Consider the following 57671-nt stretch of genomic DNA (forward strand, 5'->3'; position numbering starts at 1 on the left):
GGTGATGTGGGACCTGTTCCGCGACATTCCCTCCATCGAGGATCCGAACGTAAGCGTGCTCGACTACTACTATTGGCTGAACAAGCGCGACCCCAACTACTCCCTGTGCCGCGCCACGGTGAACCGCGGCCAGGACGCCCATACCGACAACCGCTTCGATTTGTCGGACAAAGCCTGCATGGAGATTATGAACCTGTTCTTCACCCCCGAGGAGGACCTCCAGGACAAGGTCATCACCGAGTACTTCTCCGACGAGGTGCTGAACTCGAACTTCTGGCTGTACTGGCGTACCATGTTCGCCTTCGAGAATTGGCACTCGGCCCTGGAGATGAAACGCTACATCACCCGCTTCGTGCACCATGTGGGCGGCCTGCCCGACTTCTCGGCGCTGCGCTTCACCCGCTACAACCAGTACGAGTCCATGATCCTGCCCATGGTGAACTACCTGAAGGATCACGGAGTGGATTTCCGCTTCGATACCCACGTGACTGATGTGCGCTTCTCCTGCGATGGAGCGAAGGACGACGCCCGCAAAGTGGCCACCGAGATACGCTTTTTGGTAGAGGACGAGCCTGAGGCCATCGGCGCCGTGGAGGGGCTGCCGGGGGATGAGGCCCCCGATCCGGCGGGCATCCGCGAGCAGGTCATTCCCCTGACCGAGAACGATCTGGTGTTCATCACGCCGGGCAGCCTGGTGGCCCATTCCTCCTTCGGCAGCCAGAACACGCCGGCCCGCTACGCCCCCGAGCTGACGCCCGGGGACGGCTGGGATCTGTGGAAGCGCATCGCCGCGCAGTCGCCGGCTTTCGGGCGTCCTGAGAAGTTCTGCGGCGACCCGGCCAAGAGCAACTGGGAGAGCGCCACGGTGACCACGCTGGACGAGAAAATCCTGCCCTACATCGAGGCCATCTGCAAGCGCGATCCGCTCTCCGGCGGCGTGGTGACCGGCGGTATCGTGTCGGTGCGGGATTCCAACTGGCTGCTGTCCTGGACCATCAACCGCCAGCCCCAGTTCCGCGATCAGAAACCCGGCACCGTGTGCGTGTGGCTCTACGGCCTGTTCACCGCCGTGGACGGCAACTACGTGAAGAAGCCCATGCGCGACTGCACCGGGCGTGAGATCTGCCAGGAATGGCTGTACCACCTGGGCGTGCCCGAGGAGCAGATCGAGGAGCTGGCCGAGAAGAGTGCCAACACGGTGCCCTGCATGATGCCCTACATCACGGCCTTCTTCATGCCCCGCGCCGACGGCGACCGCCCGCTCGTGGTGCCGGAGGGCTCCGTGAACTTCGCCTTCATCGGCCAGTTCGCCGAAACGCCCCGCGATACCATCTTCACCACCGAGTACTCCATGCGCACTGGCATGGAGGCGGTGTACACGCTGCTGGATATCGACCGCGGCGTGCCCGAGGTATGGGGGAGCGCCTACGATCTGCGCTGCATGCTGAACGCCACGGTGCTGCTGCGCGACGGCAAGCCGGCCACGGACATGAATATGAACGTGCTGGAGAAGCTGCTGCTGTCCCGCGGCCTGAAGGAGATCGAGCACACCGATATCTACGGGCTGCTGAAGGAGTACGGCGTCATTCCCACCACCGACGAGAACCGCGATGCGCCCGCGCCCGACCCCGGGGCGGTGTGGCCCGGCATCCACTAGGGGCAGCGCCTTGGTTTTGTGCGCCCCGCGCGGATGCGTTCTCGCGCGGGGCGCTTTGCATGGTATGATGGGAAACGCTGAACAACAGCGTCGACATTACCTGCAAGGAGGCACTACATGAGCGTCATCATCGATGTGTACGGGCGCGAGATCCTCGATTCCCGCGGCAATCCCACCGTCGAAGTGGAGGTCGTGCTGGAGGACGGTTCCTTCGGTCGCGCGGCGGTTCCCTCCGGGGCGTCCACCGGCGCCTTCGAGGCCGTGGAGCTGCGCGACTGCGACAAGAAGCGCTACCTGGGCAAGGGCACCCTGGATGCTGTGGCCCATGTGAACGGCGAGATCGCCGAGACGCTCATCGGCCTCGAGGCCGATGACCAGCGCGCCATCGACGCGGCCATGATCGCCCTGGACGGCACCGAGAACAAGGGCGCTCTGGGCGCCAACGCCATCCTGGGCGTGTCGCTGGCTGTGGCCAAGGCTGCCGCCGAGGCGGCCGAGCTGCCCCTGTATAAGTACGTGGGCGGTGCCAACGCGCACCTTCTGCCTACGCCCATGATGAACATCCTGAACGGCGGCGTGCACGCTGACAACAACGTGGACTTCCAGGAATTCATGATCATGCCCGTGGGTGCGGCCACCTTCGCCGAGGCCCTGCGCTGGTGCGCCGAGATCTACCACACCCTGAAGAAAGTGCTCCACGATGCCGGCCTTGGCGGCGGCGTGGGCGACGAGGGCGGCTTTGCCCCCAACCTGAAGACCAATGAGGAGCCCCTGGCCTACATTGTGCAGGCCTGCGAGGCCGCCGGCTATAAGCCCGGTACCGACATCCTGTTCGCCATGGATCCGGCGTCCACCGAGTTCTACAACGCCGAGACCGGCAAGTACGTGCTGGCCGGCGAGGGCCGCGAGCTCACGAGCGACGAGATGGTGGACTACTGGGAGGCCTTGGTGAACAAGTACCCCATCGTGTCCATCGAGGACGGCATGGCCGAGGAAGATTGGGACGGCTGGAAGAAGCTGACCGAGCGCATCGGCGACCGCGTGCAGCTGGTGGGCGACGACCTGTTCGTGACCAACTCCAAGCGCCTGGCCAAGGGCATCGAGCTGGGCTGCGCCAACGCCATCCTCATCAAGGTGAACCAGATCGGCAGCCTCACCGAGACCCTCGAGGCCATCGAGATGGCCAAGCAGGCCGGTTATGCCTGCGTTATGAGCCACCGCTCCGGCGAGACCGAGGACGTGACCATCGCCGATCTGTCCGTGGCGCTGAACACCGGCCAGATCAAGACCGGCGCCCCGGCCCGCTCCGATCGCGTGGCCAAGTACAACCAGCTCATCCGCATCGAGGAACAGTTGGAGGGTCAGGCCGTCTACGCCGGCATGAAGGCCTTCTACAACATCAAGCGCTAAGCTACCGTCGGAACTCGCCCTACTGAAAAACGCTCCCTGCCGGACGCATTCCAGCGGGGAGCGTTTTCTTCGCAGAATGCTCTCGTTCTCGGGAAATCTACCCCAACAATCCCAAACCCTTGGCGATGTTCGCGATGAAGTCCTGCACGTTGGTGACGATGCCGCGGCTGGCGAGGCTGCCCCGGTCCACGAGCTTGTTCACGGCGAATTCCGCAATGTCCACGCAGTAGAAGTACACGGGGCGGATGGTGCCGTCGGGCAGTACCCGGTAGCTCGGGGTCATGTTGCCCGTGGCGATGGTGTGCAGCATGGTGGCCATGCAGATGACCGTGGTGGCCGATCGGATGTGGTCGCGCATGGCATCCTGGGCATCGTAGGCGTTGCCGAACACGCCGGGCAAGGGGCCATCGTCGCGGATGGAACCGGCGAGCACGTAGGGTACGTTGTTGCGCACAAGCGCCTCCATGATGCCGTCGCGCACGCCCTCCTCTTCGATGAACCGCTCGATGCTTCCCCAATAGCGCACGCGGTTGATGGTGTCCAGATGATGGTAATGGCCGTTGGGGCGGTTCTCCTGGGTCTCGATGTCCTGGCCCAGCGACGTGTGGAAGTAGGCCCCTTCCAAATCGTGGGTGGCCAGGGCGTTGCCGGCGAACACCGCATCGGCGTAGCCGGCATCGACGATCTTGGCGAAGGCATCGCGCGAAAACCCGTTGAACGTGAAGGCCGGCCCCATGACCCACACGATAAAGCCGTGGTCGCGCTCGTGGCGCAAAAGCTCGTAGAGCTCGTCGTAGTCGCGGGAGAAGGCCGTCTCGCGGCTACGGCCGAGGCGGAAGGCGAAGTTGTCGTGGCCTCCGGGGTGGGGCGCCCCGTTCTCGGCTGCGGTCAAGCTGCGGAAGCCCTCGGTGTACACGAGGATGCCCTCCTCGCCGTTCTCGGTGCGCCCGCAGGCGATCAGGTCGCCGGCGCGGATGTGGCGGAATTCGCGCACGAACACCGCGCCGTCTTCCACCACGGCCACGCAGTCCATGCGGGAGTCCCGGGCGAGCACCCATTCCCCGTCGATTTTCAGGTACTCGGGATAGATGGACATAGCGTGGTAGTTCTCGGGGGCCACGAAATCCTTCGGCGCGGGCACGAGGACCGCGTTCGGCGCGGCAATTAGGTGCGGCAGCGAGAAGTCGGGGGCGGTATAGGGGGTGGGCGCGAAATCCATGGGTGGCCTTCTCTCAGAAGCGGTTTCGGTATCCGCATTGTAGCGCGGCCGAAACGCTTCCGAGGGCCAGGCCGCTGTTTTCCACAACGACGCCGCGCCCGTCCGGGACTTCTGGCATTTCGGGCTTCAGCGAGAACGCTTGTGTCGCGGATAATTACTCTGCAACGGGCTGTCGGTCGGCTAAGGGGTAGTTTTGTTTCCAAAGGGGCAGATTTTGTGCAGCAAACTCCGCGAAATAGATGCGCGAGGGGCAACGGGGCGGCATAAGGCGTTATACGGCCAATTAGCCATGAAGCTGACCAGGCATTTCTCAAATAAGGAGCTCTCTTCGGTACGAGCAAGGCTGCGCCGGGGTCTATCTCGCGGAGTTTACTGCGCAAAATCGGCGCGACGGGAATCGCGATCGCTCGGAATCGCGGTCGCTCTGAAAACGCGCTCTCTTTCGCGCAGGTTTATCCTCGGACGGTTATAATAGAGCGCGGAAATATGGCGCAGCGTGCTCGGGTTGGCGTGCCCAGCCGCGCGAGTGCTTGAGGAGGAGAAAGGGAACCGACGTGAAGGATATGATCTCGCTGGAAGAGGCCCGCGCGCTCGTGTGCGGCGCCGTGGAGCCGATGGCCGTGGAAACCGTGGGGCTGCTGGATGCCGTGGGTCGGGTGGCCGCGGCCGATCTGGCCAGCGACATCGACGTGTCCCCCTTCGCCCACTCGGCCATGGACGGCTTCGCCCTGCGGGCCGCCGAGATCGAGGCGGCCGACGGGGAGGCGCCCGTGGTCCTGCGCGTGATCGCCGAGATCGGTGCCGGCGATGTGTTCGAGGGCGTCATCGGGGCGGGGGAGTGCGTGCGCATCATGACCGGCGCCTGCCTGCCCGACGATGCCGATGCCGTGGTGAAATACGAGATCGTGGCCGTGGTGGAAGGCGACGGGCATGCAGGATCGCTCGTGTCCTTTGCGGCGCCGACAAAGGTGGGGTCCAATGTGCGCCCCGCCGGCGAGGAGGCCCGGGCCGGCGAGGTGGTCGTGCGCGCCGGCGAGGTCGTCGGCGCGGCCGGCGTGGGCTTTCTGGCCGGCTGCGGCGTGTTGGAGGTGCCGGTGCGCCGCCCCCCCCGGGTGGCCATCATCGCCACGGGCAGCGAGCTCGTGTCCCCTGCGGAGGTGCCTGGCCCCGGCAAGATCCGCAATTCCAACAGCTACGCCATGGCCGCCTGCGCGAGCCGGGCCGGCGCGGTGCCCCATATCCTTCCCATCGTGGAGGACACCTACGAGGCCCTGCGCGCGGCCGTGGCCGCGGCCACGGAGGAGTACGACTTCGTGGTGACCACGGGCGGGGCGGCCAATGGCGACTACGATTTCATCAAGCCCGTGGTGGCCGATCTGGGGGAGTTGCTCATGGCCACGGTGAACATGCGCCCGGGCAAGGCCCAAACCTTCGGGCTGGTGAATGGCACGCCGGTCTTCGGCCTGCCGGGCAACCCGGCCGCGGCCTACGTGGGCTTCGAGCTGATTATCCGCCCGGCCCTGCGTACCATGCAGGGCTACACGTTCATGGACCACCCCGTGGTGCGGGCGCGCCTGACCGCCGACGAGAAGAACCGCGACCCGCGGCGCATCTTCCTGCGCGGTACGCTCACTCGCGCCGCCGACGGCACGTTCGAGGTGACGCCGGCCAGGAACCAGAGCTCGGGGCTGTTCGGGCCCATTCAGAAGACCAACTGCATGGCCATCATGCCCGAGGGCAGCGAGCCCCAGCCGGCGGGAACCATGGTAGACTGCATCCTGCTGGATGTGCCGGAAGAGGTTTGTCTCTAGCCTGCCTGTGCCCGTCGCGGCTCCGTTGAAGAGGGAAGGCTGACGGAAAGGAATCCCATGACCATCAAATTTGCCATTATCACTTGCTCTGATACCCGCACCCTGGAGACTGATGAGGCGGGGGCTAAGCTGGAAGAGCTGATCGCCGCCGAGGGCTGGGAGTGCATCCGCCGTGTTGTGGAGAAAGACGAGCGCCCGTTTATCGCCGGGGCGTTGCTGGACGCGTGCGACCACACCGATGCCGACGTGGTGCTCACCTGCGGCGGCAGCGGCCTCTCGCTGCGGGACGTGACCCCCGAGGCCACCCGCGACGTGGCCGACCGCGAGGTGCCGGGCATTGCCGAGGTCATGCGCGTCCACAGCCTGAAGATCACCCCCTACGCCATGCTGTCCCGGGCCATCTGCGCCCAGCGGGGCCGCACCCTCATCATCAACCTGCCCGGTTCCACCAAGGCGGCCACCGAGAATTGGGAGGGCATCGTGGCGGCGCTGCCCCACGCCGTGAAGATGATGGCCGGAGGCGGCCATGACACGCAGAAGAGCCTCTCGGAAAAACTCTCTGCTGCGGCAGCGCGAGGCGAGCTCGGGTAAGGGGCACTCGCGCAAAAGCGCCCGCGCCCTGTTGCGCCCCCCGTGCCGTGAAGATGGCGGTTGCCCGTCGCTGCACGGGGCGATAAGCGCTATACTGGGGCCCGATAACACAGGCTCCCGGTGCGATTTCGAGGTGGCGTTTCATGGCAGATCTTCCCAACGGCTTTACGGGCTTTTCGCGCCGTGACCCGAATTTCGTGTCGGCGGGCGACGCCTTGCGCAGTTCCCGCTATGACGACACGCCCTTTGCGGCCCGCAAGCAGGAGCGCTCTGCGGTCGGCGGCTGGGTGCCGGCAGGTCCGGCCGCGGGAGCGGCGGACCGGGGGGCTGCGGGGCGCATGGCGCCGGCCTCCGATGTGCTGCAGTTCGCCGAGAGCGGCACGGCTCCGGCTGGCCCCCCGCGCTTCGATCCCGACAAGCTCGCCCATATTCCCGAGACCGATCGGCGCTGGTCCTGGGTGGAGATTAACCTGAATGCCATCCGCCACAATGCTTCAACGGTGAAGCATCGCCTGCGTCCCGGCTGTCGACTTATGGCCGTGGTAAAGGCCGATGCCTACGGCCATGGGGCCGTGCAGGTGGCCAAGACGGCCCTGAATTCCGGAGCTGAGTACCTGGGCGTGGCCACGGTGGACGAGGCTATCGCCCTGCGCGAGGCCTATGTGAACGCCCCGGTGCTCGTGTTGGCCGAGCCCCCGGCTACGGCCATTCCGCTGCTTCTGGCCTACAAGATCATGCCGAGCGTCTATACCGCCGAGTTCGCCATCCGCTATGCCGAGGCCGCCGATGCCTTCGGGCTGCGAGCTCCGTTCCACTTGAAGGTTAACACGGGCATGAACCGCATTGGCGTGCGTTGGGACGAGGTGGTGGAATTCGCTCGGCAGATCTCGTTCCATCGGGCCCTGGATCTTGAGGGCACCTTCACGCACTTCGCCACCGCTGACTGCCCTGGCACCATCGACTTCGAGCGCCAGGTGAAGCGCTTCGCCGAGGCGGTGAACGCCCTGCGGGCCGCGGGGCTGAACCCGGGCATCGTGCACGCGGCCAACTCCGCGGCGGCCATCCGCTACCCGGAGGTGCAGTTGGACATGGTGCGCCTGGGCATCTCGCTCTACGGCTTCTATCCCTGCCCGGAGGCCTACCCGCTCATCGATTTGAAGCCGGCCATGGCCGTGAAGGCCCGCATCACCGACGTGAAGATCGTGTCCGTGAACGAGGGGGTCAGCTACGGGCTGCACTACCGCAGCCCCGGCTCGGTGAAGATATGCACTCTGCCCATCGGCTATGCCGACGGTTTGCGTCGCGGGCTCTCCAATCGCACTGACGTGCTCCTCGGCGGCCGCCGCTTCCATCAGGCGGGGAACATCTGCATGGACCAGTGCATGTTCGAGGTGAATCTGCGCCAGCGCCTCGCCGTCGATCCCCAGATCGGCGACGAGGTGGTCATCGTGGGAGAGCAGGGCGAGGCGGCCGTCACCATCGACGAGATGGCCGAGACCTTGGGCACCATCCAGCACGAGGTGGCCATAGGGTTCGGCTGTTCGCGACTGCCTCGCATCTACCTTTAGGAGAAGACCATGAACATGCCGAAGCCCCACATCCCCTTAGACGAGCTGCGGGCTCAGGTAGCGGCGTGCCGGCAGTGCCCGCTGTGCGAGGGGCGCACCCAGACCGTGTTCGGCGTGGGCAATCCCGAGGCGCGGGTGCTTATCGTAGGGGAGGCCCCGGGCAAGAACGAGGACTTGCAGGGCGAGCCGTTCGTGGGCGCGGCGGGCAAGTACCTCAACGAGCTGCTGGCCATCGCCGGGCTTGCCCGTGACGAGGTGTTCATCGCCAATGTACTGAAATGTCGGCCGCCCTCGAATCGCGATCCGCGCCCCGAGGAGATCCAGGCCTGCACGCCGTTCCTCCGAGAGCAGACCCGCACCATCGACCCGGAGTTCATCGTCACGCTGGGCAACTTCTCTACGAAGTTCATCCTGAAGACTGACGTGGGCATCACCCGCTTGCACGGCACGCTGCAGAAGGCCGGCCGCTTCAAGGTGTTCCCCATCTTCCATCCGGCCGCCGCCCTCTACGACGGCAAGAAGCGCGAGGCCCTGGAGAACGACTTCGCCACCTTGGGCGAGCTTCTGTCCGCTCCCGACGGACGGGCGGCTACAGCCAGTTCTTCTTCTTGAAGAACAGCACCATCGCCACGATCATGACGAGCGCGAGCGTGATGATGGTGGCCGCCATGTAGGGCCAGTCGAGGCCCGGCAGCACGGTGAGGTTCATGCCGAACCAGCCGGTGACCAGCGTGAGCGGTGCGAACATGACCGTTACGATGGTGAGGATCTGCATGGTGGAGTTCTGCTTCAGGTCGATCTGCGTCTGATGGAGCTCGCGCAGCTGCAAGCTGTACTCGCGCAAGGTCTCGGCGCGGTCGGCCAGGTGGTTCGCGTGGGTGGCCACGTGGCTGAAGGCGCGGGCTTCCTCGCGGCTCATCACCTTGTTCTCGTTGTCGGCGATCAGATCGGCCATGACGGCGATCTGCTGGTAGTACGATCCCATGCGCATGGCGGCGCGGCGATAGCCCATGATGGTCTGGGACGATACGGTTTCGCTGTGATCGAGCATGACCTCCTCGATCTTCTCCATGGCATCTTCCATGAGGGAGAACCAGGTGAAATCGTCGGCAATGAGCGTCTTCATGAGGGCGTAGAGGCAGTGCGAGGTGGTGGCCTTGGTGAGAATGCCGCTCGATGCCACCTTGGCCAGCATATCGGTGGCAACGGTGCCGTCGTCGATGAAGATGAGCCGGTCGGCGTCGAGATAGAATGACATGCGGTCGGGATCGGCCGTGGGGTCGGTCTTGTCGGGCACGGCGAAAGAGCCGATGACGAAGGAAGGGTACAGCTCCACGAAGTTCATCTCGGCCGGCTCCAGAGCCGCCAGGCCGTTGCGGCCCTCCGGGGAGATGTTGGGCAAAGCGTCGAACTCGTGGGAGGTGATGACCTTCACGAGGGGCGGGCGGGGATCCGCCCGAATGCTCGGAGCGCGGAGGGGCTGGGGTTGGTTCAGTTCGTAGACAATGGCCATCATTTCCTCCTCGCGGTACCGTCGCTTCCGGTTCCCTAGTATAGAATGAGCCGCGCGGTAACCGTTCCCGTGCGGCTATCTGTCACTTGTTTGTGGCCCGGCGCTGCGGCGCTGTGTCCTTCGCGAAGAAAGGTGGTCCTATGGCCTTCGATCCCGTCGCCTGGATCAATACGCCCCGTTGGCAGGCATCACGCTTGGGGCTCGAGCGCATGACCGACTTGCTGGAGCGCTTGGGCCGTCCTCAGGACGATCTGCGCTTCGTCCACATGGCGGGCACGAACGGAAAAGGGTCGGTCTGCGCCTATCTGGCTCGCATCCTCGAGGAGGCCGGCTACACCGTGGGGCTGTTCACAAGCCCCTATATCCTGCGCTTCGAAGAGCGCATTCGCGTGAACGGCGCCGACATCACTGCTGAGGAGCTGGCTCGGGCCGTGGCTGTTGTGCGTCCCGCTGCCGCGGCCATAGAGGCCGCGACGGGAGATCATCCCACGGAATTCGAGCTGATGGCCGCCGTGGCCCTGGAGCACTTTCGGGCATCGGCCTGCGATATCGTTGTGCTGGAAGTGGGCTTGGGCGGTCGTTTGGATGCCACCAATGCCATCGACGCGCCCGAGGTGAGCATCATCACCCGCATCGGACTGGACCACACCGATCTGCTGGGCGACACCCTGGCGGCTGTCGCCGGGGAAAAGGCCGGCATCGTGAAGGCCGGCGTGCCAGTGGTCAGCTGGCCCCAGGAGCCCGAGGCCATGGCTGTCATCGAGGCGGTGTGCGCCGAGCGGGGCTGCGAACTGCGTTGCCCCGACTTCGCCGACCTGGCGGTGGAGCCGCTTGCGGGGGCCGGGGGCGAAGGCGTCGTGCCGTTGCGGCGGTTTTCCTATCGCGGGCGGCCCTTCGAGACGCACCTGCTCGGCAGCTACCAGCCCTTCAATGCGGTGCTGGCCCTTGCGGCGTGCGAGGAGCTGCGCGCCCGAGGCTGGGCCATTTCCGATGGGGCCGACTTCGCTGGTATCGCGGCGGCCCGCTGGCCCGGGCGCTTCGAGGTGGTGGACACCTTCCCGCTCACCATCGTCGATGGTGGCCACAACCCCCAGGGAGCCGAGGCTTTGGCCTCGTCACTTGCGGACTTGCTGGGCGAGGCGGGGCGCAGCTCGGTGCACTTCGCCCTGGGCGTGTTGGCCGACAAAGACTATCCGGCCATGGTGTGTGCCGTGGCGCCCTGGGCCGCCTCGTTCTCGGTGTATGCGCCGGAGAATCCCCGGGCCCTAGCGGTCGACGAGCTGGCTGCATGCGTTCGGGAGGTGCTGGCTGAGGAAGCTCGCAGCGGAGCGGTCGCCTCCCGCGGCGGTGCCGTGCCGGTAAGCATCTGCGCCAGCCCGGCCGCCGCCCTTGCCGCTGCGCGGGATGCAGCAGGCTCCGAAGGCGTAGCCGTGGCCTTCGGGACTCTCTATGCCATTGCCGCCTTCGGGAATGCGTCGGGATGTCGGTAGCTTGGGCGCCCTGGTTTTCGAAGGGGGAGTTTGCTGTACGGAAACAGGCTTTTGGAAAACGGGGCTATAGCTCGGAAAACGAAAAGCCCCCGCGGCCGAAGCTGCGGGGGCTTGGGTGCGATGCTGTGTCGCGCGACTTACAGGGAGTCGATGTAGGTCACCAGGTCACCTACGGTAACGAGACCCTCCGGCTCGCCGAAGTCGACCTCGCAGGCCTCTTCCAGATCGCAGATGAGCTCGACCATGTCCAGGGAGTCGATGCCGAGGGACTCGAAAGTCGCCTCAGGGGTGACGGTGGCGGGGTCGATGTCGAGGTTGCTCTCGAGAACGCCGGCGATGGTGTCGATAGTTGCCATGAACTAATCCTCCTTTTGCGTGAGCAGGCCGTAGCCGCCGTCATCGCGGCGGTACAGGATGTGCACCAGGTTGGTGTCACGATCAGTGTACGCGAAAAAGTCGTGGCCCAAAAGATCGATCTGGATGAGCGCCTCATCTTCGGTCATGGGCGTGAACTCCGTCTCCTTGCGGCGGACGATCTCGTCGTCGGCCAGCTCGTCCATGAGGCGGTCAAGATCTAGCTCGCTCTCGGGGTGGGCGTCCTCGTGGGCGTAATCGACGATGCGCTCGGTGGCACGGACCTTCTTGTCCAGCACGCGGGTCTTGTACTTGCGCAGCTGGCGGGCAACCTTGGCAGCTGCCACGTCGATGGCGGCGTACATGTCCTCTTCGCTCTCTTCCACACGCACGATATGGCCCTTGATGCGAACGGTGACCTCGCAGATGGCCGGCAGCGGATTGGCCGGGTTCTTCTCAGTGTACAGGACAACTTCCGTGGATACGGCGTCGGCGTCGACGGCCTTGATGGCGTTGCCCACCTTCTCCTCGGCATATTGACGAAGGGCGTCGGTGACGGGCATTTTGCGTCCGGACACGGTGATCGTCATGATTCCACCTCTTTAATTCGTGGCCTACAGATTCGATTGGAAGGCCTTCGGTGCGTCGGTCTCGCCAGCTGCGTGACGAAAGCGCGGCGGCGGGAGGGCTGCCAACCGGAGAAAACAGCATAGCGCACTTTGGGTCGGAATCGACGGGCAATTTGAGGTTGCAGGAAAACGTTTCCCGTCTGATGGGCGCTTCCGAGCGCTGCCGCAGCTCAGTGGCCGCAGCTCGATCAGACGGCAGCGTCTGACCTTGCGGCCGGCAGACTTTCATGCGGCCGTTGTCTCGTTAGTTTTGCATGGAGATTGTCGTGACGGCCCCTCAACGGGTCGTTCTTTTGGTCGTCGGCGCGGGGAAAAGCGATACAATAAACGGATATATGCGCGGCCGACCCACGGGCAGCCCAAAACGAGAACCTGAGGATGTGAGCATGGAACCCACTGCGAAGAACCCCGATCCCCACCACATTTTCATCGACGAGGTCCAGGGCCATCAGCGTCGCTGGCTCAAGGTGATCCAGTTTACGAACTCGTCTACCAAGGCTGCGGCCATCATGCTCGCCGCCGCTATCGTAGCGCTCGTCATCGCGAATTCCCCGGCCTTCGAGCCCTTCGAGGAGTTCTGGCACACCCATGTGGTAGTGGGCGTGGGCGGCTTTATCGGCGAGATGTCTTTGGCCCACATCATCAACGATATCTTTATGGCGGTATTTTTCCTGCTCGTAGGGTTGGAGATCAAGTACGAGATGACCGTCGGCGAGCTGACGAACATCCGCCAGGCGGCCCTGCCCATCATCGCGGCCATGGGCGGCGTGCTGGCTCCCATCGTCATCTACTCCATCTTCAATGCCTCCAACCCCGAGACGTCCCACGGTTGGGGCGTGCCCACAGCCACCGACATCGCCTTTGCCCTGGGCATCATGGCGCTGCTCGGCAACCGCGTGCCCAACGGCGTGCGCGTGTTCCTCTCTACCCTGGCCGTGGCCGACGACATCATCGCCATTCTCGTCATCGCCATCTTCTATGGCCAGAGCCCCTCGCTGATGTGGCTGGCCGTGGCGGCGGTGGTGCTCGTGGCCCTCGTGCTGCTGAACCGGGCCCATGTATACTCCCTGGCGCCCTATCTGCTCATCGGTTGCCTGCTGTGGTTCGCTGTGTTCATGTCCGGCGTGCACTCCACTATCGCCGGCGTGCTTCTGGCCTTCACCATTCCCACTGGATCCCGCGTCGACCTGCAGAAGTTCATGACCTGGTCGGGCGACCGGGTGCGCGAGGCCCGCGACAGCTTCGTGGAGAGCCAGCCGGTGGTGCTCCAGAAGGACTATATGTTCACCGTGAGCCGCCTGTCCAGCGTCGCCAAGCAGGTGGTGCCCCCGGCCACGCGCCTCGAGCACATGCTGTACCCGTGGGTGTACTTCGCCGTGCTGCCCCTGTTCGCGCTGACCAACGCCGATGTGAGCTTCCTCGGCGGCGATGTGCTGGCCATGGTGTCGAGCCCGGTGTTTTTCGGCGTGTTCTTCGGCCTTCTGCTCGGCAAGCCCATCGGCATCCTGCTGTTCAGCTTCCTGACCGTGAAGTTCAAGATCGCGAATCTGCCCGACCATGTGAACTGGATCCATATGCTGGGCGCCGGCATTCTGGGCGGTGTGGGCTTCACCATGGCCATCTTCGTGGCGAACCTGGCCTTCCCCGAGGCCGTGCTCATCGCCGATGCGAAGATCGGCATCCTGTCGGCATCGCTTCTGGCCGGCGTCATCGGCTTCGTGTTCCTGTTCATGCAGGCCAAGGCCGCCGAGTGCCAGGGTATCTCGTACGTGTCGGCCTCTCTTGACGACGTGGTGCGCCAGACTGCGGGGGAGGAAGCGGCCGATGTGGCCGATGACCTGGTGCTCGCCTGCGGAGACGATGACGTGGTAGACGATGTGCGCGAGGTGCTCGAGGCCGAGGGCGGGGTGGCCGAGTTCGTCATCCACGAGACGGCCCGCGCCGAGGCCGAGGAGGCGGAGGATGTGACGGGCACGCGGCCGTAGGGCGGCCGAGTTTCGCCAGTTGACTCAATTCGCGAGGGCGCTCCTGCAGGGGCGCCCTTTTTCGTCGGCGCTCGCTTCAGATGCGGGGCGCATGCTTGCCACCCAGGGAGGCGGCCCTTGACAGAAAATACCCCTAGGGGGTATAAAGCAGAAAACGGAATCTGCAATCGAAGGAGCAGGAATGGAAGAGAAGGGCGAGGGCCTCGGCGAAGCCGCCTTGGTCGAGCCGGCGCGGGAGTGCGGGTGCCGCCATAAGGCCACGCCGCGGTCCGAGGCGTTGCAGGCCGACGTGCAGCGGCGCCTGAATCGCGCCATAGGGCAGCTCAACGGCGTGAAGGCCATGGTTCAGGACAACCGCTACTGTGGGGATGTGCTCACCCAGCTGGCGGCGGCCGAATCGGCCGTGCGGCGCGTGTCGGAGATGCTTCTGGCCGAGCATATGCGCACCTGCGTAGTGGAAGAGGTGCGCGCGGGCAACGACGAGGTAATCGACGAAGTGATGGCGCTCATGCGGCGCTTCGCGAAATAGGAGGCATTCATGGAAACCCAGCGTTTGGCCGTGGCCGTCATGCACTGCGAGAAGTGCGTGGCGAATGTGGCGCGGCACTACGAGGAGCTGTCGGGCGTGGCGGCGGTGGCGGTGGATCTGGCCGGCCAGAGCGCCGAGGTGACCTACGATCCGGGCCAGGCGGGTGTGGACGATCTGCTGCACGCCCTCGATGACACCAACTTCAAGGTGGCCGTCATGCCCGAGGCGGGCCCGCACCCCTTCGCGGCCGACATCGCCGCCGATGAGGCCGAGAGGGCGGCGAAGAAGGCGGCCGAGGCTGCTGAGGCTCAGGGGGAAGCCGAGGTGCGGAAAACGGGGGCTGCCGCGAAAACGCACGCGGTGCCCGATGGCGAAGGGACGCCTGCTGCCGACGGTGCCGACGGGTCCGCGGAGGCCGCCATTCGCCTGGCCATCGAGGGCATGCACTGCGCGAACTGCGCTGCCTCCATCGAGAGCCACTACCGCAAGACGCCCGGCGTGATCGACGTGGCCGTGAACCTCGCGAACAACACCGGTCGCGTGGTGTTCGATCCGGCCCAGGCCAGCGTGGACGACATGCTCGCCGTCTTCGACAACCTCGCCTTCACCGCCGAGCTCATTCCCGAGGACGCGCCTTTGGTGGACGAGCGCCGCCGTGCCCGCGAGGCGGCCCGAGCTGTCCGCGACCGCAAGGTATTCGGCATCTCCGCTGTTCTCACCGTCATCATCGTGGCCGTTGGCATGATCCCCGGCTGGCACATGGGGGCAGGCAGCGCGCTGGCGGGTCTGTTCGTGTCCGAGCCCACCCATGTGCAGGCCATGTTCGCGGCGAACATTCTGCTGCTGGCGCTGACCGTTCCCGTGCAGTTCGGCTGCGGCGCGCGCTTCTACCGGGGCGCGTGGGGCTCGCTCAAGGGAGGCTCGGCGAATATGGACGTGCTCGTGGCCTTGGGCACCTCCATCGCGTTTCTGTTCTCGCTGTGGATCACCTTCCTGCCCGTGGTGACGGGCGACTGGTCGAGCCACGAGGCCCTGGCCATCAACGACGGCATGCCCTATTTCGAGACTTGCGCCATGCTCATCACCTTCGTGCTCTTGGGCAAGATGCTGGAAAGCCGCGCGAAGGGGGCCACGAACCAGGCCATTGAGTCGCTGATGAACCTGACGCCGCCTGTGGCCCGCGTGCTGCGCGGCGGTGAGGAGCGGGAGGTGCCGCTTTCCCAGGTGGTGGCGGGCGATACGGTGCTCGTGCGCCCCGGCGAGAAGATGCCCGTGGACGGCGTGGTGACCGAGGGCTCTACCGAGGTGGACGAGTCCATGCTCACCGGCGAGACGCTGCCGGTGGTGAAGGCCGCGGGCGATGCCGTCACGGGCGGCACCCAGAACACCACGGGCTCGGTGACCGTGCGCGCCATGCGCGTAGGGGCCGATTCCACCCTCGCTCGCATCGTGCGGGCCGTAGAGGACGCCCAGGGCACCAAGGCGCCCATCCAGCGCATTGCCGATCGCATCGCGGCGGTGTTCGTGCCGGCTATTTTGATCATCGCGGCCATCACGTTCGCCGTATGGTTCTTCGCCGCGCCAGTTGCCCCTGACGAGCGCGTGGTGCGGGCGCTCATGCCGGCCATCGCGGTCATCTGCGTGGCCTGCCCCTGCGCGCTCGGCCTGGCGACGCCCACGGCGCTCACGGTGGGCATGGGCAAGGGTGCCCAGCTCGGCGTGCTCATCAAGGACGGCACGGTGCTTGAGACCATGGGCAACCTCACGGCCGCTGTGTTCGACAAGACGGGCACGCTCACGGTGGGCGAGCCGGCGGTGGTGGCCTGCGACGTGCCCGACGATGCTCTGCGGCTGGCCGCCGCGCTGGAGGCGAAGAGCGAGCACCCCCTCGCCCGCGCCGTGGTGGCCTATGCGAACGTGGTCGATCTGCCGGCAGTGGAGTCCTTCCAGGCCGTGGTCGGCGAGGGCGTGCGCGGCGTGGTGGTGGGCCGCGAGGTGTTCGTCGGCGTCGGGAAGGCCGCCGGCGACGGGGCCGGGGCCACAGGCTCGCTCGTGACCATCGATGGCGCGCCCGTGGGCTGCATCCAGTTTCGCGACGAGTCGAAGCCCGATGCGGCCCGCACTCTGCGCGAGCTGCGCGAGAGCTACGGCGTGACCTCCTACATGGTCACCGGCGACGCGGCGCCCACAGCCCGGGCCATCGCGGGCGAGGTGGGCATTGCGCCCGCCCACGTGTTCGCCGGCGTGAAGCCCCTTGAGAAGGCCGATTGCGTGCGCGACGTGAAGGGCGCAGCCGCTGTGGCCGAGTTGGAGGCTGTCGCGGGGGCGGCCGGCAAAGATGGGCCTGGGACCGCGCCGAGAAAGGCCGCCGTCGTGGCCTTCGTGGGCGACGGCATCAACGATGCCCCGGCGCTCGCTGCCGCCGATATTGGCGTGGCCATGGCGAGCGGCACCGATGTGGCGCTGGACGCCGGTTCGGTGGTGCTCATGCGCAACCGCCTGTCGGATGTGGTGGTGGCCCTGCGCCTGTCGCGCGCCACCATGCGCAAGATCAAGCAGAACCTGTTCTGGGCGCTCATCTACAACTGCATCATGATCCCGTTGGCGGCCGTGGGCATCTTGGCCCCGGCCCTGGCTGGCGCCGCCATGGCCCTGTCCAGCGTGTCGGTGGTGAGCAACTCCCTACTGCTGAAGCGCTTCAAATAGCGCTATACTTTGCCCTATGCGAAAAGTGCGGGCGGGAAGGCCCGGGGACATAGAAAGGCGTTGCATGGAAACTGCTGCGATTATCCTGGCGGCGGGGGCCGGTACCCGCATGAAGTCGAAGAAGCCGAAGGTGGCTCACGAGGTGCTGGGCCGGCCGCTCGTACGCTGGGCCGTGGAGGCGGCGAAGAGGGCAGGGGCCGACCGCGTCGTCACCGTGGTGGGCCATGGCCGCGAGCAGGTGGCGCCGCTTGTGGAGGGCGATACCGAGGTGGTCGTGCAGACGCAGCAGCGGGGCACGGCCGACGCAGTGCTGGCGGCCAAGGACGCGCTTGCCGGCTTCGACGGCGCCGTGGTGGTGCTCTCCGGCGACAGCCCCCTCATCCGCCCCGACACTATCCGCGAGATGTGCGCCCTGCGCGCCGAGCATAACGCCGCGGTGGTGGTGCTCACCATGGAGCTTGCGAACCCCTTCGGCTACGGCCGCATCGTGCGCGACGGGGCCGGCGAGGTGGCCCGCATCGTGGAGCAGAAGGACGCCACGGCCGAGGAGGCCGCCATCACCGAGTGCAACTCGGGCTTCTACTGCTTCGATGCCGCCGCCCTCTTCGAGGCCCTGGCCCAGGTGGACGCGAATAATGCCCAGGGTGAGTTCTATCTCACCGACGTGCTGGCCATCGCCCGTGCCGCGGGACGGCCCGTGCTGGCCTACAAGACCGACGACGCCGAGCAGTGCCTGGGGGTGAACTCGCGCGGGCAGCTGGCCGAGGCCACCCGCGTCATGCAGCGGCGCATCAACGAGGCCCATATGGCCGCCGGTGTCACCCTGTGGGATCCGGCCACCGCCTATATCGGCCCCGAGGTGACCATTGCCGCCGATGTGGAGGTGCTGCCCAACGTCATTCTCATGGGCCGTACCGCCATCGGCGAGGACAGCCTCATCGGCCCGAACACGCGCCTGACCGACACGTGCGTGGGTGCCGGCTGCACGGTGGACGAGACCGTGGCCGTGAGCGCCCGCCTCGACGACGGTGCCTCCTGCGGGCCGCGGGCCTATCTGCGCCCCGGCACCCACCTCTGCGAGGGGTCCAAGGCCGGCACCCACGTGGAGATCAAGAAGTCCACGGTGGGGAAGGGCAGCAAGGTGCCGCACCTCTCCTACATCGGCGACGCCACCATCGGCGAGGGCGTGAACATCGGCGCCGGCACCATCACCTGCAACTACGACGGCGCCAACAAGCACGCCACTGTCATCGAGGACGGGGTCTTTGTGGGATCGGACACCATGCTCGTGGCCCCGGTGACCATCGGGGAGGGGGCGCTCGTGGGCGCCGGATCCACCATCACTAAGAACGTGAGCCCGGGGGCCCTCGCTCTCGGCCGCGCCCGCCAGTCCGAGATCGAAGGGTGGGTGGCGGCCCATCCCATCGAGAAGAAGAAATAGGGTACGGGCCGGTTTTGCCTCGGCGGGGGCGTCCGGCCGTACTACAATAGGCCCAACCGTCGAAATCTGTTGCAGAAGGGACATTCTGACATGACCGAGATGACCAAGCGCATGGCCCTGTTCTCTGGCTCGGTAAATCCGGAGCTGGCCGAGGAGATCGCCAAGAACCTGAACGTGAACCTTGGCAACATCAAGCACGAGAAGTTTGCCAACGGCGAGATCTACGCCCGCTACCAGGAATCCGTCCGTGGGGCCGATGTGTTCCTCATCCAGTCCGTCTGCGCCGCCGAGGGCTTCGATGTGAACGACGCCCTCATGGAACTGCTCATCATGGCCGACGCCGCCAAGCGCGCGAGCGCTCGCTCCATTTCGGCGGTCATCGCCCATTACGGCTACGCCCGCCAGGATCGCAAGGCCGCTCCGCGTGAGCCCATCACGGCGAAGCTCGTGGCCGATCTGCTCACGGTGTCGGGCATCGACAACGTCATCACGGTGGATCTGCACCAGGATGCCATCCAAGGCTTCTTCGACATTCCGGTGAACCACATGACGGCCATGCCCATCTTCGTCGATTACTTCCGCGCGAAGAACTTCGACCCCGAGCGCCTCTGCGTGGTGTCCCCGGACGTGGGACGCGCCAAGGCGGCGAAGAAGTTCTCCTCGGCTCTGGACTGCGCCCTGGCTATCATGCACAAGGATCGACCCAAGCACAACCAGGCCGAGATCACCGCGCTCATTGGCGATGTGACCGATAAGATCTGCATCCTGAACGACGATATGATCGACACGGCCGGGTCTCTCGTGGCCGCGGCCGCCACGCTGAAGGCCAAGGGCGCCGCCGAGGTGTACGCCTGCGCTACCCACGGCCTGTTCTCGGGTCCGGCCTACGAGCGCCTGGAGAACTCCTGCATCGAGGAAGTGGTGGTCACCAACGCCGTGCCCGTACCGCTGGCGCGCCAGACCGGCAAGATCAAGGTGCTCTCCATTGCCCCGCTGTTCGCCCGCACCATCAATGTGGTGTACAACAACGGCTCCATCGGTAAGTTGTTCGAATAACGTAGTTCCGCCCGTCCTGGCGGACAGGCGGACGGGCCGACGCTGCGGCTCCGACAGGCACCTGGCCTTGCACTTCAGCGCTTTCCCTCGTGGCGCGAAGGCCGCTCGGCCGCGCTTCAGCACAATTCCAGGCACCTGTCGGACCCTCGCTGTTTTCAGCGCCACCAGTGCGACAAAAAGATTCGAGAAAAAGTGGAAGAAAAGAAAACATTTCTAATCGCGGGCCTGGGGAATCCGGGCGCGGAATATGAGCATACGCGGCACAACGCCGGGTTCGATACCGTGGACGCGCTGGCCGATGAGCTGGGCTGCCGCTACTGGAAGACCGAGGGCGGGGCGCTCACGGCCAAGGGGAAGTGGCGCGGGGAAGAGGTGGTGCTCGCCAAGCCCCAGAGCTACATGAACACCTCGGGCGGTCCGGTGAAGACGCTCATGAAAACCTACGGAGTGACGCCCGACCATCTCATCGTCATCCACGACGAGCTGGATATCGATCCGGGCACCATTCGGGTGAAGTTCGGCGGGGGGCATGCCGGTCACAACGGCTTGCGCTCCATCGGCGACAAGCTGGGCACCCGCGACTGGTACCGGGTGCGCATCGGCATCGGGCGGCCGCCGGGGCGCAAGCCCGTGGTCGATTGGGTGCTCTCCCAGCCGCGGAAGGACGACGCCGAGGCCTTCCAGCACGCCGTGGCCCTCGGTGCCGAGGCGGTGCTCTTCCTCATGGGCAACGGCCTGGAGAAGACCCAGCAGAAGTACAACTAGCGAAGGGCCCCCTTGCCGGGGCCCTTTCCAGCGGAGTGCCCGCGGGTCGCGCGCCGCGAATCGAAGGGAGTGGGAGCAGATGCATCTCAGCGAGAAGCAACATACCTGGGCCTTGTTCGCCATCGTAGTGGCGACCTGCGCCTTGGGCTCGCTCTCCCAAACCGCACGAATTTCGTGCTCGTGATCATCGCCCTGACCGGCGCGGTTGGCGCGGAAGCGGTTATATGGGACTATCGAGCGGCCTTCGCCCTGTCGGCGGCGCTCTCGCTTGTGGTGCTCGTCACCGCCGTTTGGAAGGTCCGCTAGCGTATAATGGCCTCTCGTCTCATCCCGAGCGCATCGCCGCGCGGGATCGGGCGGCGAGGTTCCCGATAATTGAAAGGCGTTTTCCGTGGCATTTCTTCTCGGTTGCGAAAAAGTGCGGGTGGAATTCCCCACGAAAACAGTGTTCACCGAGCTGTCCCTCGGGGTAGATGAGGGCGCCCGCATCGGTATCGTGGGTAAGAACGGCGACGGCAAATCCACGCTGCTCGGCGTGCTTGCCGGCGAGGTGGAAGTGGATGGTGGTCGCGTTATCCGCACGCGCGGTGTGTCGGTGGGCGTGCTCGGCCAGACCGACGGCCTGTGCGATGAAGATACGGTCGGGCGGGCCGTGGTAGGGGGCCGCCCCGAATACGAGTGGGCCGGCGATGCCCGCACGCGTTCCATCATCGCGGGGCTTCTGGACGATGTGGCCTGGGACGGGCTGGTGGGCACGCTCTCGGGCGGTCAGCGTCGCCGGGTGGACTTGGCGCGGCTGCTCATTGGCGACTGGGACGTGCTCATGCTGGACGAGCCTACTAACCACTTGGACGTGAAGGCCATCGCATGGCTCGCCGATCATCTGAAATCCCGTTGGCGCCCTGGGGATGGCGCCCTGCTCGTGGTGACCCACGACCGCTGGTTTCTTGACGAGGTGTGCGAGACCATGTGGGAGGTGCACGGTCAGCGGGTCTGGCCCTTCGAGGGCGGCTTTTCCGCCTACATCATGCAGCGGGTGGAGCGCGACCGGCTGCAGGCTCTGGCCGAGCAGAAGCGGCAGAACGCCCTGCGCCGCGAACTGGCGTGGCTCTCGCGCGGCGCGCGGGCTCGGGCCACCAAGCCCAAGTTCCACGTGGCCGCGGCCCAGGCGCTCATTGCCGACGTGCCGCCCCTGCGAGACGAACTGGAGCTCAAGCGCATGGCCATGGCGCGGCTCGGCAAGACCGTGGTGGAGCTGCAGGACGCCTCGCTTTCCTTCGGCGACCGGGTCATCTTGGACGATGTGGACTGGATCATCGGGCCCGGGGACCGCTACGGCATCGTGGGCGCCAACGGCATCGGCAAGACCACGCTTTTGCGCATCATCCAGGGCCTCCAGCCGCTCGATCGGGGGCGGGTGAAGATCGGCCAGACCGTGCGCTTCGCGGTGCTCTCCCAGCATTTGGACGAGCTGACGAAGCTCGGCGACGACCGGGTGCGCCAGGTGATCTCCCGCTACTCGCGCCGCACCATGCTCGACGGCAAGGAGCAGACCCCGGGCCAGCTGCTCGAGCGCCTGGGCTTCACGAAGGACGACCAGAACGAGCCGGTGTGCGACTTGTCGGGCGGCCAGAAGCGACGGCTCGCGCTCATGCTCATCCTGCTCGACGAGCCCAACGTGCTCATCTTGGACGAGCCCGGCAACGATTTGGACACCGACATGCTGGCCGCCGTGGAGAGCCTGCTCGACGGCTGGCCGGGCACGCTTTTGCTCGTCACCCACGACCGCTACCTCATGGAGCGCGTGACCGACCATCAGTTCGCCCTCATCGATGGCAAGGTGCGCCATCTGCCTCGCGGGGTGGAAGAGTACCTGGAGCTGACGAGAGAGGCCGAGCGGGAAGCGGCGATCGCGGCGCCTGGGAAGGCGACGCCGGCGGTGAAGGCCGCGTCTGGGGAAGTGACCCCGGGGAATCCCGCGGGGCATGCGGCGCCGGCGCTTTCTGGCGGAGAACAGCGCGAGCTGCGCAAGCTCATGGCCTCTAGCGAGAAGAAGATCGGCACCCTGAAGGGTAAGATCGAGAAGAAGCAGCTGGAGATGGCCGAGGCCGACCAATCCGACTACCTGGTGCTCACCGCCATGCAGGAGGAGATCGCCGACTTCCAAGACCAGATAGAGGCCTTGGAGCTCGAATGGCTCGAGGCCGCCGAGAAGCTGGGGGAGTAGCGCGGGTCCTGACGCACATTTCGGCCCATTGGGGCAAGCAATCGCTCGTTTCGGCCCATTACCATATCTGACCTCCTCTTTTAGCAGCTGCGTAGAAACTACGTAGCTGTTCGGACGGCCGCATTTACGCAAGGGCTGCGCTTTCGCCGACCCTCGCTGCGGTTCATGATCCCTCCTGTTAGCGCACCGATGGGCGGTGCAGAGCTCCAAATCGTTTAGGAGGGAAATCATGGACATTATGCAATCGAGGCGCGCGTTCCTGAAGACGGCGACGGTGGCCTTGGGAGGTGCGGCCGTCGCGGGTCTGGCCGGATGTGCCCCCGCGGCCGAGACGCCGGCTAATGACGAGGCGGCCTCGGTCGACGACATCAGCTGGGACGAGGAGAGCGATGTCATCGTCGTGGGCGGCGGCTTGGCCGGTTTGGCCGCGGCGGTCACGGTGGCCACCGAGGGCAATGGCGCCACATGCCTGCTTTTGGAGAAGGGTCCCTTGGAGACGGGCGGCGGCAATAGCGCATTCGCCGCGGGCATGGTGCTTTGGACGAAGGACCCCGATAACTTCGCCGAATATGTGCGCGAGCTGCGCGGCGAGATGGACAACGTGCCCGATGATGTGATCGATGCCTACGCCGCCGGCATAGCGGAGAATCTCGATTGGCTGCGGAGCCTGCCCGGCTTCAGCGAAGACGATGTGACGATTTCGGAGTACTTCGAGCCGGGAACAGGTGAGAGCTGCTACCCCGAGTACAGCGAGATGCCCCACGCCTATTCCTTGGGCCGCGTGCGTTTCAAGAACGACAATGGAAATGGGAACACTCAGGTCACGCCTTTCATGAACAACGTGAAGAACCAGTTCACCGATGTTATTACCCACAAGACGAGCTCGCCGGTTACGGCTTTGGTCCAGGACCCTGCCACGAAGGAGATTCTCGGCGTGGTGTACACCGATGGCACCGCAAGCAAGTACGCGAAGGCGAACAAGGGCGTCATCATGTGCTTGGGCGGCTTTGAGAACAACGCTCAGATGAAGGCTGACTACCTGAGCGGCCCATGGGCGCGACGCATTGCCGGCGAGTACAACGAGGGCGATGGCATTACCATGTGCGCCCGTGCCGGGGCCGATATGTGGCACATGAACAGCTGCGCCGGCTTCTGGACCTCCATGAGCCCCATCGACGGTGATGTTTGTCTGATGCGCACTCCCAAAGACCAGGGCATTACCGTTGCCATCAATGGCCAACGATTCTATATGGACTGGGATGGTGATGTGTGCGAGGACTGGGATTTCATGGATGTGGGGGATCTTTCCTCTCATGTGGGCTCGCGTCACGGCCACATGCAGTTCGGCGGCGAGTGGCCCCATCTGCCCATGCCGGCAAAGACCTGGTTCATTACCGATGCCCCCGGCTATCAGTCCATTCTCGAGAACAAGATGATGGCCATCGACTTCGATCCCATGGATGGCTGGGGATTCACTGCCGACACCATCGAGGAGCTGGCTGGAAAGATCGAGGTGCCGGCCGAGGCGCTGGCCACGACGGTCTCTCAGTGGAACGAATGCGTGGCCAATGGCAATGATGTGTACTTCCATCGTCCCGCCAACAAATTGAAGTCCATCGAAGAAGGGCCCTTTTACGCCTTGTTCTGCGCCCCGACGATGCTGAACACTGATGGTGGGCCGCGCCGCAGCGCCAAGGGCGAGATCCTCGACCTCGATGGCCAGCCGATTCCGCACCTGTACAGCGCCGGCGAGTTCGGCTCAGTATGGTCCAATATGTACCAAGGCGCCGGCAACCTCGGTGAGTGCCTCGCTTTCGGCCGTATTTCCGTTCGCAATTGCCTGGGCATTTAGTTACTGTATTCCCTCAGCCCTCCCTCCCTGCCCCCGGCGTTCTGCAACGCCGGGGGCTTTGCCGTCGATGTCAGCTGTGGGATCTGGGCAGGGCAACTCGTGGTATTGTGAACTCAGACGGCTTCGGGAGGGTTGGAATGGTTGGGAGCAAATCGTACAAGAGTGCGCTCACGATAGCTAATTTCGTCGGCCTCAGTTTTTTGTGGCCGTACTACCAACGTGCTTTCTACCGTGTCACGCTATTTTATCGTTTGGGGGAGGGGGCCGAGGCTGGCTATGGACTATTCCTTGTCTTATTACTTGCTGGTTGCGTTGTCGCTGCGGTGAAATATCGGGCCATCGAGGCCCTGCTGGATCGTGAGCCGATTTTGTTTGCCGGTGCTGCGGTGTTTTCTTTGATGACAGGATCCTATTTGATGGGCGTGGTAATGCCGTCGGCAGAAGCGGCGCCAGTCCTGTCGCTTTTGGCCGTTGTCGGCTATGCGGTGACTTTTCTAATAATTTCTGCTGGTGCCGTGCTGATGCTTATGCGGCTTGTGTATACAGTGGGTTTGTTTCAGGGCGCTGCTGTGCTGAGCGCATCGTCGATGATGGGGAAAGTGCTCTCGCCGGTTACGGCGACTTCCGATAGCTTGTTCGGCTTCGTTCCTGCGGTGGGGCTGCTGGTGGCCGGGCTGTCGGTGGCTCTATCGCCTCGGGCGCCGTCGACTGTAGAAGCTACGTCTTCCTATGATCGGTTGACCAAGGCCCCCTACTTGAAGACATGGCTTCTTCCTTTGTCAGCTTATTTCGTCCTTTCCGTCTCTCATGCGTTTCGTTATGCCTTCGATATGACGAATGAAGTATCTGCCGTCGGTGGGGAGATCGTGCCGGCCGCCGTTTCCCATTTCCCTGTTATTTCGTATTTCACATTTGCCGGTCTGCTGCTGGTGGCTTCGGCGCATTCGACCCGTGGCAATATTCCGAGTTGGAATCGCTCGGCCTTTTGGGTGGCGGCTCTTGGGGTCGCTGTTGGTTTGCTTGCAACTCCTGTGCTCATGTCACTTGCGGAATTCGGCGATGATCTCGTCACGTTTGATGCGGGGCTCTCTCTGACGCTCTTACTGGCTGTTTGCATCCTGCTCTTCACTTATCAGAACCGCTTGTCTCCGTTGCAGACCTTCGGTGTATTTCTCTGCAGCGCTTTGGTCGTTGAGAAAATTGTGACCTATCTGCTTTGCCCACCTCTGCTTGCTTCGATAGGGCAAACTGCAGCGACGGGTGTCTATCCGACTATTATGATCTCGGAGCTCGCCACGCTCATCATGCTGTTTCTCTTTCTCGCTCGATTGTGCCAGGGCAATGTGCTCGCGCTGCTTTTCCCTGCGAGCGCATCTCCATCTGCCGATGGCGAGCGGGATAGGCGCCGAACAGTTTGCGCGACCATCGGCAAGGAGGCTGGTTTGTCTGATCGTGAGGTAGATGTGCTGTATTATCTTTCCTGTGGTTACAGTGCTAAACGCACAGGGGAGACATTGTTCATTTCCGAGCGTACTGCGCAGACGCATACGCAGAATATTTATCGCAAACTCGGTGTGCACAATCGGCAAGCGATCATTGATTTGGTAGAAGACGTGGAAAGAGACCGACGGGAAGGTGGCAAGTAGTGTCAGTTTTAAGTATAGCGGAAGACCTTGCCCGATGACAGCCTATCGCACCATAGCCGCCGTCGCCGAGACGGAGATCGTCGAGAAGAAGAGCCGCTTCATCGGTCGCATCGCGCCGGTGACGACCGAGGAGGAGGCGCTTGCCTTCATCGCCGAGGTGAAGGCGGCCCACCGCATGGCGCGGCACAACGTGTACGCCTATGTGCTGCGCGGGGGACGGGTGCGCTACACCGATGACGGCGAGCCGGCCAAGACTGCGGGCATGCCCACGCTTGAGGCCATCCAGCACGCGGGCCTGGAGGATGTGGCCGTGGTGGTCACCCGCTACTTCGGCGGCATCCTGCTGGGCACGGGCGGCCTTGTGCGCGCCTATACCGATGCGACGAAGGCGGCCATCGATGCGGCGCGCATCGTGGTGGTGTCCCGCTGCGTGGACATCATGATGGAGGTGCCCTACAACCTGTACGAGCCCGCCTGCCGCCTGGCCGAGGATGCCGGTGCCCGGGTGCACGACACCGACTTCGCCGAGAACGTGCTCATCACCTTCCGTATGCTCGACGGCACCCAGTCCCCCTTCCTGGAGAAGCTCACCGAGCTCACCCGCGGCCAAAGTGAAATCATCGTGACCGATCCCTTCGACGCGGCGTTCTAGCGCAGAAGTGTGGTAAGATGCTTTTTGCCTAAAGAAGGGCGCCCCAAGCGGCGCGCCCTTCGACGAGGGTGCCTAGTCCTCGTCTTTGTTGTTGGAGTTCCCGCCGTTATTCGGCGGGTTCTCTTTTATCAGAGCCAGAACGGCTACGATAAACGTGGCAACTCCAACCAAGACTTGGGCCCAGGCCAGCATTTCGCTCATCTGCATCACCCCCTTTCCTAGCTAGCATGGTTGCGGGGTGAATGCAGTGGGCTGAGTGCTCCCTGCGTGGGATAGTATATCATACAAATGTTCGTAGATTGGTGAGAATTCGATATGTACGGATTGAAGACCGAGAGCAGCTTCGACGCCTCTCATTTTCTGACTGATTACCATGGCAAGTGCGAGAACCTGCACGGGCACCGCTGGCGTGTGGTGGCCTATCTGGAGGTTGCCGAGTTGCAGACCGAGGGCACCTGCAAGGATATGGTGGTTGACTTCGGCGATTTCAAGGGCGCCCTGCGGTCGCTGACCGAGCGGCTCGACCATCACTTCATCATCGAGGAGGGCTCGCTTGCCCCCGATACGCTGGCCTGCCTCGAGCGCGAGGGCTTCGCGCTGTTCACCGTGCCCTTCCGCACCACGGCCGAGAACTTGGCGAAGTGGTTCTTCGACGAGCTGGCCGCCCAAGGGCTGCCCGTGGCCCAGGTGGACGTCTACGAGACGCCGAACAACTGCGCCTTCTATCGGAAGGACGCGTAGGGCCATGGTTCCCGAGGAAGAGAACGACGGCCTGCTAGATGCCGAGCGCCACCAGGCCCGCCACACCATCGCGGCCCGGGCCCAGCTGTTTCCCGTGGCCGAGAAGTTCGTGAGCCTGAACGGGGAGGGGCTGGCCTCCGGCCGGCCAGCGGCCTTCATTCGGTTCGCCGGCTGCAACATGTGGTGCACCTACTGCGATACGCGCTGGGCGAACCACCCCCTCGTGGAGGTGGAGGGGTGGAGCGTGCCCCAGCTGTTGGCCTGGGTGGCCGAGACCGGCGTGTCCTGCGTGACCCTCACCGGCGGCGAGCCGCTGCTGCAGCCCTACCTGCCCGATCTGGTGCAGGCGCTGCTATCGGTTGAGAGCCCGCGGCCCCTGCGGGTGGAGATCGAGACCAACGGCTCTCGCGACCTGGGGCCCATGGCCCATCTGCGCGAGGCGGCCGCCGAGGCGGGGCTGCCGGGCAGCCTGCACTTCACCGTGGATTGGAAGACGCCTACGGCCGGCGAGGCCGTGTCGGCTGCCATGCGGCGGGAGAACTACGATGTGCTGGACGAGCGCGATGCGGTGAAGTTCGTCGTGGGCAGCGAAGAGGACCTGGTCTTCATGGAGCGTATGGCCGACGAGGCGGGGCTGTGGGACCGCTGCACGGTGCTCGCGAGTCCCGTATGGGGCGCCCTGGAGCCGGCCGCCATTGCAGCCTACCTCATCGAGCGCGGTCTGGATCGCGCCCGCTTGCAGCTGCAGCTGCACAAGATCATCTGGCCAAACGAGAGCCGGGGCGTCTGAGACCGCAAGGAGCGAGGGGCGCGTCAGGCCGCTGCGGGCATCCCGCGCAGCGGCTTGGGGAGGGCGCCTGCGTGGCGGGGCCCTTCGCCGGGCGGGCCGCCCCCTCTGGAACGAAAGAAGGAAGCGTGACTATGCAGGAAAAAGCCCTCGTGCTGTGCTCGGGCGGCGTGGACTCCACGACGCTGCTCGCCGGGGCCGTGGCCCGTTTCGGGGCCGAGAACGTGTACGCCCTGTCCATAAGCTACGGGCAGAGGCACATCCGAGAGATCGAGGCAGCCCGGGCCGTGGCGGCCCACTACGGGGTGGGGCAGCGCTTCCTGGACTTGGAGGCCATCTTCGCCGACAGCGCCTGCTCGCTGTTGGCCCATTCCGATGAGGCGGTGCCCACGGGTGCCTACGGGGAGCAACAGGAGACGGCCGAGGGGGGCGTCGTGAGCACCTACGTGCCCTTCCGCAACGGGCTGTTTCTGTCCTCGGCGGCCTCCATGGCCCTTTCCCTGGGCTGCTCGGTAGTGCTCTACGGCGCCCATCACGACGATTGGGCCGGCGCTGCCTATCCCGATTGCTCTCCGGCGTTCGTGGAGGCCATGGCCGCCGCCATCGCCGAGGGCACCGGCGGCGAGCTGCGCCTGGAAGCCCCGTTCGTGACCTGGTCGAAGGCGGATATCGTGGCCGAGGGGCTGACGCTTGGGGTGCCCTACGAGCTGACCTGGTCCTGCTACGAGGGCGGCGCGGCCCCCTGCGGCGCGTGCGCCACCTGCATCGACCGGGCGGCCGCCTTCGCCGCCAACCACGTTGAAGACCCCGCGTTGAAGGGATAGCCCATGAAACCGATGGAAATGGCCGAAGCGCTGTTCGGAGAAGACGCCGACGGGACGGCAACGGCGAGCACCGAGGGGTCGGTGGACTCCTCGGCCCTGGCCGCCATCGCGGCCCATCTGGAGCGGGAGCAGCCTGCTGCGACCCTGTCGTCCGCGCGGGCCGCGACCCGCGGCGGCGAGACCATCGACTTGGCCAGCGCTCGCGAGGAGGGACTGCGCGCGGCCACGGCGCCTCAGCACTACGTGGATGCGGTGAAGCGCCAGAAGATCGCTGCCAGCACGGCTAAGAAGGCGAAGGCCGCGGCTTCGGCAGGCGGCGCGGCCCCAAAGGCGACGGAGGCCGCGCCCGCAAAGGGGGCGAATTCCGCGAAGACCTCGTCGAAGAAGACCACGAGGGCTTCCGTGTCCGCCTCGGCCGCGAAGGCTTCCGCGTCCGCCTCGGCGGCCGGGACCTCTGGCCGCGATGAGGAGGAGACGCGCGCCGGTGGCGTGACGCATTTGGGCAGCCAGGGCACCCAGTACCCCACCGACTACGACCCCTCGGTGCTCGAGACCTTCGAGAACAGGCATCCGGGCAACGACTATTTCGTGAAGTTCAACTGCCCCGAGTTCACGAGTCTCTGCCCCATCACGGGCCAGCCCGACTTCGCTACTATCTACATCTCCTACGTGCCCGGCGAGCGCATGGTGGAGTCCAAGAGCCTGAAGCTGTACCTGTTCAGTTTCCGCAACCACGGCGACTTCCACGAGGACTGCATGAACATCATCATGAAGGACCTCATCGCGCTCATGGATCCGAAGTACATCGAGGTGTGGGGCAAGTTCACGCCCCGCGGCGGCATCTCCATCGACCCGTACTGCAACTACGGCCGTGCCGGCACGCCGTGGGAGAAGGTGGCCTGGGAGCGCTTAACCCAGCACGACATGTACCCCGAGAAGGTGGATAACCGCTAGGCGGCTCCGTTCGATGGAGGGGGTCGCCCGCAGCGGGGTGCGCCTTGCCCGCGGCGGCGTGCGGGCTTCTTGGCGGGGTGTGAAAAACTCGGCGCTTTTCCCGGGCAGGGTTGGACGACGGTGCTATACTGCGCCCTGGCAGACTAGGGTCGACCCAAAGGACCGCAATGTTTCTCACCGTCACGTGCAATCCGGCGCTCGATTGGATGATGCGCCTGCCCGCTTTCGCCGAGGGCGTCACGAACCGATCAGCGGCTGATGATCTGTCCTACGGCGGCAAGGGTGTGAACGTGGCCACCATGCTGCACCGCTTCGGCCAAGATGCGTGCGCCTCCGGGTTCATCGCCGGCACTACGGGCACGGCGCTCGTGGAAGGCGTGGAGGCCGCCGGCGTCCCCTGCGATTTCGTGCGCTTGGATGAGGGGCAGACCCGCATCAACGTGAAGATGAAGCGCCCCCGCGCCGACGGCTCGTTGGAAGAGACGGAGATCAACGGCTGCGGCCCGGCGGTGGGCCCGGTCGCCATCGCGACGCTCCGTCGCCGCATCGAGCGGTTGGGCTCGGACGATTGCCTCGTGCTGTCGGGCTCCCTGGCGCCGGGCTGCCCGGCGGACCTCTACGCCGATCTGGCCGCGGCTGCCGCCGAGCACGGCGCGCGGTGCGTGGTCGATACCACGGGTGCTGCCCTGACCGAGGCCCTCGCCGCACGGCCCTTCCTCGTAAAGCCCAACAACCACGAGCTGGCTGAGCTGGCCGGCTGCGATGCCGCCGACGAGGCCGCCGTGGTAGCTGCCGCGCGCGACCTTGCCCGGGCTGGCGCCCGTTTCGTGCTCGTCAGCTGCGGTGCGGCCGGAGCGCTGCTGGTGGACGCGAAGGGGCTTATCGCCCGGGGCGCGGCCCCGGCGGGCGCCCTCGTGAACTCGGTGGGCGCGGGCGATTCCATGGTGGCGGGTTTTCTGGCGGGGCTCGCGGGAGCCTCCCTTCCCGGCCGCGAGTCGCTCTGCCCTGGCGCGGACGACGCCGTCTACGCCCTGCGCCTCGGCCTGGCGGCCGGCTCCGCCACGGCTTTCTCTCCCTCTTTGGCATCGGCGGGGCAGGTATCCGACCTGCTTCCCGTCACTTTCGTGGAACCCTGCAACTGAAAGGAGTGCGGTTCGTCTATGAGAATTGTCGATTTGCTTCAACCCGGGGCCATAGCCATCGGCAGCGCGCCCGCCGACAAGGCCGGCGCCATCGCCCAGCTCGTGGAGCTGCATGATAGAGCCGGAAACCTCAACGACAAGGAGGCCTTCCGCGAGGCCATCATCGCCCGCGAGAACCAGGGCACCACGGCCGTGGGCGAGGGCATCGCCATCCCCCATGCGAAGACGGCGGCCACGAAGCGGGCGTCCCTGGCGGCCATGACGGCGCCTGCCGGGGTCGATTACGGCGCTCCGGACGGGGCTCCCTCCACGCTGCTGTTCATGATCGCCGCGCCCGACGACGGGGGAGATGTGCACCTGGAGGTGCTCTCGCGGCTCATGACCATCCTCATGGACCTCGACTTTCGCGCCCAGCTCATGGCAGCGGAAACCCCCGAGGCGTTCCTCGCCGCCATCGACGCGAAGGAGCGCGAGCGCTTCGCCGACGAAGTGGAGGCCGAGGCCGAAGCCGATATGGAAGGCGACGTGGAAGGCACTGAGGCCCTCATCGACGCCGCCAAGGCCGCCTACGCTGAGGAGCACGGCAAGGCCGACGGCTTCCGTATCCTGGCGGTGACGGCGTGTCCCACGGGCATCGCCCACACCTACATGGCCGCCGAGGCGCTCACGAAGGCCGCCGAGGCGCGCGGCATCGCCCTGAAGGCCGAGACCAACGGCACCGGGGGCACCAAGAACCGCCTGACCCGCGAGGAAATCGCCGCTGCCGACGGCATCATCGTGGCCGCCGACAAGGAAGTGGAAATGGCCCGCTTCGACGGCAAGCCCGCGGTCATTGTGAAGGTGTCCGACGGCATCAACAAGCCCGACGAGCTCATCGACCGCATCCTGGCGGGCGACGCGCGCGTGTACCACCACGCCGGCGGCGCGAACGCCGCGGCTGCCGAGGACGAGGCGGGCGAGAGCGCCGGTCGCAAGATCTACAAGCATCTCATGGAGGGCGTCTCCCATATGCTGCCTTTCGTGGTGTCTGGCGGCCTGTTCATCGCGCTCGCCTTCCTCATCGACGGCATCGCCGGGGTGCCCCAGGACGGCAACTTCGGCACCGGCACGCCGATCTCGGCCTGGTTCAAGACCATCGGCGGCTTTGCCTTCAGCTTCATGGTGCCGATCCTCGCCGCCTACATCGCCCAGTCCATCGCCGACCGTCCCGGCTTGGTGGTGGGCTTCGTCGGCGGCTTCATGGCCACGCTCGGCTCCACCTTCGGGCTGCCCGGCGGCGACATTCCCTCGGGATTCCTCGGCGGCCTGCTCGCGGGCTTCGCGGGCGGTTATGCCATGCTCGGCATCGAGAAGCTGTGCGAGAAGATGCCCGACTCGCTGGCCGGCATCAAGCAGATCCTCATCTATCCTTTGGCGGGCCTGGGGGCCATCGCCGTCATCATGTGCGCGGTCGGCCCGTTCATGGGCATGATCAACACCGGCATGTCCAACGCGCTCACTTGGCTTTCCGATAACAACTTCGGCGTTGTGCTCGGCATGATCCTTGCCGGCATGATGGCCATCGACATGGGCGGCCCCTTCAACAAGGCGGCCTACGTGTTCGGCACCGGCATGCTCGCCCTCGGCACCGACGCCAGCTTCCAGATTATGGCCTCGGTCATGATCGGCGGCATGGTGCCTCCCATCGCCATCGCGTTGTCCACCACCTTCTTCAAGGACCGCTGGACGGCCGACGAGCGCAAGAACGGCCCGGTGAACTACATCATGGGCCTGTCGTTCATCACCGAGGGCGCCATTCCCTATGCCGCTTCTGACCCGCTGCGGGTCATCCCCTCCTGCGTGGTGGGCTCGGCTGTGGCCGGCGGCCTGTCCTGGTTCTTCGGCTGCACGCTCATGGCGCCCCACGGCGGTATCTTCGTGGTGCCCGTCATCGGCGGTGCGCTCATGTACCTGGTGGCCCTTGCGGTCGGCTCGGTTGCGGGCATGTTCATGCTCGCGCTGCTGAAGAAGAAGCGCACTGAGGCCTAAGGCGGCGGCAAGAGCCTCCGGCGCGGGTCCCGGCGGGAGCGTTTCGGCGGGAGCGCTCCGGTGCACGTGCCCCGGCGGGAGCACCCGGCAGGAGCGCCCCGGTACAGGCATCCCGGCACGAGCGCTCGGCGACAGACAGAAGCATTCGACTTGACGACAAGGAGAGAACTATGGTTTCCCAGACGATCACCCTCACCAACGGCAGCGGCCTGCACATGCGCCCGGCCGGCGTTTTGGCCTCGGCCATGGCGCCCTTCGCGAGCGACGTCACCATCGTGGCCGCGGACAAGGAAGTGAACGCGAAGAGCCTCATGGCCATCGTGGCCGCCGGCATCAAGTGCGGCACCGAGGTCGAGGTGCGCTGCGAGGGTGCCGACGAGCAGGCGGCGCTCGACGCGGCCATCCAGCTTATCGAGTCGGGCCTGGGGGAGTAGCCCCATGGCCGCGCTTGCGGGCGTTGCCGCCTCGCCGGGGCTGGGCATCGGCACGGTGATGGTCATCGCCGAGCCCTGCCTTGCCTACGAGGTAGTGGAGGTGACCGACGCCGAGGCGGAGAAGAGCCGGTTGCACGGCGCCATCGAGGCCTTCTCGGCGCTTACGCGCGAGAAGGCCGAGGTGGTGCGCGAACGCGTGGGCGATGCCGAGGCCGCCATCCTCGAGGGCCATGTGCTCATGATTTCCGACCCGTTCATGGTGGCCGAGATGGACAACCTCATCGACGGCGGCCAGTGCGCCGAGGCGGCCCTCGATACGGTATGCGAGACCTTCGCCGTCATGTTCGAGGCCGCCGACGACGACCTGACGCGCCAGCGGGCCGCCGATGTGCGCGACATCAAGAGCGGCGTGCTCTGCCAGCTGCTCGGCGTGCGCGAGGTGGACGTGTCCCGCGTGCCCCGCGGCACCGTGCTCGTCACCCACGATCTGGTGCCCTCCATGACCGCCGGTCTCGACCGCGACAACGTCGTGGGCATCGTGACGGAGACCGGCGGCATGACGAGCCACTCGGCCATCCTGGCCCGTGCCCTGGAGATTCCCGCCGTGCTGGCCGTGCCGGATGCGGTGCGGAAGCTGCCCGAGGGCGCCCAGGTCATTGTGGACGGCGGCGAGGGCGCGGTAGCCGTGGCGCCCGACGAGGCCGAGCTTGCGGCGGCCCGCGTGCGCCAGGAGGCCCTGCGCCGCGAGAAGGAGGCTCTGCAGCGCTTCGTGGGGAAGAAGACCATCACCGCTGACGGGTGCCAGGTGGAGCTGTTCGGCAACATCGGCTCGGTGGAGGACGCCCGAGCCGTGGTGGACAACGACGGCGAGGGCGTGGGCCTGTTCCGCACTGAGTTTCTGTTCATGGACGGCGGCGCGATGCCCACCGAGGAGGAGCAGTTCCGCGCTTACCAGCAGGCGGCCCTCATCATGAAGGGGCGCCCCGTCATCATCCGCACCCTGGACATCGGCGGCGACAAGGACATTCCCTACCTGGGCTTGGAGAAGGAAGACAACCCCTTCATGGGCTTCCGCGCCATCCGCTACTGCCTGGCCCGCGAGGACGTGTTCCGCACCCAGCTGCGGGCGCTTCTGCGGGCGAGCGCCTTCGGGGACGTGCGCATTATGGTGCCGCTCGTCACCGGCGTGGAGGAGCTGCGCCAGGTGCGCGCCCTCATCCGCCGCTACGCCGATGAGTTCTCCCGCGAGGGCGTCGCCTGCAACAAGGACGTGCCCGTGGGCGTGATGATCGAGACGCCGGCGGCGGCCCTCATGGCCGATGCGCTGGCGGCCGAGGCCGACTTCTTCAGCATCGGCACGAACGATCTGACCGGCTACACCATGGCGGTGGATCGCGGCAACGATCGGGTGCGCTACCTGTACTCCGCCTTCAACCCCGCGGTGCTTCGCTCCATCCGCTCGGTCATCGCCGCCGGCACGGCGGCGGGTATTCCTGTGGGCATGTGCGGCGAGGCGGCTGCCGATCCGCTGCTCATTCCGCTGTGGATCAGCTTCGGGCTCACGGAGTACAGCGTGGGCCCCGCGAGCATTCTGGCCACCCGCGCCGCCATCGCCGGGTGGAACCACGAGGAGGCTCGCGCCCTGGCCGAGGCCGTCATGGGTGCCGTGACTCCCGATGCGGTGCTCGATCTTCTGAAGGCGGCGGCTAGGTAGCACTGCCGTTTACGCCCCTCGAGAGCCGGGGGCCGTCTGTTGGGGCGACCCCCGGTTGTTTTCGGCGGGTGAGCCGCTGCGCGTGGATGGCCAGCCAGAGCCAACAACGGCCCCAATGTATGGGTATGCTGTGGTGAACAAAAATGATTCAAGGGATTGAACTGGGGTTATACAAGAAGAGCATTCACTGCAGGTCGCACAATCCATACATTGGGGTCGTTTTGGCCTCAAGAGCTCCGGCGTCCTTTCTGGCGATGTCCCGGTGCGATGTGTTCTGTGGATTGTAACGAGCGCGGCCGCGGCGGTGACAGCGTGAGCGCTTTGTGCGAAAATGGACGGTAAGACACAAGAGTTTGAGCATGTTAGGTAGCCTGTCACCATGACCGCCCAGTTCAGTATCAGGGAAGCCGCTCCCGAGGCCGTCCGTTGCCTCCAGCGCGAGCTGGCCCTGCCCCGCTTCATCGCCGCCACCCTCGTCGGACGCGGCATCGACACGCCCGCGGCGGCGCGGCACTTCTTGAGCCCCTCGCTCGACCGCGACTGGCTGAACCCCCGCGACATTCCCGGGCTGCCCGAGGTGGCCGACGGTTTGGCGGCGGCCCTCGAGGGGAGGAAGCGCATCCTCGTATTCGGCGACTTCGACCTGGACGGTATCTCCGCCACCACGGTGCTCACCCGCGGCCTGCGGGCCCTGGGTGGCTGCGCCTTCCCCTTCATCCCGCGTCGCTTCGAGGAGGGCTACGGCATCACGGCCGCCGCTTTCGAGCGGGCCCGGGAGCTGGAGCCGGACGTCATCGTCACCGTGGACTGCGGCATCGCCTGCAAACACGAGGTGGCCGAGATCGTGAAGACCGGCATCGAGGTGTACATCACCGATCACCACGAGGCCGCCGACCTGGTGCCCGAGGGGGTGTGCGTGGCCGATCCGAAGATGGAGCCGGGCTGCCCGAGCGCCATTCTGGCCGGCGTTGGCGTGGCCCTGAAGCTCGTGCAGATGCTCGGCGCGCGCCTCGGGTTCCCGCACCTGTGGCGCAGCTACACCGACTTCGCCACCCTGGGCACCGTGGCTGATCTCATGCCCATGCGCGACGAGAACCGTGCCCTGGTGGCCGATGGCCTGGCCCGCATGAATGCGAACCCGCGGCCCTGCATCGCGGCCTTGCTGGCCACCACGGGGCAGGCCGGCAAGCCCATGACCGCCACCAACCTGTCCTTCTCCCTCATTCCTCGCCTGAACGCCGCCGGGCGCATGGGCAACGCCGACTTGGCCCTGGATCTGCTCATGTGCGACAACTACGGCGAGTGCTGCGTCATGGCCGAGCGCCTGGAAGAGGTGAACAACCAGCGCCGGGCCATCGAGGCCGAGCTCTCCGACATCGCCCGCGCTCAGGCCAGCGAGATCTACCGCGGCCAGCGGGCCCTGGTGGTGGCCGGCGAGGGCTGGCACGAGGGCGTGAAGGGCATCGTGGCCTCCCGCCTCGTGAACACCTACGGGGTGCCCTCGCTGCTGTTCACCGTGGACGGCGACGAGGCCCGGGGCTCGGGCCGGTCGGTGGGCAACGTGAACCTGTTCGAGGCCGTGGAGTCGCTCTCGCACCTCACCACCCGTTTCGGCGGCCACGGGGCCGCCGTGGGGGTCACCATTCCCGTGGAGAACCTGCGCGCCTTCGCCGAGGGGCTCGACGCCTATATGCAGCGGCTGCCCGAGGCGGCCTTTCATCCCCTCACCACCGTGGACGCCGCTGTGAGCTTGGACGAGCTGACGCTGGAGACCGTGGCCATGGTGGACCGCCTGGCCCCCTTCGGCCAGGAGAACCCCCAGCCGGTCTTTCTCGCCCGCAACGTCACTCTGGCGAACACCCGGGCCGTGGGCCAGACCAAGGACCACTTCGCCTGCACCCTCACCAACGGCCGGGCCTCCGTGGCCGGCATCATGTTCCACTGCGCCGCCATCGAGGCGCTGCTCGTGAACGATGCCGTGGTGGATGCCGCCTTCACGGTGCAGATCGACGAATGGCGCGGCCGCCATTCGGTGAAGGCCATGCTGGAGACCATCGCCCCGGCCCGCACCTGCGGTGCCCTGGAGGCCTGCCTCGACCCGGAGGCCCGCACCTTCTGCGAGGAGCTCTTCGCCGAACGCGATGGGACCGGCAACGGTGACGCCCCCGATCGCGAGGTCATGCCCGATGCCGGGGCCCCGGACCTGGGGGCGGTGCGCCGGCGCTGGGAGGCCGTGGCCGAGCGCGATCCGGCGGGGCTGGAGGCGCAGCTCGTGGCCGCCATCATCGGCGAGGCGCCCCTGCATCCGGCCCAGCGCCGCATCCTCGATGCCCTGGCCGCCGGCCAGTCCACCTTCGCCGTCATGGCCACGGGCCGCGGCAAGTCGCTGTGCTTCCAGGTGCACGCCGCCGTGCGCGCCCTGGCGGCCCGCGAGGCGAGCCTGTTCATCTACCCGTTGCGGGCCCTCATCGCCGACCAGGTGTTCCATCTGCGCGCCGGCTTGGAGCGCTTCGGCATCGCGAGCGCGGTCATCACGGGGGAGAGCACCCCTGAGGAGCGGGCCCGAGTGTACGCGGGGCTGGCCGACGGCACCGTGGACATCGTGCTTACCACCCCGGAGTACCTCATGTTCCATACCGATGAGCTGGCCGCCTCCGGGCGCATCCGCTTCGTCGTGGTGGACGAGGCCCATCATATCGGCCAGGCCAAGGCCGGCCAGCGCGTGGCCTACACCCAGCTGGGCCGGGCGCTCGCGCGGCTCGGGGAGCCCACGGTGCTTGCTGTGACGGCAACGGCTAACGATTGCATCGCCGCCGATATCGGGGACGTGCTGCCCCTGAGCGCGTCGGTCATCGACGAGACGGGCCGCGACAATCTGTACCTGGACGATCAGCGCAACATCGCCCATCGGGACGACTACCTGGCCAACCTGGTGGCTTCCGGTGAGAAGACCGTCGTGTACGTGAACTCGCGGGAGCACTCCGTGGCACTCGCCCGCCTGCTGCGGCGCCGGGTGCCCCAGCTCGCCTGTCTCATCGGCTTCTACAACGCCGGGCTGTCCCGGGCCGAGCGCCAACGGGTGGAGGAGCTGTTCCGCAACGACGACCTGAAGGTGCTCGTGGCCACCTCGGCCTTCGGCGAGGGGGTGGACATCCCCAACATCCGCCACGTGGTGCTGTACCACCTGCCCTTCAGCGATGTGGAGTTCAATCAGATGAGCGGCCGGGCCGGCCGCGACGGGAAGCCCGCTTGGGTGCACCTGCTCTACGGCCGGGGCGACGCGGCCTTGAACGAGCGCATCCTGGCCGAGGCCACGCCGGACCACGACGTGATGGCCCAGGTGTACCGCCGCCTGCGCCATTTGCAGCGGGAATGCCCCAACGACTACTTCTGCGCCGGGCCGGCTGATCTGGCCCATGGCGCCTCCGATGGCTTCCATAGGGTCAGCCCCGTGTCCGCCGCCTGCGGCCTGGCGGTCTTTCGAGAGCTCGGCCTCATCGAAACGCGCACCGTGCGGGAAGCCGGCCGGGAGGCCCTGTGGGTGCGGGTGCAGGAGCGCGCCGATCGCGTGGAGCTCACCGATTCGGTGCGCTACCGCGAGGGCATCGACGAGAGAGTGGGATTCGGCGGCTTTTGCGATTGGGCTCTGGGACTCGACGCCCAGGGGCTCACCGTGCGCCTGTCGCATCCCATAGTGCCGCAGAGCGGCCGCAACGATGAGGAAGGGGAGCGCCGTGAGCGCTGAGAGAGACGAGATCAACGCCTGCCCGGCCCCGGGCGCGCCGAGCGGCGCGGCCACCAAGCAGACCGTGGACGCCCTGCTCGGGCGCCCCGATCCCACGGGTCAGTCGACCGCCTCGGCGGCCTCCACCCCCGCCGACCGCTTCGCCGAGCTGCAACGGCTTACGGCCGCCTACATGGACGAGGCCGACGAGGCCATGCTGAAGCGAGCCTTCGAGTTCGCGGCCGAGGCCCATGCGGGCCAGTGCCGCAAGTCCGGCGAGCCCTTCATCATCCACCCCATCGAGGTGGGCATCATCCTGGCCGACCTGCGCATGGACGCCGAGACCATCGCCGCGGCCCTGCTGCACGACACCGTGGAGGACACGAAGGTGACCGGCGAGGAGGTGGAGCGCGTCTTCAATCCCCAGGTGCGCGCCCTGGTAGAGGGGGTCACCAAGATCACCCGCATTGAAGTGGAGTCGCTCACCGACGAGCAGGCCGCCACCATCCGCAAGATGTTCGTGGCCATGTCCAAGGACATCCGCGTCATCGTCATCAAGCTGGCCGACCGCCTGCACAACATGCGCACGCTCGCGGCCCTGCGGGAGGATCGGCGCATCTTCAAGTCCCGCGAGACCCTGGAGATCTATGCTCCCATCGCCCACCGTCTCGGCATCAACTCCATCAAGTGGGAGCTGGAGGATCTGTCCTTTTTCTACCTGGAGCCCAACAAGTACAAGCAGGTGTCCCGCATGGTCACCGAGTCCCGTGCCGAGCGCGAGAAGTACCTGGCCGATGTTATCGCAGTGCTCCACGACGAGATGGACAAGCTCGGCATCGCCGCCCAGATCATGGGCCGGCCCAAGCACCTGTACTCCATCTACCAGAAGATGACCAAGAAGGGAAAGGGCTTCTCGGAGATCTACGACCTCATCGCCGTGCGCATCATCACGAGCTCGGTGAAGGACTGCTACTCGGCCCTGGGCGCGGTGCACACCATCTGGCACCCTATGCCGGGCCGCTTCAAAGACTACATCGCCATGCCGAAGTTCAACATGTACCAGTCGCTGCACACGACGGTCATGGGCCCGACGGGCCGGCCCTTGGAGGTGCAGATCCGCACCGAGGAGATGCACCGCAACTCCGAGTACGGCGTGGCGGCCCACTGGCGCTACAAGGAGACGGGCGGCTCGCGCCCTGGCGGTAGGGACAACCTGGACGCCCAGCTGGCGTGGCTGCGCCAGATGGTGGACTGGCAGGACGAGACCGAGGACTCCCGGGAGTTTTTGAAGTCTCTCAAGATGGACCTCGACAACTCCGAGGTGTTCGTCTTCACGCCCCAGGGCGAGGTCATCTCCCTGCGGGCCGGCTCCACCCCCATCGATTTCGCCTACGCTATCCACACCGAGGTGGGCAACCACTGCGTGGGGGCCAAGGTGAACGGCTCCATCGTGCCCCTCTCCTACAAGTTGCAGGTGGGCGATCGCGTGGAGATCCTCACCCAGAAGAGCGCCGGACCCTCCCGGGACTGGCTGGGGCTGGTAAAGACCCCTTCGGCCCGTAGCAAGATCCGCTCCTACTTCTCGAAGGTGACGCGCTCCGACGACCTTCAGATGGGCCGCGATATGCTGGCTCGGGAGATGCGCAAGCACGGCCTGGGCATCTCCAACGCCCAGTCGCTGCGGGCGCTGAAGTTGGTGGCCGAGGCCATGGGCTTCAAGGATCCCGACGATATGTTCGTGCAGGTGGGCGCCGGCAAGGAGCGGGCCCAGCATGTGAGCAACCGCCTGCTGAAGATCCTCGTGGACAAGGGCAACGAGGAGGCGGGCAAGCCCTCGGTGGGCTCCTCGGCCTCCTCCACGGGCATCATGCCCCCCATGCTCACGAGCGTGAAGCGCCCCAAGAAGCACGAGACCCACACCTCCCAGGGCATTGTGGTGAAGGGGGTCGACGATGTGCTCGTGCGCCTGTCGCGCTGCTGCAACCCTGTGCCCGGGGACGATATTTTGGGATTCGTGACCCGGGGCCGCGGCGTGTCGGTGCACCGGGCCGACTGTCCCAACGCCATCGATCTGAAGCGTCATCCCGAGCGCATCATCGACGTGGAGTGGGAGGGCAGCCCCTCGGCAGCGGCCACCTACCAGGTGGAGATCTACATCGAGGCCCTCGACCGCATGAACCTGCTGTTGGACGTGACCCGGGTGATCTCCGAGATGGGGGCCAACGTGCTGTCCTGCAACACCACCACCCATCGCGACAGCATGGTGGAGATGCGCTTTTTGTTCCAGCTGAGCGATCTGTCGGTCATCGAGCGCATGACGAAGCGCCTGACCGACGTGGACGGTGTCTTCGATGCCCATAGAATGATGCCCAATGGGTCCCGGTCGGCTAAGTAGCCGAACGTGGCGCCGACGCCGCGGCTCCGACAGGCACCTGATCTGCCCTTGTTTTGGGTTCGGCGCGGCGCAAAGGGCGCTTGGCCCAAAGGCAGCGCCGTATCAGGCGCCGGTCGGACCCTCGCTGGCTTTGGCCAATGATGCGATTCGGTTAATTGAGATCCAAATTGAAAGGACGAGCAATGGCGACGGATATCTACGAAGTGAGCGGGCTGTGCGTTGATGTGAGATATATGGTGATGGGGGTGCTTGCCAATAATGTGTACCTCGTCTCCGACGGAGAGGGCACCTTCGTGGTGGATCCCTCCTGCGATGCCGAGAAGATCCTCGCGGCTCTGGGCGACGCGAGGCTGGGCGCCATCGTGCTCACCCACGGCCACTTCGACCACACCGGGGCCGCAGCGGCCCTGCGCAGGGCCACGGGCGCCCCGGTCATCGCCTCGGCGCTCGATGCGCCTCAGATCGAGAATCCCTCCGGTGTCGACCTGGCCAGCCGCGGCGTTCCCTGCCCGGTGGACCGCATCGTGGCCCAGGGTGACATCGTGGAAGTGGGCTCCATGAAATGGAAGGTCATCGACACGCCGGGGCACACCCCCGGCTCCCTCTGCCTGTTCAACATCCCGCAGTTCGGCAACCACCCTGAGGGGCTGCCGGTGCTCATCTCCGGCGACACCCTGTTCGCCGGCACCATCGGCCGCACCGACTTCGAGGGCGGATCCATGGCGGACATGCGCGCGTCCCTGAAGAAGTTGGCGGCCCTGCCCGACGATACGGCCGTGCTGCCCGGCCACAACAGCCTCACCACCATCGGCGCCGAGCGTCGTCGCGTCTTCGCCCTCTACGGCGACCCGGAGTAGGCCCTCCGTTTCCCGTTGCCCTCCTGGGGGTTGGCCGGCTTGCGGGGGAGTCCTGCTTTCACGGTTCCTGCAGGTTGCATTTGCGCAAAAGCGCCCCGCCGGGAGGGGTGCGGGGCGCATGGGGGAGGGCGGGGCCAAGAGGCCGGGATCCGACATTTTGGGGTATCGGCCCCAGGCCTTCTCGTGGAGGTGGGGCGGATTAGGCGGAGACGGCAACCACATCGGCCTCGGTGATGGGGGTCGCGGCCTCCAGCTTGCCGCCCGTGGCGGCCTGGATGCCGCAGATGCGGCCGGTCATGATGCAGTGGCCGGCGGACATGCCGCCCTGGTACATGGACCAGTCGGGGGCGCCGCACAGCTGACCCGCGGAGAAGCCGGTGATCCACAGGTTCGGGATGACCTCTCCATCGGTGCGGGTGGCCTGGTAGTTCTCGTTCACCGTGGCGCCGGCGCACAGGGCGGATACGCGCACGTGCTTGTGGATGCCCCAGAACGGCGCCTTCTCGACCTTCCTCAGGTACTTGGCCTGCTTGCCGAAGTCGGCATCGAAGCCCGCGTCGACGAGCTCGTTGTAGCGCTCCACCGACTTCTTCAGGGCGTCGGCCGGGATGCCCAGCTTGCCGGCCAGCTCGTCCAGTGTGTCGCAGCAGTAGGTGTCGATGAGGCCCTCGATGACGTTGGCGCCGCTCTCGCCGGAGCGATCCATCTCCACATCGGGCATGTAGGGCTTGATCTTCTCCTTGTCGGTGGGCTTGCCGCCCCATTCGGTCACCTGGGCGATGTAGTCGTCATCGAAGATCTGGGAGTACCAGCCGGGCTTGGGTTGGTTGCGCAGCACGCAATTGATCTCCTCGAATACGCAGTCCTCGTTCATGAAGCGCTCGCCGTTCTCGTTCACGGTGAGGAAGGGCTCGTTGAACATGGGGCCTGAGTCGAAGTCGTGCAGCATGTGGGAGTGACCCACGGGCACGAAGCCTCCCCCGATGGCCATGGCCATGAGGATGCCGTCACCGGTCTTGCCGCTCTGCTTGCGGTCGAAATCCTTCACGTCGGGGCAGTAGCGCTCCACGAGGCTCTGGTTGTTCTGGTAGTCGCCCGTGGACAGGATGACGCCCTTGGTGGCATTGAACTTGATGTAGTCGTTGCCGCTTTTGCCGATGACGCCGGTCACGGCGCCAGACTCGTCGGTGACCAGCTGCACGCCGGGGGTGGAGTAGAAGAACTCCACGCCGCGCTCGGCGGCCAGCTCGGCCAAGTGCTCCACCATGGTGCCGTTGTTGAAGGGCTTCGGGCCGAACATGATGGAACGGCGGGAGCACTTCGATCCGTCCTCGTACTCGGTGACGGCCGTGGGGCGCACGGTGTAGGGCGGAAAGCCCGCCTCGGCGGTGCGCACCTGGGTCCAGCGGATGGCCTCGCCGGAGTATTTGCAGTAGGTCTCGGCCAGCTTGCGATCGGCGCGCCAGCCGCAGTCCTCCAAGAAGCCCTGGATGTAGTTCATGACGCCCTGCTCGTCGCTCTCGTCCAGAAGCACGCCAGAACAGGTGCCGCCCTGGGCGATGGCCTTCGACTCCTTTTGGAGCACGGCGACAGTCGCGCCCTCCTCGAGGGCGGACAGGGCCGCCGGCACGCCGCCAGTGCCAGCGCCGACGACCACGACATCGTAGGTCTTCTCGTCGGCGAATTCAGTGATGGGGGCAAGCTCGACGGGTGACTCCTTGAAATCGCTCTCCTGCAGGCCCGCGGGGTACTCGATGCCGCCGGTCTCGGCGGTCTGTGGGTTGTCCTTGGCTGCCGGCGCGCACGCCGTCAACCCGGCACCTGCGGCGCTGACGGCACCCACTGCCAGCGCGCCCTTCAGAAAGTCTCGACGATTCAGTTCCACGACTCCCTCTCCTTTCACATGTTGCACTTCGGTCGCGTGACGGGTCGCAACCCGCGCCCCAATGGGACCTCGGGTGCATGGCCCGCGGCACCTACCGTACTCGGTCGGGCGGTCGCGCACCTCCCACAAACGGTATGAAATTGGAGGTGGGAACCGCGTTCATACCGTTTTTCTGATATAACGGTGCAGTGAAAAGGGGAGGGACAGCCATGGATTCGTCGCGTTCGCTCAAAGCGTCTTTACGAGGTACGCGCTGCGCCGTCATAGGTGTGGCCTGCGCCCTTATGGTGCTGGAGATCCAGCGCATGCCCGTGGGACATGCCGTGAGCTTCTCGATGTTCGCCCCCGTGCCCTATGTGTTCGAGGCGATTCTCATCGGCGCGGTGGGCATGGCGTTGGCGCGGGGTCGCCGCCACGGGGCGGCTTTGGGCGCGGTGCGCGCGGTGACGGCCGCGGTAGCGACTTTGTCCACCTGGCTGGTAATGTGGGGCATCGGATTCGATGATGCCGTCATGGTGCAGATTCGCATCGCCTACCGCATCAGCACGGGCTTGCTCGTGGTGCTGTGGGGCGAGCGTTTGATCGACCTGGGTGCCTGGAGGGCTGCGTGCGTGATAGCGGCGGGCTGCCTCTTGTCGGGCGTGGCCACGCTGGCGCTGGCCTTCGTGCCCCAGGTGGTCGTCGATGGGTTTCTCGGGCTGCTGCCCGTGGTGGCCGGTGCCGCGCTGGTGTCCTTTCGCCCCGATCGCTGCCCCGCTGCCCCGTCGCCGGCGCTGCCCGTCTTCACCTTGGCAACAATGCGGGAGCGCGTGGTGGCCGTGGGGCTGGTGGTACTGCCTCTGCTGTGCCGTGCGACCACTATTTCCACCCAGCACTCGTGGATGCAGCTGCAACAACAGGCCGTGGCCTCGGCCGATATCCAGGCGGCCATCGGGGCGGCCATCATCATCGGAGGCGGGGTCGTCGGGCTTATCCTGCGCTTTGCGTGGAGCCGCAGCTTCGTGCTCGTGTTCGATCTGGTGGTAGTACCGGTGACGTTCATGGCCTTCTATACGGCCTCCTTGGCCAATGACCTGTGGGCGCTGCACTTCCTCATCGTGGATTCCACCTACAAGATCGTTCTGTTCTATGTGCTGATGACGCCGTTTCTGTTTCCGCCGCGGAAAGGGGGTTTCGTGTCCTCGGCGCCGCTGTACGGCTCCTTCGCCTTTCTGATTGCGGCCCGGGCTTTGTTCTCGGGGCTGCATGCCGTGCTGCCTGCATCGGCCTATGCGGCCGTGGCCGTGGTGGCCGTGTTGGCGGTGTTCGCCGTGGCCAGCGTGCTGGCGCTTCTGTATGTGCATCAGCATGCGGGGGTGATGGCCGTATCCGCCGATGCGCCCGGCCGCGGGGCCGCGAGGGTGCCGATGCCCGTGGCCGGGGCGCCGTTGAGGCCTGCCATGGAGCATTTGTGCGCCATGGTGGGGGATCGCTTCGAGCTGACGCCGCGGGAGCGCGACGTGCTGTTCCTGCTGGCCCAAAACTACCGGGCCCCCTATATCGCTGAGAAGTTGGTGGTCAGTCAGTCAACGGTGAAGACCCATATGCGGAATCTGTACGGGAAGCTGGGTGTCCATTCCCAAGCCGAGCTGCTGTTGCTGATCGATCGCGAGGCCGAGGGGCTGTCTGCTCGAGAGGAAGATCCGGCCAGCCTGCGGTAGCGTCCCGCTGAGCCCCTCCACGGCCATTCGGAATCGGGTTGAGCTAAGATTGACAAAAAAGACGGGGAGTTTGCACGGTAAGGCGTCCTGCCATAGGGTAGAATTAAGGCGGTGCGCTTTTCGGCATCGAACCGTCTGTTGGAAGGAACTCCGTGACCATCGAGTGGGCTTTTTTCCTCTCTGAGCTGATGCAGAACCCTATTTTGCTGGTGGTGACGCTGCTCAATATCGGCGTCATCATCGTCAACGGCGCCACCGACGCGCCTAACGCCATCGCCACGGCGGTTTCAACTCGTGCCATGAAGCCGCGTCACGCCATCATCATGGCGGCCGTATTCAATTTCCTCGGGCTTCTGCTCGTATCCCTCGTGTCCACGGCCGTGGCCCACACCATCTTCTCCATGGTGGACTTCGGCGGCGACTCCCATCAGGCGCTGACGGCCCTGATGGCCGCCATGGTGGCCATCATCGTGTGGGGCGCGGCGGCTTGGTGGTTCGGCATTCCCACCTCCCAGTCCCATTCGCTCATCGCCGGCCTTACCGGCGCGGCCATCGCCGTGCAGGGCAGCCTGGACGCCATCAACGGCGCCGAGTGGATGAAGGTGGTCTACGGCATTCTGCTGTCCACCCTGCTCGGCTTCGGCCTCGGCTGGATCAACTACAAGATCATCGGGCGCGCCTTCCGCAACGCCGACCGGGTCCGGGCCAACCGCTTCTTCAAGTGGGCCCAGGTGGGCTCGGGGGCCGCGGTGGCTTTCATGCACGGCGCCCAGGACGGCCAGAAGTTCATGTCCATCTTCATGCTGGCCATCATGATGACCGCCGGCATGGGCATGGACCTCTCTGGCGTGGTCATGCCCATGTGGCTCATGATCTTCTGCGCGTTTAACATGGGCTTCGGCACTGCTGTGGGCGGCGAGCGCATCATCAAGTCCGTGGGCATGGACATGGTGAAGCTTGAGGCCTTCCAGGGCTTCGCCGCGTCCCTGTCTACGTTCGTGAGCCTTTTCCTGGCCACCTTCGGTGGCCTTCCCGTTTCGACCACCCATACCAACACCACGGCCATCATGGGCGTGGGGGCGGCCAAGAGTCCTCGGAGCGTGAAGTGGTCCATTGCCATCGACATGGTGAAGACGTGGGTGCTCACCTTTCCCGGTTGCGGCATCCTCGGCTACATCTGCGCGAAGTTGTTTCTTATGATCCTGTAACGCGAAAAGGAGAACACAGTGGGTAAGAAGCACAAGTACGATTATTTCAGCGCCTACGAGGAGCTGTCCGATCTGGCCGTCCAGGAGGCCGGCGTGCTCATCCGCGCCATGGACGAGTTCACCGATGCCGCGGCCCTGCGCCCCATGTTGGAGGAGGCCCACGAGCTGGAGCACGGTGGCGACACCATCAACCACGATATCTACAAGCAGGTGGCCGGCGATTTCATGCCGCCGTTCGATCGCGAGGACATCGTGGCTTTGGCCCAGGCCCTCGACAACATCCTCGATGAGATGGAGGATGTGCTCCAGTACCTGTACATGTACGACGTGCACCAGATCCCCGACGATGCCAAGCGCTTCGCCACGCTCATCCGCAAGTCCTGCAAGGCGGTGCATGTGGCCATGGAGGACTTCCGCAACTTCAAGCGCTCCAAGAGCTTCAAGCAGCTGGTCATCGAGGTGAGCAACTACGAGGACGAGGCCGACACGCTGTACGTGGAAGTTATCCGCAACCTGCACGTGAACCATGCCGACGAGCCGGTGCACGTGCTGAAATGGTCGCGCCTCTACGATCATATGGAAAGCTGCTGCGATGCCTGCGAGCACACAGCCGATCTCATGAGCACCATCCTGCTGAAGAACATGTAGCGCTTCGGGCGCCGCATCCTTGTAGGGACGCTGCGCAAGAACGCGTTGTAAAGGCGAGGGTCCCGGCACGGTGCCGGGACCCTCGTGCTGTGCGCAGACTGCTAATCAGCTGGATCGGGGGCCTGTTCGTTGGGGGCGGCCCCAGCGTCTTTCCCGGCCTCGGCGTCTCGGAGATTCGGGGCCGTTGGCTCGTGCGCCTCCGCCTCCGCTTTCTTGCGGGTGCGGGGGTTGCCGGCTTTCACCTGGCTCTTGGAGCGATGGCGGGCCGGCTCAGGAGTCTGGGGCTCGAAGGGGTCGCAGGACGGCTCGGGCTCGGGGCTGGGATCCAGGCCGATGATGCGGTACAGCTCGTCGCGGTCCACGAAGAGGCGGTCGGAGGGATCGGGGCTGCCAACCTCGGTGCCGCGGCCCGCGGCAGGGGCCTCCACCACGGGCAGTTCCAGCTTGTCCATGAGCACCGTAGGCTGCATCTGCTCGCCGGTCTCGTCCATCCAGCGGCCACTCAGGCGGTCGTAGAGGCGCTTGCCCTGGCGCCTGAAGCGCTCGAGGCGGGTGTTTCCCTGGCGTTCGCGAGCCGTCTTGCCCATGGGCACGTGCACCTTGCGGGCGATGAAGCGAGCGGGCCGCACGACGCTTTCCACGACGCGGTCGGAGTAATCCCGAGGCGGCTTGGTGCGCCAGCCCATGATGAGGGACAGGTAGCGCAGGGCCATGATGAGGGCCGCGCAGAGGAAACCGGCGGAGTCGGGCAGGATGCCGTTGGCCTTCAGGGGACAGTACACGATGCAGCCGATGAGGGCTGCCGAACCGTAGATGGGGCCGGTTTGGAAGGCTACGGGCGGCCGGTTCATGAGCACGTCGCGGGAGATGCCGCCGCCGATGGCCGTGATGGTGCCGAGCACCACCGAGGGAATGATGGTGAGCCCGGCCGACAGGCTCTTCGACGCGCCGATAATGGCCCACAGGGCCACCGATATGTTGTCGAGCAGATCCACGATGGGGTCCAGGTAGGTGGCCAGTTTGCCGAAATAGAACACCACCACGCCGGCCACGGCACAGGACAGCAGGAACCAGGGGCTCTGGAAGGCGTAGAGGCCGTAATTCTGCAGGAGGATGTCCCGGATGATGCCGCCGCCCATACCGGTGATGCAGGCGATGGCCACGGTGCCGAAGATGTCGTAGCGGGCCCGCACGGCGGACATGCCACCGGACAGGCCGCCGGTGACCGTAGCGGCGAACTCGAACCAGAAGGGGAGGGTAAAGGCGGTCTCTAGCACGACGGCACCCCTGCCCGCGGCATCGGGGCGCTGGCGGGCGCGGCCGTTCGGGGGCGGCCTGCGACGGGTGCGAGACGCAGGGCGCAGAGCTTCCGGCGGCGCGCGATGCGGCGGCGGTGCGGGCCCGCGACGAGGGGGTCGCGGGCGATGGTGGTCGGCATACAGGCTCCTCCCGATAGCTTCGGATGGCAGGGCGCCGAGGCCCGGGGCGCTCGACGAAGTGCCTATAGTACGCAACAGGGCCATCATAAACAATGGGCGTTCCGTCAGCGGCCCGCGCCCGTCTACCGTCGGAAAACCGACACATGGCCTTGTTTTTGCTATAGTGAGCCCACTAGTATCCGCAAGGCAATTCCCCGCATGCTGAAGAGGAGAGGGTGCCATGTCTTTGATCGTAGCGAAGTTCGGCGGTACCTCGGTCGCGTCGCCCGAGCGCATCAAGAACGTCGCGAAGCGTCTGGTGCGCATGCGGCAGCAGGGAGTGGAGGTTGTGGCCGTGGTTTCGGCCATGGGCAAGACCACCGATGAGCTCATGGGCCTCGCGAGTGCCGTGACTGCGGCACCCCCCGCCCGCGAGCTGGATCGGCTGCTGTCCACCGGCGAGCAGGTGTCCATGACTCTTTTGGCCATGGCCATTGAGTCCATGGGCTACAAGTCCATGAGCTTCACCGGCCGTCAGGCCGGCATCGAGACCGACGGTACCCACAATAAGGCCAAGATCATCAAGGTGCACAACGAGCGCATCTTGGATGCCTTGGAGGCCGGCTACATTCCCGTCGTGGCCGGATTCCAAGGCATCGACGCCAATGGAGACATCACCACCCTGGGCCGCGGCGGCTCGGACACCACAGCCGTGGCCATCGCCTGGGGCATCAACGCCGATGTGTGCGAGATCTATTCCGACGTGGACGGCGTCTACACCACCGACCCCCGCGTGGCCCCGCGGGCCCGCAAGCTCGATTCCGTCTGCTACGACGACATGCTGGAGCTCTCCAGCGCCGGCTCGGGGGTGCTCCAGAGCCGCGCGGTGGAGTTCGCGCGCAAGTGGAAGGTGGTCATCCATTCCCGCTCGGCGTTCTCCGAGGCAGAAGGCACCTATATCAAGGAGGAGTACGAAATGGAAGAAGCCGTCATCACCGGCATCGCGAGCGACACGTCCGAGGTGAAGGTCACCGTGCGCGGGCTGCCCGACGCTCCCGCCGTGGCCGCGAAGATGTTCTCGGCCCTGGCCGCCAACAACGTGAACCTCGACATGATCATTCAGAACGTGGCCGAGGGTGGTGTCACCGACATCTCGTTCACCACCCCCGGTGCCGATCTGGGCCGGGCCCAAGAGACCTTGGCCCGTGTGGTGCCCGAGATCGGTGGTCGCGAGTTCATCGTGGACGAGGACATCGCGAAGGTGAGCCTGGTGGGCACCGGCATGAAGTCGTCTCCAGGCGTGGCCTCGCGGGCCTTCCAGACCCTGGGCGACAACAACATCAACATCGTGGCCATCTCCACGTCCCCCATTCGCCTGTCGGTGATCGTGGACGCGGCCCAGGCGGCCCAGGCGGTCCAGTGCCTGCACACCGCCTTCGGTCTGGACTCCGACGACCTGTTCGTGGAAACCCAGCTGTCTGCCGAGGAAATTGCCGCGAAGATGAAGAAGGGGCGGTGATGTTCCGTCGTTGCTATGCAACGACGGAACGGGCCGATGCTGCGGTTCCGACGGGCACCTGGCCTTGCGCTTCACCGCTTTCCCTCGCGGCGCGAAGGCCGCTCGGCCGCGGTTCGGCCCAATGCCAGGCACCGGTCGAACCCTCGCTGACTTCCTTGGGCGAACCGGTGATGTGAAGAAGTAGGGCAAGGGCCCATGCCCTTGCCGCACAACCGAGCAGAACACACGAGAGAAGGGGAGAGAACCCATGGCTTGGATGAAAGAGATGCCCGCGAACCCGGTAGTTGCCGTGGCGGGGGCCACGGGCGCGGTGGGACAGGAGTTTCTGCGCGTACTGCACGATGTGGATTTTCCCGCTTCTGAAGTGCGGGCGCTGGCCAGCGCGCGGTCGGCGGGCAAGAAGGTGCCCTTCGCGGGCTGCGGCCTGGTGCCGGCCGGCGACCTGGTAGTGCAGGAGATGACCCCGACGGCCTTCGAGGGCGTAGATATCGCCCTGTTCTCTGCCGGCGGCTCGGTGTCCAAAGAGATGCGCGATGCCGTGGTGGCGGCCGGTGCCGTCATGATCGACAACTCGAGCGCCTTCCGTATGGACGAGGACGTGCCGCTCGTGGTGCCCGAGGTGAACCCCAAGGACGTGGCCTGGCATTCCGGCGTCATCGCGAACCCGAACTGCTCCACCATCCAGATGGTGGTGGCCTTGAAGCCGCTCTACGATCTTTCACCCATCAAGCGCGTCGTGGTGTCCACCTACCAGGCGGCCTCGGGCGCCGGCGCCCCGGCCATGGCCGAGCTCTACGACCAGACCCGTGCGTTTTTGGACGGTACCCCCGAGGACGAGCTGGTCATCGATGCCTTCGCCCATCGTATCTCGTTCAACTGCATCCCCCATATCGACGTGTTCCTGGACGACGGCTCCACCAAGGAAGAGTGGAAGATGGTCGTAGAGACCAAGAAGATCATGGGCGATGAGGACATTCAGGTGAGCGCCACCTGCGTGCGCGTGCCGGTGCTGCGCTGCCATGGCGAGGCCATCAATGTGGAGTTCGCCGACGAGGTGACGGTGGATGCGGCCCGTACCGCCCTGGAGGCTGCTCCGGGCGTGGTGGTCATGGACGACACCAACAATAAGGTGTATCCCATGCCCGGCCTGCTCGCTGGCACCGACGGCACCTTCATCGGCCGTTTGCGCCAGGATCCCACGGTGCCCCACGGCATCGCCTTCTGGAACGTGGCCGACCAGATTCGCAAGGGAGCCGCGCTGAACGCCGTGCAGATTGCCCAGCTGCTGCTGCCTTAGGGCGCAGCTCCGAATTCGATGCGCAAGGCGGCCTTCGGGCCGCCTTTTTCGTCGGCACCTGGGGGGGGGTCTTGGGCGCCGACGCTTTGACAGTCTTCGCTCGGCACTCGAAGGGGGCCCTTTCTGCGCGAGATCGGGAGTTATGAGCCTCTCGGGAAGCGACAGACGGTCCAGTACGGAAACTTGTTGATCTACGCACCTGCCTGACCTGGTACTTTGCCGTGATCTCTCCCGAGCTGTAGTTGCTGTGAGAAACCGAGACGCTCATAACTCAAGATCTCGTGCGGAAATGAAGGGACTCATCGACTGAGTCGGCCGCCCCTTCCAAATTGCCGCGGTACACGGCGCGGACGAGGTATTCCACGTTGCCCTCGGGGCCGGTGATGGGGGATTCCACGACGCCGGTCGCCTCGAACTCCTCGGCGGCGAGTGCGGTCTTCACCTCTTCGACGCAGCGCCTGCGCACGGCCGCATCGCGCACGACACCGCGATCGGTCTCGTCGTGGGCCGATTCGAACTGGGGCTTCACCAGCCCGATGAAGACGGTGCCCGGGCGACTGAAGCGGGGGAAGACCGGAGCCAGGGCCGCCAGGCCGATGAAGGACACGTCGATGACGATGAGATCGAAGGGGGCACCGAGTGCGGCCGGGTCGGCGTCCTTGATGTTGGTGCGCTCGAAGACGGCCACCCGCGGGTCCTGGCGGATCTTCCAGGCCAGCTGCCCGTAGTTCACGTCCAGGGCCGCCACCCGCGCCGCGCCGGCCTGCAGGAGGCAGTCGGTGAAGCCGCCGGTGGAGGAGCCGATATCGAGGCAGTTCAGGCCCGCTGCCTCTTGGCCGAAGGCATCAAGGGCCCCCTGGAGCTTCTTGCCCCCGCGGGAGACGAACTGCTTGCGGCCCCGAATGAAGATGTCGGCATCGGGAGCCACCTTAACGGCAGCGCTCGTCGCATATGCATCGTTTACGCGCACTTCCCGGGCCATGACCGCCCGCAGGGCCTCATCGCGGGTGGGGAAGTCCCCTCGTGCGACGAGCAGGTCGTCCAGGCGCATTTTCTTCGGCTTCTTGCTCATGGGGGCCATTATAACCTGAAGTTTCGGGCGCGGGGCAGCGGTGCCTGCTCGGTGCCAAGCAGGGCGGCGCTCGTTGTGGCCAGACGCTCGGCGAGAAGGGTGCGGTCGATGGCTTTCAGCTGGGCAATGCCGGAAAGCGCATTGCCCAGCTCGGCCTGCCAGACGTTGGCGGGAAGCGCTTCTCCCACGCGGGAGGGCATGTCGGTTTCCAGCAGCAGGCGGTCGAGGGGAATCTGCCGGGCGTAGGCGCGCCCGCGGCGCGAGGCCAACATGCGGGGGCCCACGGAGAAGTAGCAGCCGAGGTCGCGGGCGCGGGTCAGCTCGTCGGAGGTGCCCGAGAACCAGTGGAAGATGCAGCAATGCCGCCGGGCCGTGCCGGCCGCCTCCAGCAGATCGAGCACGGTGCCCGCGGCGTTCACGGCGTGGAGCGAGATGAGCTTGGGAGCGCCGTCATCGCAGGCGGCGAGGATGCGCTGGAGGGCGGCCGTCTGCACGGCGCGGCTCTCGTTGTCGTCGCGCGGGCCGGCGAAGTCGAGCCCCACCTCGCCGATGAAGGCCGTGGCAGCGGCGAGCTCGCAGAAGCGCGCGAGGGCGCCGCTGTCTACCGAGCCGTCGGCGATCTGCCACGGGTGGGCTCCGAGTCCCACGGCCACGGTGGCCCCATCGGCCATGAGGGGGGCGATCCGCTCGTACTCCTCCGGCGAGACGGTGCAGGAGAATGCGCCGATGCCCACATGGGCGCCGGCGCGGGTCGTCGCTGCCGGGTCGGGCGCGAAGCCGAGGTGGCAATGCATGTCGTACCAAGTTTCCATGGGGATAAGCATAGCAGAGGATCTATGGAAGTGCCGTGGCCGGAAGGTAACGGATGGCGCCGCTCGCGCCGTGCGGGTTGACCTGGCGGCCGCACGGCCTAGAATCAAAACCCGTTGGCATATCCGTGCAAAAGTAAGGGAAGTGGTCGGAGTTATGGCGGAAGTGCTCGAAGCCATCATGCTCATCTGTTTCGGCCTGTCGTGGCCGTTGAACGCCTACAAGAATTATCGGGCCGGCACGGCGGCTGGCACCAGCTGGCAGTTCATCGCGCTCATTACCGCCGGCTACTTCGCCGGCATCGCGGCCAAATTCGTTTCCGGCAATCTGAACTGGGTGCTGATCGTCTATTTCATCAACGTGGTGTGCATTGGCGCCAACTGGCTCGTCTACTTCCGCAATCGCCGGCTGGATGCCCAGCGCCAGACCGAGGTGGTTGTAGAGGAAGAGTCTCTCGTCGTAGTGGCCTAGGCTGTTTCTCCCTACTCCTCGTCGAGGGGTCCGCGGCCTCTTCGCGGGGGCACTTGCGTCGGCGGCGCCGCGAGGGCCGCTGGCGCCGCCGTGCCATCGATGACGCCCGGCCCGCTCTCGGGGAGGCCCTCCAGTCACCATCGGCGGTTGGCTTGTCCTTTGGGATCGAAAGGGATGCTGCTATCATGTTGGCCCGACCGTGCAGGATCACCTCTATCGAATCGAGTTGCCCCATGTCTACGATCGCGAACATAATCTGGATCATCTTTGGTGGTCTGGTCACGGCGATTGCCTGGTGCTTCGCCGGCCTCGTCTTCTGCATCACCATCATCGGCATTCCGCTCGGGCGGCAGTGCTTCAAGATGGCCTCGCTCACGCTCGCGCCCTTCGGGAAGACCATCGTCTACGGCGGGGGAGCGCCGTCGCTTATCGCCAACATCTTCTGGCTCATCTTGGCGGGCCTGCCCATGGCCATTTCCTACGCGGTGCTCGGCGTGGCCTACTGCATCACGGTCATCGGCATTCCCATTGGGCTGCAGTGCCTCAAGATGGCGAAGCTGTCTCTTCTGCCCTTCGGCGCGCAGGTAATGTAGGCTCCCCAGGGCTTATGGGGCCGGACGGGGCCTTTCAGGGCTCCCGGCCAAGGGTTTGAGGCTGGAATGCGCGTCCTAGGATATGACCGTGCGCCAGTCGGTCCGGGCGGCATCGGGATTCTCGTTCGACCCTAAATCTTCGGGGACGGTCTGCTCCTCGAACTCGGTCTGCTGCACCTTTTCGGCTTGGGTTGGGTTCATCCAGTCGCCGGCGGCGGCGAAGGCGATGCAGAGCGCGATGACGGCCACGATGGCGATGATCGCCCATATGAGCCCGGGATGTTTGCGCGTGTTCGCCTTGGGGCCGCCCTCGTCCACTTCGAACTCCTGCATGGCGGGAAATTCCGAATCGTCGGCCGACGACTCCAGCACGGCCGGCTCCTCTGCGGCCAAGGGGTCGCGCTCGGCGAAGGTTTCCTTGCGGCCTTCGGAGTGCTTGGGGGCTGTGCCGTGCTCGAATTCCCGGGCTTTGTGGTCGCTCATGGGAGATCCTCTCTCAACAATGGCGTGGGGCGGGAGCGCGCCGGTATGTGCCGTCGGCTTCGGGCGCTCTCCCGCTCGTTCGCCGGTTCCTTTCGCTTTCATGGTAGGGCGTTGGGTTGCGAAGGGCCCTCGCACGGGCCAGACGAGGGGAATTGTTGGGCAAACTGCTTCGCTTTCGTTGAAATTCGCCCCCGGAGGATGATGCCGCCGGCCGCTTGGGGATGATGCGGCCTCCCTTGGCGCAGCTATGGTAAGAGGCGATAAGCCGCGCGCTTGCGCGAAGGCAGCCGGGCAGCGCACCCTGGCCGCACCCCGCGCGCGAGCGCCCCGCAAGAAGCCCGTCCCGAAAGCGAGGAACCCCCATGACCGACCTGTCCCTCTCCGCTCCCGACCGTCGTGTGCCGCTCGGTGTGGCCCTCCGCGCGGTGGGCGCTGTCGTGATCGCGCTCGTCGCAGCCGTCGCCTTGGCCGCCTGTGTATCGGTGCTCACTGGCTGCTCGTCCGATGAGGCCGCCTCGACGGGATCCGGCGCCGAGACGGCTTCCGAGGGAGCTGCCACGGCCGAGTCTGGGGTGCTCATGGTGGCCTCGGCGCTCAACAGCGAGCCCTACGAGCAGGCCACCAGCACGAGCCAGATCGGCTTCACCGTGGAGTTGCTCCGGCTGGTGGGCGAGCGTGCCGGTCTGGACGTGCAGTTCGCCAAGGCCGTGAGCCACAAAGATGCCGACCAGAACATCACGCCGGGGCAGCCCGAGGATGTGGCGGCCAAGGTGGCGGCCGGCGAGGCCGATCTGGGTGCCTCCTCCCTCACCACGGACGGTGGTCTGGAGGGCGTTACGTGCACCGAGCCCTACCTGCATGCCGATTATGCGGTGCTGACGAAGATGGGCGCCGGCCTCGACAGCCTGGAGGCTCTGGCCGCGGCCGAGGCTCCGGTGGTGGCCATTCAGGACGAGCCGGCCATCGCCTCCTGGGTGGCCGAGCATCTGCCCCAAGCGGAAGTGGTGCCCTTCGAGGACGGCATCGACGCCCTGATGGAGCTGAATTCCGAGCGGGCCCAGGCCGCCATTGTGGACGAGCCGCGCTTTCGTCGCTACATCAAAGTGAGGGAGCCCCATCTCCAGGCGGTAGAGGTAGTGCCCTCTGCCAAGCATTACGCCTTTATCGTGGCTGCCGGCAACGACGAGCTCGCTGCTACAATCAACGACGCCCTGGGCGCCCTGAAGGCCGATGGCTCCTACGACGAGCTGTACGACAACTGGTTCGGCGATGCCCCCGAGGCCGGCACCGCCACACGTCCGGCCGGAGAGGCAGTGCAGGACTCTACGGGCGCCTAGGGCGGCCGCGCCCGCCGCGCCCCGCTGTTTATCGAACAGGCGGTGAAACCTTGATGGGTCTTTCGCCGTATCGCCCCAGAGGGCGATAGAATGGAAAGCCGTCTCTTGTGGACGGCTTTCCCGTTGTTCGGGGCCGAGCGCCCCTTTGTTTGCGAAGTTAAAGGACGGACCTGTGCCCATCGATATCGATACCCTGAACGAGCCGCAGCGCGAGGCGGTTGTCACCACCGAGGGCCCGCTGCTCGTGCTGGCCGGCGCCGGAAGCGGCAAGACCCGCGTTCTTACTTACCGCATCGCCAACATCTTGGAGCAGAACCTGGCGGCGCCCTGGGAGATTCTGGCCATCACCTTCACCAACAAGGCGGCGGCTGAGATGCGCGAGCGTTTGGCCCAGCTCGTCGGCGGCCGAGCCCGGGGCATGTGGGTGTCCACCTTCCACTCCATGTGCGTGCGTATCCTGCGGGCCGATGCCGATCGCCTGGGCTTCACGAAGAGCTTCACCATCTACGATGTGGACGACATGAAGCGC

The 57671-nt window shown here is 65.6% G+C and carries 48 protein-coding genes (2 of these 48 running past the window's edge); 38 read left to right on the top strand and 10 right to left on the bottom strand.

Annotation, left to right across the window (positions count from 1 at the left end):
• Together AAK988_RS04470 and eno are read left to right on the top strand one after the other, a co-directional pair.
• Window positions 1-1657, top strand: partial view of an oleate hydratase gene (locus tag AAK988_RS04470; protein ID WP_369872938.1) — the 3' portion only. Its footprint begins 263 nt before the window's first position; 1657 of the gene's 1920 nt are visible here — the last part of the coding sequence; the start codon falls outside the window, past its left edge; it ends in the stop codon at window positions 1655-1657.
• A 117-nt stretch (window positions 1658-1774) separates the two neighbouring features.
• Window positions 1775-3067 (top strand): phosphopyruvate hydratase, encoded by a 1293-nt coding sequence (gene eno / locus AAK988_RS04475; RefSeq protein ID WP_151430860.1) that lies wholly within the window; start codon window positions 1775-1777, stop codon window positions 3065-3067.
• 97 nt (window positions 3068-3164) lie between these two features.
• Here eno and AAK988_RS04480 read toward each other — a convergent pair whose 3' ends face one another.
• Window positions 3165-4286: a putative NPN-dependent ornithine cyclodeaminase gene (locus tag AAK988_RS04480; protein WP_369872937.1), complete on the bottom strand. Its 1122-nt coding sequence runs from the start codon at window positions 4284-4286 to the stop codon at window positions 3165-3167.
• Between the two features lie 554 nt (window positions 4287-4840).
• On the opposite strand from AAK988_RS04480, the gene AAK988_RS04485 reads away from it, so the two are divergent.
• The 4 genes from AAK988_RS04485 (at window position 4841) to AAK988_RS04500 (ending at window position 8868) form a co-directional block, all read left to right on the top strand.
• Complete coding sequence (locus tag AAK988_RS04485) at window positions 4841-6097, top strand: molybdopterin molybdotransferase MoeA (protein ID WP_369880446.1); 1257 nt, start codon at window positions 4841-4843, stop codon at window positions 6095-6097.
• Between the two features lie 57 nt (window positions 6098-6154).
• Window positions 6155-6688, top strand: a complete 534-nt coding sequence (locus AAK988_RS04490) for a MogA/MoaB family molybdenum cofactor biosynthesis protein (protein ID WP_369880447.1) — start codon at window positions 6155-6157, stop codon at window positions 6686-6688.
• A gap of 143 nt (window positions 6689-6831) precedes the next feature.
• A complete protein-coding gene (gene alr / locus AAK988_RS04495; protein ID WP_369872935.1) occupies window positions 6832-8256 on the top strand; it encodes an alanine racemase in 1425 nt (474 codons plus the stop codon).
• Window positions 8257-8271: 15 nt separating this feature from the next.
• On the top strand, window positions 8272-8868 hold the full coding sequence (locus tag AAK988_RS04500; protein ID WP_289636000.1) for a uracil-DNA glycosylase: 597 nt from the start codon (window positions 8272-8274) through the stop codon (window positions 8866-8868).
• On the opposite strand, the gene AAK988_RS04505 is transcribed toward AAK988_RS04500, so the two are convergent.
• Window positions 8846-9769 carry a magnesium transporter CorA family protein gene (locus tag AAK988_RS04505; RefSeq protein ID WP_369872934.1) on the bottom strand — a complete coding sequence of 308 codons (924 nt, stop codon included), beginning with the start codon at window positions 9767-9769 and terminating at the stop codon, window positions 8846-8848. The genes AAK988_RS04500 and AAK988_RS04505 overlap by 23 nt on opposite strands.
• A gap of 140 nt (window positions 9770-9909) precedes the next feature.
• Here AAK988_RS04505 and AAK988_RS04510 point away from each other — a divergent pair, with 140 nt between their 5' ends.
• Entirely contained in the window at window positions 9910-11259 is a 1350-nt protein-coding gene (locus AAK988_RS04510; RefSeq protein WP_369880448.1) for a bifunctional folylpolyglutamate synthase/dihydrofolate synthase, read from the top strand.
• A gap of 137 nt (window positions 11260-11396) precedes the next feature.
• Here the strand turns inward: AAK988_RS04510 and AAK988_RS04515 are convergent, their stop codons facing one another.
• Window positions 11397-11615 (bottom strand): acyl carrier protein, encoded by a 219-nt coding sequence (locus tag AAK988_RS04515; protein WP_028026870.1) that lies wholly within the window; start codon window positions 11613-11615, stop codon window positions 11397-11399.
• Window positions 11616-11618: 3 nt separating this feature from the next.
• Window positions 11619-12203: a ribosome hibernation-promoting factor, HPF/YfiA family gene (gene hpf, locus AAK988_RS04520; RefSeq protein WP_135969816.1), complete on the bottom strand. Its 585-nt coding sequence runs from the start codon at window positions 12201-12203 to the stop codon at window positions 11619-11621.
• Window positions 12204-12628: 425 nt separating this feature from the next.
• Between hpf and nhaA the strand changes: the two genes are divergently transcribed.
• The 11 genes from nhaA to AAK988_RS04575 all read left to right on the top strand — a co-directional run bounded on the left by nhaA (window position 12629) and on the right by AAK988_RS04575 (window position 27101).
• Entirely contained in the window at window positions 12629-14227 is a 1599-nt protein-coding gene (gene nhaA, locus AAK988_RS04525; RefSeq protein WP_369880450.1) for a Na+/H+ antiporter NhaA, read from the top strand.
• 181 nt (window positions 14228-14408) lie between these two features.
• A complete protein-coding gene (locus AAK988_RS04530; protein WP_136432365.1) occupies window positions 14409-14756 on the top strand; it encodes a metal-sensing transcriptional repressor in 348 nt (115 codons plus the stop codon).
• A 9-nt stretch (window positions 14757-14765) separates the two neighbouring features.
• Window positions 14766-17462: a heavy metal translocating P-type ATPase gene (locus tag AAK988_RS04535; protein ID WP_369872931.1), complete on the top strand. Its 2697-nt coding sequence runs from the start codon at window positions 14766-14768 to the stop codon at window positions 17460-17462.
• Between the two features lie 64 nt (window positions 17463-17526).
• Complete coding sequence (glmU, locus tag AAK988_RS04540; RefSeq protein WP_369880451.1) at window positions 17527-18903, top strand: bifunctional UDP-N-acetylglucosamine diphosphorylase/glucosamine-1-phosphate N-acetyltransferase GlmU; 1377 nt, start codon at window positions 17527-17529, stop codon at window positions 18901-18903.
• Window positions 18904-18993: 90 nt separating this feature from the next.
• Window positions 18994-19959, top strand: a complete 966-nt coding sequence (locus tag AAK988_RS04545; protein ID WP_135969821.1) for a ribose-phosphate diphosphokinase — start codon at window positions 18994-18996, stop codon at window positions 19957-19959.
• Window positions 19960-20151: 192 nt separating this feature from the next.
• Window positions 20152-20724 carry an aminoacyl-tRNA hydrolase gene (gene pth / locus AAK988_RS04550; protein ID WP_369872929.1) on the top strand — a complete coding sequence of 191 codons (573 nt, stop codon included), beginning with the start codon at window positions 20152-20154 and terminating at the stop codon, window positions 20722-20724.
• A gap of 174 nt (window positions 20725-20898) precedes the next feature.
• Window positions 20899-21030, top strand: a complete 132-nt coding sequence (locus tag AAK988_RS04555) for a hypothetical protein (protein WP_369872928.1) — start codon at window positions 20899-20901, stop codon at window positions 21028-21030.
• Between the two features lie 85 nt (window positions 21031-21115).
• Window positions 21116-22951, top strand: a complete 1836-nt coding sequence (locus tag AAK988_RS04560) for an ABC-F family ATP-binding cassette domain-containing protein (protein ID WP_369872927.1) — start codon at window positions 21116-21118, stop codon at window positions 22949-22951.
• Window positions 22952-23180: 229 nt separating this feature from the next.
• Window positions 23181-24803, top strand: a complete 1623-nt coding sequence (locus AAK988_RS04565; RefSeq protein WP_369872926.1) for an FAD-dependent oxidoreductase — start codon at window positions 23181-23183, stop codon at window positions 24801-24803.
• 137 nt (window positions 24804-24940) lie between these two features.
• Complete coding sequence (locus AAK988_RS04570; protein ID WP_369880452.1) at window positions 24941-26449, top strand: helix-turn-helix transcriptional regulator; 1509 nt, start codon at window positions 24941-24943, stop codon at window positions 26447-26449.
• A 34-nt stretch (window positions 26450-26483) separates the two neighbouring features.
• Window positions 26484-27101: an IMPACT family protein gene (locus AAK988_RS04575; RefSeq protein ID WP_151431707.1), complete on the top strand. Its 618-nt coding sequence runs from the start codon at window positions 26484-26486 to the stop codon at window positions 27099-27101.
• A 72-nt stretch (window positions 27102-27173) separates the two neighbouring features.
• Here AAK988_RS04575 and AAK988_RS04580 read toward each other — a convergent pair whose 3' ends face one another.
• The gene (locus AAK988_RS04580) at window positions 27174-27302 is read right to left on the bottom strand and encodes a hypothetical protein (RefSeq protein WP_257475574.1); all 129 of its coding nucleotides are present in this window, start codon (window positions 27300-27302) and stop codon (window positions 27174-27176) included.
• Window positions 27303-27416: 114 nt separating this feature from the next.
• Here AAK988_RS04580 and AAK988_RS04585 point away from each other — a divergent pair, with 114 nt between their 5' ends.
• The 11 genes from AAK988_RS04585 to AAK988_RS04635 all read left to right on the top strand — a co-directional run bounded on the left by AAK988_RS04585 (window position 27417) and on the right by AAK988_RS04635 (window position 42701).
• Window positions 27417-27842 carry a 6-pyruvoyl trahydropterin synthase family protein gene (locus tag AAK988_RS04585; RefSeq protein ID WP_369880453.1) on the top strand — a complete coding sequence of 142 codons (426 nt, stop codon included), beginning with the start codon at window positions 27417-27419 and terminating at the stop codon, window positions 27840-27842.
• Window positions 27843-27846: 4 nt separating this feature from the next.
• Window positions 27847-28632 carry a radical SAM protein gene (locus AAK988_RS04590; protein WP_369880454.1) on the top strand — a complete coding sequence of 262 codons (786 nt, stop codon included), beginning with the start codon at window positions 27847-27849 and terminating at the stop codon, window positions 28630-28632.
• Between the two features lie 131 nt (window positions 28633-28763).
• A complete protein-coding gene (gene queC / locus AAK988_RS04595; protein ID WP_369880456.1) occupies window positions 28764-29453 on the top strand; it encodes a 7-cyano-7-deazaguanine synthase QueC in 690 nt (229 codons plus the stop codon).
• A gap of 3 nt (window positions 29454-29456) precedes the next feature.
• On the top strand, window positions 29457-30407 hold the full coding sequence (gene queF, locus AAK988_RS11320) for a preQ(1) synthase (RefSeq protein ID WP_440132283.1): 951 nt from the start codon (window positions 29457-29459) through the stop codon (window positions 30405-30407).
• A gap of 167 nt (window positions 30408-30574) precedes the next feature.
• Window positions 30575-31549, top strand: a complete 975-nt coding sequence (locus tag AAK988_RS04605) for a 1-phosphofructokinase family hexose kinase (protein WP_369880457.1) — start codon at window positions 30575-30577, stop codon at window positions 31547-31549.
• Window positions 31550-31567: 18 nt separating this feature from the next.
• Complete coding sequence (locus AAK988_RS04610) at window positions 31568-33577, top strand: PTS fructose transporter subunit IIABC (protein WP_369880459.1); 2010 nt, start codon at window positions 31568-31570, stop codon at window positions 33575-33577.
• A 170-nt stretch (window positions 33578-33747) separates the two neighbouring features.
• Window positions 33748-34011: an HPr family phosphocarrier protein gene (locus AAK988_RS04615; RefSeq protein WP_369880460.1), complete on the top strand. Its 264-nt coding sequence runs from the start codon at window positions 33748-33750 to the stop codon at window positions 34009-34011.
• A gap of 4 nt (window positions 34012-34015) precedes the next feature.
• Window positions 34016-35725 carry a phosphoenolpyruvate--protein phosphotransferase gene (gene ptsP, locus AAK988_RS04620; RefSeq protein WP_369880461.1) on the top strand — a complete coding sequence of 570 codons (1710 nt, stop codon included), beginning with the start codon at window positions 34016-34018 and terminating at the stop codon, window positions 35723-35725.
• 379 nt (window positions 35726-36104) lie between these two features.
• Entirely contained in the window at window positions 36105-39470 is a 3366-nt protein-coding gene (gene recJ, locus AAK988_RS04625) for a single-stranded-DNA-specific exonuclease RecJ (protein WP_369872920.1), read from the top strand.
• Between the two features lie 64 nt (window positions 39471-39534).
• The gene (locus AAK988_RS04630) at window positions 39535-41844 is read left to right on the top strand and encodes a RelA/SpoT family protein (protein ID WP_242369133.1); all 2310 of its coding nucleotides are present in this window, start codon (window positions 39535-39537) and stop codon (window positions 41842-41844) included.
• Window positions 41845-42026: 182 nt separating this feature from the next.
• Window positions 42027-42701 (top strand): MBL fold metallo-hydrolase, encoded by a 675-nt coding sequence (locus AAK988_RS04635; RefSeq protein WP_135971000.1) that lies wholly within the window; start codon window positions 42027-42029, stop codon window positions 42699-42701.
• Window positions 42702-42900: 199 nt separating this feature from the next.
• On the opposite strand, the gene AAK988_RS04640 is transcribed toward AAK988_RS04635, so the two are convergent.
• On the bottom strand, window positions 42901-44586 hold the full coding sequence (locus tag AAK988_RS04640) for an FAD-dependent oxidoreductase (RefSeq protein WP_262998972.1): 1686 nt from the start codon (window positions 44584-44586) through the stop codon (window positions 42901-42903).
• A 209-nt stretch (window positions 44587-44795) separates the two neighbouring features.
• Here AAK988_RS04640 and AAK988_RS04645 point away from each other — a divergent pair, with 209 nt between their 5' ends.
• The 3 genes from AAK988_RS04645 to AAK988_RS04655 all read left to right on the top strand — a co-directional run bounded on the left by AAK988_RS04645 (window position 44796) and on the right by AAK988_RS04655 (window position 48142).
• A complete protein-coding gene (locus AAK988_RS04645; RefSeq protein WP_369880463.1) occupies window positions 44796-46286 on the top strand; it encodes a helix-turn-helix transcriptional regulator in 1491 nt (496 codons plus the stop codon).
• A 152-nt stretch (window positions 46287-46438) separates the two neighbouring features.
• The gene (locus tag AAK988_RS04650) at window positions 46439-47494 is read left to right on the top strand and encodes an inorganic phosphate transporter (RefSeq protein ID WP_151430575.1); all 1056 of its coding nucleotides are present in this window, start codon (window positions 46439-46441) and stop codon (window positions 47492-47494) included.
• Window positions 47495-47512: 18 nt separating this feature from the next.
• Window positions 47513-48142 (top strand): DUF47 domain-containing protein, encoded by a 630-nt coding sequence (locus tag AAK988_RS04655; protein WP_135970996.1) that lies wholly within the window; start codon window positions 47513-47515, stop codon window positions 48140-48142.
• Between the two features lie 101 nt (window positions 48143-48243).
• Here the strand turns inward: AAK988_RS04655 and AAK988_RS04660 are convergent, their stop codons facing one another.
• The gene (locus AAK988_RS04660) at window positions 48244-49419 is read right to left on the bottom strand and encodes a trimeric intracellular cation channel family protein (RefSeq protein ID WP_369872919.1); all 1176 of its coding nucleotides are present in this window, start codon (window positions 49417-49419) and stop codon (window positions 48244-48246) included.
• A 382-nt stretch (window positions 49420-49801) separates the two neighbouring features.
• Between AAK988_RS04660 and AAK988_RS04665 the strand changes: the two genes are divergently transcribed.
• Together AAK988_RS04665 and AAK988_RS04670 are read left to right on the top strand one after the other, a co-directional pair.
• The gene (locus tag AAK988_RS04665) at window positions 49802-51079 is read left to right on the top strand and encodes an aspartate kinase (RefSeq protein ID WP_135970994.1); all 1278 of its coding nucleotides are present in this window, start codon (window positions 49802-49804) and stop codon (window positions 51077-51079) included.
• A gap of 247 nt (window positions 51080-51326) precedes the next feature.
• Window positions 51327-52376 (top strand): aspartate-semialdehyde dehydrogenase, encoded by a 1050-nt coding sequence (locus tag AAK988_RS04670; protein WP_369872918.1) that lies wholly within the window; start codon window positions 51327-51329, stop codon window positions 52374-52376.
• Window positions 52377-52647: 271 nt separating this feature from the next.
• Here AAK988_RS04670 and AAK988_RS04675 read toward each other — a convergent pair whose 3' ends face one another.
• Both AAK988_RS04675 and AAK988_RS04680 read right to left on the bottom strand, forming a co-directional pair.
• On the bottom strand, window positions 52648-53448 hold the full coding sequence (locus AAK988_RS04675; RefSeq protein ID WP_369872917.1) for a TlyA family RNA methyltransferase: 801 nt from the start codon (window positions 53446-53448) through the stop codon (window positions 52648-52650).
• Window positions 53449-53456: 8 nt separating this feature from the next.
• Window positions 53457-54242: a TatD family hydrolase gene (locus tag AAK988_RS04680; RefSeq protein ID WP_369872916.1), complete on the bottom strand. Its 786-nt coding sequence runs from the start codon at window positions 54240-54242 to the stop codon at window positions 53457-53459.
• A gap of 172 nt (window positions 54243-54414) precedes the next feature.
• On the opposite strand from AAK988_RS04680, the gene AAK988_RS04685 reads away from it, so the two are divergent.
• Both AAK988_RS04685 and AAK988_RS04690 read left to right on the top strand, forming a co-directional pair.
• Entirely contained in the window at window positions 54415-54729 is a 315-nt protein-coding gene (locus AAK988_RS04685; protein ID WP_135970990.1) for a hypothetical protein, read from the top strand.
• 233 nt (window positions 54730-54962) lie between these two features.
• The gene (locus AAK988_RS04690) at window positions 54963-55322 is read left to right on the top strand and encodes a YccF domain-containing protein (protein ID WP_242369103.1); all 360 of its coding nucleotides are present in this window, start codon (window positions 54963-54965) and stop codon (window positions 55320-55322) included.
• Between the two features lie 75 nt (window positions 55323-55397).
• On the opposite strand, the gene AAK988_RS04695 is transcribed toward AAK988_RS04690, so the two are convergent.
• Window positions 55398-55805, bottom strand: coding sequence for a hypothetical protein (locus AAK988_RS04695; protein WP_369872915.1), 408 nt, complete (start codon window positions 55803-55805; stop codon window positions 55398-55400).
• A gap of 362 nt (window positions 55806-56167) precedes the next feature.
• Between AAK988_RS04695 and AAK988_RS04700 the strand changes: the two genes are divergently transcribed.
• Together AAK988_RS04700 and AAK988_RS04705 are read left to right on the top strand one after the other, a co-directional pair.
• On the top strand, window positions 56168-57142 hold the full coding sequence (locus tag AAK988_RS04700; RefSeq protein ID WP_369872914.1) for a substrate-binding periplasmic protein: 975 nt from the start codon (window positions 56168-56170) through the stop codon (window positions 57140-57142).
• 172 nt (window positions 57143-57314) lie between these two features.
• A protein-coding gene (locus AAK988_RS04705) for an ATP-dependent helicase (protein WP_369872913.1) crosses the window boundary here: on the top strand, window positions 57315-57671 show its 5' end (the start). It continues 2058 nt past the right edge of the window; only the first 357 of its 2415 coding nucleotides appear in the window; its start codon is at window positions 57315-57317; its stop codon lies beyond the right edge, outside the window.

It is taken from the genome of Adlercreutzia muris (assembly GCF_041223505.1).
In the GTDB taxonomy this organism is placed as follows: Bacteria; Actinomycetota; Coriobacteriia; order Coriobacteriales; family Eggerthellaceae; genus Adlercreutzia; species Adlercreutzia muris.

What these genes read in the sequence shown, in the direction of transcription:
- recJ (WP_369872920.1), top strand. Translation starts at nt 36,105, where the DNA reads ATGACCGCCCAGTTCAGTATCAGGGAAGCCGCTCCCGAGGCCGTCCGT.
- hpf (WP_135969816.1), bottom strand. Translation starts at nt 12,203, where the DNA reads ATGACGATCACCGTGTCCGGACGCAAAATGCCCGTCACCGACGCCCTT.
- AAK988_RS04580 (WP_257475574.1), bottom strand. Translation starts at nt 27,302, where the DNA reads ATGAGCGAAATGCTGGCCTGGGCCCAAGTCTTGGTTGGAGTTGCCACG.
- AAK988_RS04670 (WP_369872918.1), top strand. Translation starts at nt 51,327, where the DNA reads ATGGCTTGGATGAAAGAGATGCCCGCGAACCCGGTAGTTGCCGTGGCG.
- AAK988_RS04505 (WP_369872934.1), bottom strand. Translation starts at nt 9,769, where the DNA reads ATGGCCATTGTCTACGAACTGAACCAACCCCAGCCCCTCCGCGCTCCG.
- AAK988_RS04615 (WP_369880460.1), top strand. Translation starts at nt 33,748, where the DNA reads ATGGTTTCCCAGACGATCACCCTCACCAACGGCAGCGGCCTGCACATG.
- AAK988_RS04695 (WP_369872915.1), bottom strand. Translation starts at nt 55,805, where the DNA reads ATGAGCGACCACAAAGCCCGGGAATTCGAGCACGGCACAGCCCCCAAG.
- AAK988_RS04530 (WP_136432365.1), top strand. Translation starts at nt 14,409, where the DNA reads ATGGAAGAGAAGGGCGAGGGCCTCGGCGAAGCCGCCTTGGTCGAGCCG.
- AAK988_RS04565 (WP_369872926.1), top strand. Translation starts at nt 23,181, where the DNA reads ATGGACATTATGCAATCGAGGCGCGCGTTCCTGAAGACGGCGACGGTG.
- alr (WP_369872935.1), top strand. Translation starts at nt 6,832, where the DNA reads ATGGCAGATCTTCCCAACGGCTTTACGGGCTTTTCGCGCCGTGACCCG.
- glmU (WP_369880451.1), top strand. Translation starts at nt 17,527, where the DNA reads ATGGAAACTGCTGCGATTATCCTGGCGGCGGGGGCCGGTACCCGCATG.
- AAK988_RS04585 (WP_369880453.1), top strand. Translation starts at nt 27,417, where the DNA reads ATGTACGGATTGAAGACCGAGAGCAGCTTCGACGCCTCTCATTTTCTG.
- AAK988_RS04675 (WP_369872917.1), bottom strand. Translation starts at nt 53,448, where the DNA reads ATGAGCAAGAAGCCGAAGAAAATGCGCCTGGACGACCTGCTCGTCGCA.
- AAK988_RS04700 (WP_369872914.1), top strand. Translation starts at nt 56,168, where the DNA reads ATGACCGACCTGTCCCTCTCCGCTCCCGACCGTCGTGTGCCGCTCGGT.
- AAK988_RS04570 (WP_369880452.1), top strand. Translation starts at nt 24,941, where the DNA reads ATGGTTGGGAGCAAATCGTACAAGAGTGCGCTCACGATAGCTAATTTC.
- ptsP (WP_369880461.1), top strand. Translation starts at nt 34,016, where the DNA reads ATGGCCGCGCTTGCGGGCGTTGCCGCCTCGCCGGGGCTGGGCATCGGC.
- AAK988_RS04500 (WP_289636000.1), top strand. Translation starts at nt 8,272, where the DNA reads ATGCCGAAGCCCCACATCCCCTTAGACGAGCTGCGGGCTCAGGTAGCG.
- AAK988_RS04665 (WP_135970994.1), top strand. Translation starts at nt 49,802, where the DNA reads ATGTCTTTGATCGTAGCGAAGTTCGGCGGTACCTCGGTCGCGTCGCCC.
- AAK988_RS04605 (WP_369880457.1), top strand. Translation starts at nt 30,575, where the DNA reads ATGTTTCTCACCGTCACGTGCAATCCGGCGCTCGATTGGATGATGCGC.
- AAK988_RS04590 (WP_369880454.1), top strand. Translation starts at nt 27,847, where the DNA reads ATGGTTCCCGAGGAAGAGAACGACGGCCTGCTAGATGCCGAGCGCCAC.
- AAK988_RS04510 (WP_369880448.1), top strand. Translation starts at nt 9,910, where the DNA reads ATGGCCTTCGATCCCGTCGCCTGGATCAATACGCCCCGTTGGCAGGCA.
- AAK988_RS04515 (WP_028026870.1), bottom strand. Translation starts at nt 11,615, where the DNA reads ATGGCAACTATCGACACCATCGCCGGCGTTCTCGAGAGCAACCTCGAC.
- nhaA (WP_369880450.1), top strand. Translation starts at nt 12,629, where the DNA reads ATGGAACCCACTGCGAAGAACCCCGATCCCCACCACATTTTCATCGAC.
- eno (WP_151430860.1), top strand. Translation starts at nt 1,775, where the DNA reads ATGAGCGTCATCATCGATGTGTACGGGCGCGAGATCCTCGATTCCCGC.
- AAK988_RS04610 (WP_369880459.1), top strand. Translation starts at nt 31,568, where the DNA reads ATGAGAATTGTCGATTTGCTTCAACCCGGGGCCATAGCCATCGGCAGC.
- AAK988_RS04575 (WP_151431707.1), top strand. Translation starts at nt 26,484, where the DNA reads ATGACAGCCTATCGCACCATAGCCGCCGTCGCCGAGACGGAGATCGTC.
- AAK988_RS04480 (WP_369872937.1), bottom strand. Translation starts at nt 4,286, where the DNA reads ATGGATTTCGCGCCCACCCCCTATACCGCCCCCGACTTCTCGCTGCCG.
- AAK988_RS04535 (WP_369872931.1), top strand. Translation starts at nt 14,766, where the DNA reads ATGGAAACCCAGCGTTTGGCCGTGGCCGTCATGCACTGCGAGAAGTGC.
- AAK988_RS04685 (WP_135970990.1), top strand. Translation starts at nt 54,415, where the DNA reads ATGGCGGAAGTGCTCGAAGCCATCATGCTCATCTGTTTCGGCCTGTCG.
- AAK988_RS04490 (WP_369880447.1), top strand. Translation starts at nt 6,155, where the DNA reads ATGACCATCAAATTTGCCATTATCACTTGCTCTGATACCCGCACCCTG.
- AAK988_RS04635 (WP_135971000.1), top strand. Translation starts at nt 42,027, where the DNA reads ATGGCGACGGATATCTACGAAGTGAGCGGGCTGTGCGTTGATGTGAGA.
- AAK988_RS04545 (WP_135969821.1), top strand. Translation starts at nt 18,994, where the DNA reads ATGACCGAGATGACCAAGCGCATGGCCCTGTTCTCTGGCTCGGTAAAT.
- AAK988_RS04690 (WP_242369103.1), top strand. Translation starts at nt 54,963, where the DNA reads ATGTCTACGATCGCGAACATAATCTGGATCATCTTTGGTGGTCTGGTC.
- queC (WP_369880456.1), top strand. Translation starts at nt 28,764, where the DNA reads ATGCAGGAAAAAGCCCTCGTGCTGTGCTCGGGCGGCGTGGACTCCACG.
- AAK988_RS04645 (WP_369880463.1), top strand. Translation starts at nt 44,796, where the DNA reads ATGGATTCGTCGCGTTCGCTCAAAGCGTCTTTACGAGGTACGCGCTGC.
- queF (WP_440132283.1), top strand. Translation starts at nt 29,457, where the DNA reads ATGAAACCGATGGAAATGGCCGAAGCGCTGTTCGGAGAAGACGCCGAC.
- AAK988_RS04680 (WP_369872916.1), bottom strand. Translation starts at nt 54,242, where the DNA reads ATGCATTGCCACCTCGGCTTCGCGCCCGACCCGGCAGCGACGACCCGC.